The following is a 57671-nucleotide window of genomic DNA, read 5'->3' as shown; positions in this document are numbered from 1 at the left end:
CGATCAGACCGTGTCGGTGCATCTGTACACCAATGGCACAAAACCCTGGTGGCGCAAGCACCCGCCGTTAGAAAATTCTTACGCCGATCGGATGTGCAAAGAGGTCGGGATAGACCCCGCAGCCGCGTTGGGGAATTGAATGCGTAATGGCGGTCGGTGCCGTTGAACCGCGTAACAATCCTGCGCATTTTTATCGATATGACATTGCCCAACAGATTTCATTTCGATAAATAACGGCAACGCCCAAAACACGGGGCACATCGCCGCATTAGCTCAGCCGGTAGAGCAATCGCTTCGTAAGCGATGGGTCGGGGGTTCAAGTCCCTCATGCGGCACCAAAAAATATATTATAATATATAAAAAACAATAACTTATATAAGTTTTATACTTTATAGCCCTATCTGAAAACATTGATACTCGCTGATTCCAGCGGTCCTTCTCACTGATGTGGCCTTCTGCTGTGTGTAGGAAGACGGAGGATATATACGGCAAATAGCGACCGAAGCTGGGATGGATTGTCATTATGTTAGCTTAGGTTGATGTTTGATGCGTAAAGGATGCCACCTCTGGATATGATACATAAGATCGGCATAACTAGAAACTCTCTCACACAACTGAATTATTTTTGCTGAGAAATGGCCGAACCTCTAAACTCTGCAGCATACTGCTTTTGGTAGAGAATGATTCCTTTGTGCACGCCTAAATACGCAGCCATAACCCGATCCTTTAAGCTGCAAACCAGCACCACACGGACCAAAGTGCGACGCATAGGAATGGGCCAAACGCTAGAGGTTTGCGTAAATCAGCTCTGTTCATGCTGGTTTTCACAAGAGCTATGAGTAGTGCACTGCCCGCAGCTAATATGATCACCAAGCTGATTGCAGGCCCAACCCAGATGGCGGCCGCAGCGCCGAATTTCACGTCACCCAAGCCTAATGCCTCTGTATGGCTGATACGCCACCATACGGTGGACAACAGCCATAAGATGCCGCCTGTAACAATCCCGGAAACAAGATGCATAGTCAGCAAGGATGGCCAGAACTGCCAGGTTGTCAGAAGTCCAAGCAAAGCAAGGAGCAGCGTTGCATGATCAGGTAAACGCAAATGGCGCAGATCAAAAATCTGCAAGATAGATCAGCAATGCCAATAAAAACAGTGATAAAATCCGCGGATAAGGCCAGCCGAACACCCAGACAGGGATAACGTGCAAAGCACACGACTTGATCTGACATTTCTGCTCTTATGGAGCGCAAGAAGGAGTGTCGATCAATGACAAGCATTCAAGAGAAGATCATCAAGCCGAAGCTCGGGCTGCTGGAATTGGCCAAGCAGCTCGGGTCTGTTTCGCAGGCCTGCAATGTGATGGGGTATTCACGGGACAGCTTCTACCGGTTCAAGGAGCTTTACGATCAGGGCGGCGAAGAGGCGCTGATGGATCTCAGCCGCAAGAAACCCATCCTCAAGAACCGCGTGCCAGAGCATGTGGAACGCGCCGTGATTGAGCTGGCGATTGAGAACCCTGCCTTGGGCCAGAAACGCGCCAGTTGGGCGTTGCAGCAGAAGGGCATCATGGTGTCCTCGTCCGGCGTCAGGTCGATCTGGCTGCGCAACGATCTGGAGACCATGAAGAAGCGCCTCAAGGCTCTGGAAGCCCGCGCCGCCCAGGAAGGCAATGTCGTTGTCTCCTTTCTTTTTTCTTTGCGGCTTCTGAGCTGGCTTTGTAGCGGTAGCTGTCGTTGCCGGTTTCCAGAATGTGGCAGCGGTGTGTGAGCCGATCGAGGAGCGCGGTGGTCATCTTTGCATCGCCGAAGACCTGAGCCCATTCCGAGAAGCTGAGGTTGGTGGTGATGACGAGGCTGGTGCGCTCATAGAGTTTGCTCAGGAGATGGAAGAGCAGTGCGCCACCGGACGAACTGAACGGCAGATAGCCAAGCTCATCGAGAATGACCAAATCGATCTTGGTCAGCATCTCGGCCAATTTGCCGGCCTTTCCGATCGCCTTTTCCTGCTCCAGGGCATTAACGAGTTCCACCGTCGAGTAGGCCCGCACCTTGCATCTGTGATGCTCTATGGCCTGAACGCTGAGGGCTGTCGCAATGTGGCTTTTGCCCGTGCCTGGGCCGCCGATCAGCACGACGTTTTCGGCGCTTTCCATGAAGGCGCCACGATGCAGTTGCTTGACGGAGGCTTCGTTGATTTCACTGGATTTGAAGTCAAAGCCTGCCAGGTCTTTATAGGACGGGAAGCGCGCCACCTTGGTTTGGTAGGCGATTGACCGCACTTCCCGCTCGGTCATTTCTGCCTTGAGAAGTTGGGACAACATCGGCATTGCGGTCTCGAAGGCTGGTGCACCTTGGGCCACGAGATCATCAACGGCTTGCGCCATTCCATGCAGTTTCAGGCTGCGGAGCATAATCACGATCGAGGCGCCTGCTGGATCATGACGCATGGCGCTTCTCCCCGGTCTGTCTCAGATCATCATAGCGGTCGACATTGGCCTTTGGTGCCGTATCCAAAGCTAAGGCCTCTGGCGGATCGACCTCTGGATGTTCAGTTTGCTTTTTGTCGATCAACCTGTGCAGGAGGTTCAGGACATGTGTCTTGGTGGGCACGCCTGCGTCCAGCGCCAATTCCACGGCACATAGAACGGCGTCTTCATCGTGGTGCAGAACCAGAGACAGGATATCCACCATCTCGCGGTCCCCGCGTTCCTTGCGTAACACATGATCCTGCACGCGGCGGAAGGCGTCGGGCATCTCGGCAAATGGCGCACCATTACGCAGGGCACCGGGTTTGCGCTGGAGCGAGCCCTTGTCCGCCATCGGTCCGAGGAAAATGGCGAGCGCCAGATAGTGCCGCCAATCATAGATCACCCTGCCTGGCTTGTGGTGCGACCGCTCGATGATGCGGTCATGGGCGCAAATAGCTTGGCCTTCCGCCACGACGACCAGCCGTTCAGGGTAGACATGCAAACTGACACGGCGATTGGCAAAGCTGGCAGGCACGCTGTAGCGATTGCGCTCGAAGGTGATCAGGCATGTGGGCGACACCCTCTTGCTGTGTTCCGTCAAAGGCTGGGGGCAATGCCATGAGCATGGGCCTCTCGGCTTCCCACACATCAGCGATCGTGCCGGGCAGGTCCCGGTGTTTTGTCTCGGCCCACAAAGCGATACAGCGATCTTCCAGCCATTGGTTCAGCTCGGCCAGATCGGTGAAGACCGGCATGATCTGCCACAGGCGGTTGCGCGCATCCTGCACGTTCTTCTCGACCTGTCCCTTCTCCCAGCCTGCGGCCGGGTTGCAGAACTCTGGTTCAAAGACATAGTGGCTGGCCATGGATTTGAAGCGGGCATTGACGTCCCGCTGCTTGCCTTTGCCAACACGATCAACGGCGGTCTTCATATTGTCATAGATCCCGCGACCGGGTACGCCGCCGAAGACGCGGAACGCATGCCATTGAGCGTCGAACAGCATCTCGTGCGTTTGCAGCGGGTAGGCCCGCACCAGAAACGCCCGGCTGTGTGACAGCTTGATATGGGCGACCTGAAGTTTGACCCGCTCGCCACCGATACTGGCCCAGTCTTCGCTCCAATCGAACTGGAAACCCGAAGATGAGACCGACCTTCCATCGGCTTTGCGTACCCTTGAAGCATCGGAGTACCTTAAGGATGTCATCCTTGAACGGCAACTCCGACTTCAGCATAAACGGTGCGCTGGTCACACGGGTTTGATGTAGTTCCAAGGCAGCAGTTCTTTGATGTCCGTCTGCTTGTGGCCGTTGGCAATGGCGGTTAGGACACCTGATAGATAGCCCTGAGGCTCGATCGCGTTGAGCTTGCAGGTCTCGATCAGGGACGCGATGACGGCCCAGTTGTGAGCGCCTGTATCATGTCCAGCGAAGAGCGCGTTTTTGCGGTTCAGGGCAATGGGTCGTATGGTGCGTTCGACGGAGTTGTTGTCGAGTTCAATGCGACCGTCGTCGAGGAACAGGATGAGCCCGTCCCAGTATTTGGCGATGTATTTCAGGGCCTCCCCTGTCGGTGATTTGGCCGAGACGCGGGTGCGGCTTCGGGCGAGCCAAATCTCGAAGGCGTCGACGATGGGTTTTGAGCGGTCCTGTGGAGCAGCGTGCCGTTGATCGGCGGGCAGGCCGCGCAAATCTTTTTCGATGCGGTAAAGCGCCTGGATTTGGGCCAGACCCTCCTGCGCCATTGGAGCCGCGCTGGATTGGGTGACGTCATGCAGTTTACGCCGTGCGTGCGCTCAACAATAGGCCAGTGTCACATCCTGCATCGGGCGTTTGAGCAAGCGGGTATAGCCTGCACATCCGCGAAGGTTTCGCGCCGATTACCTTCGGCATCGATAAAGAGCGTACGGAACTGCTGAGCACCGCTCCGGTCAGCTCCAAAGTCATAGACCATCTACGTGCTTGTTCCATCCGGGATCGTGACCTGCACGGGTCGATCAAGGATATCGTAATCGGTCAGAGTGGGCGCGATGGTATCGTAAGTGGCATTAAAGAGTCCCTGACTGCCCAAAGCCTCTTCGACCGGGTAGTATTGCTCCGTCTGCCGCCCGAGGAAATCAAACGTGATCCGACCGGATGCAACCATTTTGTCAGTGACGGTCCCGGCATCATAGATGGCTGCATCTTTCTTGGTTTGCAGGACACGGCCTAAGCCATCAATGAACAGTGCCGTCTCAATCGGATCCGCGATATTGCGATAAACATCGATATGCTGCGTCAGCGCCCAACTGACACCCACATCCGGGTATTGATCATCGCCAGGAACGTCCAGCAAGGGATTATAGGCGAATGTGATCGTGTCGAAGCCGGTGCCAGCTTGATATGGACCTGTCACCGTCACGATCCGCCCCACATCATCCAGCGTATAGGTCATGGGCTGACCGTTCAGGTCCGTTGTGCTGAGAAGCTCCCCAAAGCGCACATCATAGGCGGCCGCGGACGTATAGCCGAAGCTGTCGGTGATACTGGTGACATATGTCGTCACTTCCGGATCGAAGACATAGTCCAATGCATAGCGCTGACCCGTGGCATTGGCAGGCCCGGTCACATTGATCAGGTTGCCAAAACTGTCATAGGACATATCGGTGACGGCGGCACTACCGTCGGCCAAAAGCGAGCTTAGCTGCAGCATATTACCAGTGCTGGTTTCGAAGGTGGCAACGCGATTGCGATAGGAGCCACCGGGGCCAGCACCCCCCTGCCCCGTCACAACAACACTGTTCGCTTTCCCAACGATGTAATTCGGCAGATCGCTATGATAGGCGCACTGGACGGGGAAACTCGCCGCGGCTCATCATCTTGTAAATTGTGGTGCGGCTCAGGCCTGTGATTTCCTCGACCTCAAGGCGCCGGTAGTGTTTCTCAACCATCCTGGTCTCCTTTTTCGTGTATCGACATGTCGGCAGCGAGAGGTTTCGGGCCAGAAATGGGACCCGTTACCGACTGCGCATATGCCCGCACGTCAGGGACAGCAGGAGAAAGATGTGAGAGCAAAGAGGGAACATAATACTGCAAGAACTGATAAAAGCCGGATTGGGTTTTATCTGGGGTTTATTCTGTCTTTTGGCTCATTTTGCCTGTTGGTGTGGAGAGTTTTCTTGGTCACCCGAAGACTTCATCGCCGACAACACGCGCTACGGGTACTACGGGCTTCAGATGACGACCTTAGCGGCGACGCCCAAAAGCTTTGCGTCTGGCTCAAACCGGACCTCTCACTTTCCTTACCCAAACCTTAACGCTGCAAACTTTGCAAACTTTTCGCTTCGATTTTTGTAAACTTGCGAAGTTTGGCACCGTACGGTGCGATTTATGATGCGTTAATGGCCTCGGAAAATGATTAATTCGGGCAGAGTGTTACCGAACTCTGACCCACCCACGCGCGTTGACATGAAAGTTATCCACAAGGCGTTTTCGTGAAAAATCCGTGGGAATCAGGAAGTCGCCGCAAATCCCGCGAAAAATGTGTAAATTGCACATCTGAATTACGCGGTTTTGCGGAAAATGTGCAAATTGCACATTCAAAAACATCACCGAAGGGCGGGTTAACTTTCATGACGTTGCGTTATGCCTTTGGGCCTTGGCACGATGTTACGACCCAAGTGCCCGTAATACTTGGGGCCAGTGCATTTTTCCTAAATTATAACAGTCGCTTACGCCCCCGGCAAATCATCAGCGTTCTGAATGACTGACCCCAGCAATCCGTAACGCAATGCCTCATCCGTATTCAGCCAGAAATCCCGGGCCGTGTCCTGTGCTATACGGTCGGGGGTCTGTCCTGTCGCCTCTGAAAACAGATGATTGAAACGGTCGCACATCTTGCGAATTTGCTCGGCCTGTATCTGAATGTCACTCACCTGACCGCCGACACCACCGCTGGGCTGGTGCAGCAGAAACCGGGTATTTGGCAGGCAAAACCGGTACTTACGCTCGGCTCCGATGAAGATCAGCGCACCGGCGCTGGCCACCCATCCGCTGCCGATCGTGCGCACCGTTGGGCGGATGAACTTGATGATGTCATGGACCATATCGCCCGACTCAACGTGACCGCCGGGCGAGCTGATGAACAGATTGATCGGCGCATCGCTGTCTTCGGCCAAGGCCAAAAGATGTGTCACCGCTTTTTGCGCAACCTGATCCGTAATCTCACCCGTGATGATGACATTTCGCGATCTGAAAAACAGTGTGTCGACCCGCCCGCCACCGTCGCGTTGTTCTTTATGATTTGTATCGTCAAGAAGTGTTGTACGCATGCCAGCCCCATCCATGATTTGTCACAAAGTCACAACCAAGGACATCACTTGCATCCAGACATGTCAACCAAGGCGCGCAATGGTCAGTATGGCCCGCAGCCCGGTTGATCCACGTGCAAAGGTCAGGGTGCCACCGTGCTGGCGGGCGATCGTCGACACAATTGTCAGCCCCAACCCCACACCTTGCAAATGGCCGGTATTCGGCCCGCGCTCAAACGGTGCGATCAGGCGCTGCATGTCATCATCGCCCAATCCTGTGCCCTCATCTTCGATCACGATCCGCGCAACATCCGAGGTTGCCTCGACCGTCACCAGCGCTTTTCGTCCGTATTTCAAGGCGTTATCGATCAGATTTGCTATCGCGCGCTGCAACCCGACGGGTCGTGCCGTAACAACGATGCGTTGCGCTTCATTCACGTTTGTACCCTTGGTCGGGCGGCTTTCAAACACTGTTGCATCCCGCACGACGGCAAGGCCTGTGGCGGGTATGAATGTCACCGGTTTGCCCACATCGCGATAGTCATCCACGATCGATTCAAGCAAAGACGTCAGCGACAGTCTGCGCGGGGCCTCAGCGCTGATTTCCGATTGGGTATAGGTCAGCACGCTTTCAATCATCTGCGTCATCTGATCGATATCCTCGTTCAGCTTGCCGCGCAGCGTGTCGTCTGTGATCAGCGCGGACCTTAGCTTTAGACGTGTTGCGGGCGTGCCCAGATCATGGCTGACACCGGACAGGATCATCGCGCGTTCTGCAAGAATATCGCGTTCGATCCCCAGATAGTGGTTCACGGCGTCAATGGTTTCACGCAGTTCCACGGGCCCCCTGGATTGGTATTCATCCGGGCCGCCCTGATGGCGCCGTTCCCGCAAAGCATGTGCGAAATCGCGAAAAAAGGACGAGGTTTCAAGAACTGTTGAAAGTATAAGAGCCATCACAATGAACAACCCGATGGCCGATGGCAGCCGCAGGTCTGCAGGCGCGGCAGAACATCCCCAGACCCCGTCGCCATCAATGCGGACCCATTGCGCCGTACCATACCGCGCGAACAGCACCGGGTCCGAACAATAACTGGCCAGCAGTCGTGTGACGCCCCCCAGGGTGGCCGCCGGACCCGGGCTGCCATCGGCGCTGATGTCGGCGACGGGGTACTGCAGATCGGGTGAAACAACGGCGATGGACAGGCGCGCACCGCTGAATTCATCCGGGAACTGACCGAGAACCGACACCTGTGTGACAAACGACGGTGGCGACATGGCGGCCAGCGCATTGAAACGACCCTGATCTGCAAGCGCCGATTGGTCGACGGATAGCTCGGTCAGTGTGACCCCGGGGGGGGTAGGCGCATTTTCGGCCAGTGTGTCATACAGCAACAGACCCGACAGAAAAGCCGCATCCAGATGGGTCGACCAGCGATATTGCGACAACGTCCACCCCCAGGTTGCCACGACGCCGGCGATCATCGCGCAGACAACCCAAATAACGCCCCGCGTCCTAAGGGTTCCCATCCTAGGTTCGACTTTCTGTCACATCGACAGCAAAGACATAGCCTACGCCGCGTTCGGTCTTCAGCATTTGTGGCGCTTTTGGGTTGGTTTCGATCTTGCTGCGCAGACGCCCCACAAGCATGTCAATCGCGCGCCCCGAGGCCTCGGGGCCTTGTTCACCATCCTGCGTGATATCCATCGCCGCTGCGATTTCGTCACGGGTCAGGGGGATGCGCGGGCTGGCCAGCAGGACCTTTAACAGCCGTGTCTCGCGCTGCGATAGGGCCACCTGAACCCCGTCAGGCGACAGAACCTCATCCTTGCGGCCATCATAGCTCCAGCCTGCGAAATCGTATCGGGATGTACTGCGCCGGTAATTGAGTGAGGGTGATCGACGCACGCGGCGCAAGACGGCCTGAATGCGGGCCAGCAGCAGGGCAGGGTTGAACGGTTTGGCGATGTAATCATCCGCGCCGACCTCATATCCCGCCATGCGCTGATGGTCGGCAGACAGAGCGGAAACCAGAATGATTGGCACATCCTGATCCTGGCGCAGGCCCTTGCAGATTTCAATACCGCTTTCCTGTCCCAGCATCACATCCAGCAAGATCAGATCAATACGCCCGGCGTGCAGGTGATCCAGGATCTCGGCCTCGGACGCGGCAGGCAGCACAATAAACCCGTTGTTTCGCAGGTATTGCGCCATCATGTCACGCATGTCTTCGTCGTCATCTACCACCAGCAGGCGCGGAATTGACATGGGCCAAAATGTCCTTTGTGCTTATGAAAGTTAACAACGTGTAACAAAGCACCGTAAAATCGTTATGCGCCCGGTGCAAATCCGTTTTTTCCCTGTTGCATAGCGGGGTCACGTTTCGGAATACTTGGTCCACAATTGCTGAGACAACCAGCAAGTATGGGAGGATACAGATGATCAAGAAATCCGTTCTGGCGGTTACGACCGCTTTGTCATTGACGGCGACCAATGCCGTTTTCGCCACCCCCGAGGTCGAGGTGCTGCACTGGTGGACATCCGGGGGCGAGGCGAAGTCCGTCGGCGTTCTGAAGGATGAATTTGCCAGCCGTGGCGGTGAATGGACCGATATGCCAGTTGCGGGTGGTGGTGGTGACGCGGCAATGACCGCGCTGCGCGCCCGCGTTCTTTCAGGCAACGCACCAACGGCTGTTCAGTTGAAAGGCCCCGCCATTCAGGAATGGTATGAAGAGGGCGTCTTGTCCGATATCTCGGCCGTGGCGGAAAAGGAAAACTGGGACGATCTGCTGCCCGAGTCCATCGCGTCACACATGAAGTGCGAAGGCACATGGTGTGCGGCCCCGGTAAATGTTCACCGTGTTGACTGGATCTGGGCCAATGCTGCTGTTCTGGCCGAACATGATATCGAAATGCCGACGACATGGGCCGAATTCAACCTCGCCGCTGAAAAGCTGCAAGCCGCCGGTGTGACGCCGCTGGCGCACGGCGGTCAGGCCTGGCAAGACGCGACGGTTTTTGAAACGGTCGTCCTGGGTCTTGGCGGTCCGGAATTCTTCCAGCAGGCGCTTGTCGATCTGGACGAAGCCGCACTGACGTCCGACACAATGGTGCAGGTCTTTGACCAGATGCGCATCATGCGCGGCTTTGTGGATGACAACTTCCCCGGTCGTGACTGGAACCTGGCAACGGCGATGGTCATCAACGGTGAAGCGGGCTTCCAGATCATGGGCGACTGGGCCAAGGGTGAATTCCTGGCTGCTGGCAAAACGCCCGGCACGGACTTTCTGTGCGCGTCGACGCCTGGTGACGGTTTCCTCTATAACGTCGACAGTTTTGCCATGTTTGACGTCCGCGGGTCCGACAAGGAAGAGGGTCAGATGTTGTTGGCCGAGCTGATCATGGGCCAGAACTTCCAAAAGGTCTTCAACCTGAACAAAGGCTCGATCCCTGCGCGGACCGATGTTGCCCTGGATGACTTCGACAGCTGTGCCTTGACGTCTTCGAACGAAATGGCGGCCAGCGCCGAGGGCGGATCGCTGTTGCCCAGCTATGCCCACGGCATGGCGCTGCGGGGTGCGCAATCGGGTGCGATCACAGATGTCGTCACCGCGCATTTCAATTCAGACATGTCGTCCCAGGACGCGGTCCAGATGCTGGCAACGGCTGTTAAAAACAGCATGTAAGCCAACCAAGGGCCTGCCCTCATTTCAGCGGGGCAGGCCATTCCCATTGCGGAGACGACCCATGACCGTTTGGTTAGAACGCCATTTGCCGAAAATGGTATTAGCCCCGTCCTTCATCGCGATCCTGATCTTTGTCTACGGCTTTATTGCCTGGACGGCCTGGGTTTCGCTGACACGTTCGCGCCTTTTGCCGCGCTACGATATCGAAGGCCTGATCCAGTACGAACGCCTCTTTGCTGCCCCGCGTTGGGACACGGCGATGAACAATCTTTTTATCTTTGGGACGTTGTTCATCCTGATTTCAATGGCCCTGGGGCTACTGCTGGCCATTCTGCTGGATCAGAAAATCAGAACCGAAGGCGCTATTCGCACGATCTATCTTTACCCGATGGCGCTGTCGATGATCGTCACGGGAACGGCGTGGAAGTGGATGCTGAACCCCGGTCTGGGGGTCGAGGCGATGGTGCGCCGGTGGGGTTTCGAAGACTTCACCTTTGACTGGTTGGTCAACCCCGATATGGCCATCTATACCGTCGTGATTGCCGGTGTCTGGCAGTCGTCGGGCTTTGTGATGGCGCTGTTTCTGGCCGGATTGCGGTCGGTCGACGAAGAAATCATCAAGGCCGCGCAAGTGGACGGTATCCCGACCTTCCGTATCTATACGGCGATCATCATTCCGTCTATGGCGCCGATCTTTCTGTCAGCGTTTATCGTTCTGTCGCATCTGGCGATCAAAAGTTTTGACCTTGTGATTGCGCTGACCGGGGGCGGGCCGGGCAATGCCACCGACCTGCCTGCGACGTATATGTACGCCATGGCCTTTTCGCGGGGTGACATCGGACAGGCCGCATCCTCGGCCATGGTCATGATGGCTGTCGTCTTTGCGATTGTGGTGCCTTATCTTTACTCAGAACTGCGGGCGAAAAATGACTGATATCCCGTTCCAACCCCGCCGAAGCAACACCAGCCGCCTTTTTCTGCGTGTGCTGCTATATGTGCTGATCGCCCTTTTTGCGCTGTACTATCTGATGCCGCTTTTCGTGATGCTGACCACATCGCTGAAAAGCCTTGAGGAAATCCGCACCGGATCGCTGATCGCACTGCCGCGCGACATCACGTTTGAACCCTGGCAAAAAGCATGGTCTGGCGCCTGCAGCGGTGTCACCTGCGAAGGTTTGCGTCCCTATTTCTGGAATTCGGTCCTTTTGGCGGTGCCTGCGGTACTGATTTCGACCCTTCTGGGGGCCATCAACGGCTATGTGATCGCGCAATGGCGGTTCAAGGGCGCAAACCTGATCTTTTCGGCGATGCTGTTTGGCTGCTTTATCCCGTTTCAGGTGGTTTTGCTGCCCATGGCGCGCGTTTTGGGTATCATGGATATTGCAGGTACGATCAGCGGTCTGATCTTTGTGCATGTGGTCTATGGCATTGGCTTCACAACGCTGTTCTTCCGCAATTACTATGTGACCATCCCGCAGGAACTGGTCAAAGCGGCCAAGGTTGACGGGGCCGGGTTCTTTCGCATTTTCTGGGCGATCTTCCTGCCACTATCGCTGCCCATCATCGTCGTCACAGTCATCTGGCAATTCACGCAAATCTGGAACGACTTCCTGTTCGGAGTGTCGTTCAGTCAGGCCGGTACACAGCCTATTACGGTCGCCCTGAACAATATCGTCAACTCAACCACTGGCGTCAAAGAATACAACGTCGACATGGCTGCGGCCATCATCGCGGCGCTGCCGACCTTGCTGGTCTATGTCGTCGCCGGAAAATACTTTATTCGCGGACTGACCGCGGGATCGGTGAAAGGGTAATCACATGGCCCCCATTCTGGAAATCAAAAACCTGTACAAAAGCTACGGATCGCTTGAGATTTTGAAGGATATCAATATCTCGATCGACAAAGGCGACTTTCTGGTCCTTGTTGGCCCGTCCGGTTGCGGAAAATCGACACTGCTGAACTGCATCGCTGGGCTTGAGGATATATCGGGCGGGTCGATCCTGATCGATGGGCATGACATGACACATGTGTCCCCCAAGGATCGCAATATCGCCATGGTGTTTCAGTCCTATGCGCTTTATCCGACCATGTCGGTTGCCAAAAATATCACCTTTGGCATGAAGGTCCGCGGCGTCGATCAGGCCACGCAAAAACGCAAGCTGGACGAAGTCGCCAAGCAGCTGCAGATCGAACAGCTTCTGAACCGTCGTCCGGGGCAATTGTCAGGCGGTCAGCGTCAACGCGTGGCGATGGGTCGTGCGCTGGTGCGCGACCCCAAGCTGTTCCTGTTTGATGAACCGCTGTCGAACCTTGATGCGAAGCTGCGCGTTGAAATGCGCAGTGAAATCAAGAAGCTGCATCATAACCTTGGCGCGTCGATGGTCTATGTCACCCATGACCAGATCGAGGCGATGACCCTGGCCACCAAGATCGTCGTGATGAAATCGGGCGTCCTGCAACAGGTCGGATCACCGGCTGAAATCTATAACCGCCCCGCCAATCTGTTTGTGGCCGATTTCATGGGATCGCCCGCGATGAACCTGATCCCCGCCAAGGTGACCTGTGATGCCTCATCCAGCCGGATCGAGATCGCGCGCCCCGATGCCGACCCGCTGGTTCTGGTCGATCAGTCGAATGGCGATTTGCCCGAGGACGTGATCATCGGACTGCGCCCCGAGGATATTGTCGAGGCAGGCTATCGGTCCGGTCAGAACGTTCAGACGGCCACCTGCCATGTCGATATGGTCGAACCCGCTGGCGCTGATACGTTCGTCGTGTCCCATCTGGGTGGAAAAGAGGTTACCGCCCGTCTGCATGCAGAAACACAGGCCACGCCGGGACAGGATTTGAATTTTGCATTCGACCTGGCCAAGGTGTCTTACTTTGAGCCTGATACAGGGCGTCGTTTGAACTAGCTTACGTCAGACCAAAATCGTTGGGTTTGTTGGCGCGACAACGACGTTCGTGCCCCAATCATCACAGCGGTTTGCCAGGTCGGCCGGCAGGGCCCGGTCAGTGAAAAACGTGTCAATCTCGGCCAATGACGCGATGCGGGCCGGGGCGCTGCGGGTGAATTTGGAATGATCTGCAACCAGAAACGTCTTTCGCGATTGCCGGATAATCGCCTGACTGACGCCGACCTCTTGTATATCAAAATCCAAAAGATCGCCTTCGCCGTCCAGGGCGGAACAGCCGATCACTGCGATATCAAATTTGAACTGACGGATTGTCTCAGATGCCAGGTTGCCGACCAGACCGTCATCACTGCGGCGCAAATGCCCGCCGGTGACGATGATTTCGCAGTGCGGGTTGGCAACAAGAATATTGGCCACTTTCATGTTGTTGGTCACGACCAGCAGATTACGGTGATGCAGTAGCTGACGTGCGACAGCCTCGGTGCTGGTTCCGATGTTCAGAAACAGCGATATGTCGTTCGGCAGATGGTCGGCACAGGCGGCGGCTATGGCGGCTTTTTCATCGACATTCAGGCCACGGCGTTCCTCATAACCGATATTCATTGTCCCCGACGGCAGCACCGCGCCGCCATGAACCCGTTCCAGCCTGCCGCTGTCGGATAATTCACCCAGATCGCGGCGGATGGTTTGCAACGTGACGCCAAAATGCTCGGCCAGGCCCTCAACCGTAACCTTACCTTCGCGGCGGGCTATTTCCAGAATCTCGGGGTGTCGGAAGGTTTGTGACATGGATTGCTCTGTGTTTTCGATTTTGTTCGTATTGTACGATCTAATGTCCTTTAGGCCGGATTTTCAATCAATCTTTAAAATACCGGTGTTCGCTATTTTCGAACTTGCGCGCTTTTCAAATCTGACCTAACGTAAGAACCTGTTTCAAGAGTGCCATTTTGAAAAACCGAACTGAAACGAAAGCTGATCTGTCGCTTGGGGGGATGTGTGGACCAACCGTCTGAAACAGACATTGTGGATCTTTTCATCATCGGCGGTGGCATCAATGGGTGCGGCATTGCCCGTGATGCCGCAGGGCGCGGATTGTCGGTCAGACTGGCCGAGATGAAGGATTTGGCCTGGGCCACGTCATCGTCGTCCACCAAGCTGTTTCATGGTGGTTTGCGGTATCTTGAGTACTTCGAATTTCGTCTGGTGCGCGAGGCCTTGATTGAACGTGAGGTTCTGTTGCGCGCCATGCCCCACATCAGTTGGCCGATGCGGTTTGTGTTGCCGTATCACAAGGATATGCGCTTTGAATCGGCCACGCCAACCTCAAAGCTGTTGACGATCTTCATGCCGTGGATGAAAGGGCGCCGCCCCGCTTGGCTGATCCGATTGGGTCTGTTTCTTTACGATAACCTTGGCGGGCGAAAGATATTGCCCGGTACAACGACCCTGTCTTTGAAAGGTCAGCCAGAGGGCGCACCGCTGCAGGATCGGTTTGAAAAGGCTTTCGAGTATTCGGATTGCTGGGTCGAGGATTCCCGTCTGGTCGTCCTGAACGCCCGCGATGCCGAGGCGCGCGGCGCCCAGATCATGACGCGCACCAGCGTTCTGTCGGCAGCCCGTGAGGGTGACCTTTGGACCATTACGACCCAGAACACAGAAACAGGCGAAACGGAAACGCACCGTGCCCGGATGATCGTGAATGCCGGTGGGCCTTGGGTGGGCGATATCATTCAGACGAAAATCCGCGTCAATTCAACCGAAGGCGTTCGTCTTGTCCGCGGATCGCACATCGTTACGCGTAAGTTGTTTGACCACGGAAAATGCTATTTCTTTCAGGGCACAGACGGACGCATCATCTTCGCCATTCCCTATGAAACGGATTTTACACTGATCGGCACGACGGATGCCGAACATGACGATCCATCCAGCCCCGCCGAATGCACGGATGAGGAACGCGATTATCTGCTGGACTTCGCCAATCAGTATTTCAAACAACAGCTTGGCGCGGATGATGTTGTCTGGACCTATTCGGGCGTCAGACCGCTGTATGACGACGGGGCCTCAAGCGCCACAGCCGCGACACGGGACTACACGCTGAAGGTCGACGACAGTGGAGGTGCGCCGATTTTGAACGTATTTGGCGGCAAGATCACCACCTATCGGCGTCTGGCCGAAAGTGCCTTGGAAAAGATATCAAAACATCTGCCACATGCGAAAGGCCCATGGACTGCGGGCGCCCCTTTGCCCGGCGGTGATTTCCCGGTGGATGGCTTTGATACCTTGGTGTCTGACTTGAAACGGACCCATCCGTTCTTGACCGATGTCTGGGCGCGCCGTTTGATCCGGGCCTACGGAACCGAGGCGCGCCATGTTCTGGGCGATGCGAAAGGGGCCAGTGATCTGGGTCAGGATTTCGGGGGCACCTTGACGGCGCGCGAGGTCAGGTGGCTGATAGACAAAGAATACGCCCGCACGGCCGAAGATGTGGTTTGGCGGCGCAATAAATTGGGCTTACGGCTAAGCGAGGAGGAGATCGCGACGCTGCAGGCCTGGATAAAAGACCGACGACAGCGGGGAACACAAACCGCCGCTGAATAGATCGGGGGAGGATTAGACGCATGACGCTTGAGCTTCGGGGCGTTACAAAGGTCGTGGAGGGGCAGACCCATATCCACACCACAGATCTGACGTTGGACGGCGGAACAATGAATGTTCTGTTGGGGCCAACATTGTCGGGCAAAACGTCTTTGATGCGCCTGATGGCGGGCCTGGATGCGCCGGTGACGGGGCGGATATTCTGGCAGGGCCGCGACGTGACCGGCATGCGCGTGCAGGACCGGAAGGTTGCAATGGTCTATCAGCAGTTCATAAATTACCCGACGATGTCTGTTTATGACAATGTCGCCTCGCCCCTGCGGCTGATGGGGAAGAGTCGGAAAGAGATCGACCAGCGCGTCCGCGAAACGGCCGACCTGATGCAACTGACACCGATGCTAAGCCGCAAACCGCTTGAGTTGTCAGGCGGTCAGCAACAACGCTGTGCCTTGGCCCGTGCTTTGGTCAAGGATGCCGGCCTTGTGCTACTGGACGAACCATTGGCGAACCTTGATTATAAACTGCGCGAGGAACTGCGCGTTGAAATCCCCAAGATATTCGAAGGCTCGGGTGCGATTTTCGTCTACGCCACGACCGAACCGGAAGAGGCGCTGCTGCTGGGCGGAAACACCGCCACATTGTGGGAAGGGCGGATAACTCAGTTCGGGGCTACCCCTCAGGTTTATCGTAAGCCCGTCGACGCCACAACGGCACGCGTGTTCTCGGACCCGCCTATGAATTTTCTTCAGGTATCGAAGACGGGGCATAAGCTGATGTTCGGCGATGGCCAGAATGCGCCCGCAAATGGCGCTTTGGCTGATCTGCCTGATGGTCGATATATGGCTGGTTTTCGACCAAATCATCTTGAAATCGGCCGCCATACAGGTGACGCGATGGAGTTCACCGCGACGCTGAACGTCACGGAACTGACCGGGTCAGAAACCTTTGTGCATCTGGATCATCACGGCGACCGTTGGGTGGGGCTGATCCACGGGGTGCACAATCTGGAACTGGGGAAGGGTCTGAAAGTCTATCTGGCCCCGTCCCATGTTTATATCTTCGGCGAAGATGGCCAATTGGTTGCCGCGGCGGCCTATGCCATGGCTGCGTAGGGGGCGGATGAATGGCAAAGATAACCCTTGATAATCTGGCACATTCTTATCTGCCGGATCCTAAGACGCCCGACGATTATGCGCTGAAAGAGTTGAACCACGACTGGGACGATGGGGCGGCTTATGCGCTGCTTGGCGCGTCGGGCTGTGGCAAATCCACACTGTTGAACATCATCTCGGGGCTTTTGCAGCCATCGCGCGGGCGTATCCTGTTCAATGATCAGGACGTCACCCATGCCCCGACCGCCGACCGCAACATTGCGCAGGTTTTTCAATTTCCCGTCGTTTACGACACGATGACCGTTTATGAAAATCTGGCCTTCCCCCTGCGCAACCGGGGGCGCCCAGAGCAGTACATAACGCAACGGGTTCAGGATATTGCCCAGATGATCGGGATGGAAGAGATGCTTTTTCGCAAGGCGCGCGGTCTGACGGCGGATGCCAAGCAGAAAATCAGTCTGGGGCGCGGGATGGTGCGTCAGGACGTCAACGCGCTGCTGTTTGATGAACCGCTGACAGTGATCGATCCGCATATGAAATGGGAACTGCGCACGCAGTTGAAAAAGCTGCACAACGAATTCGGCCACACCATGATCTACGTCACCCATGATCAGACCGAGGCTTTGACCTTCGCCGATAAGGTCGTCGTCATGCACGATGGGCGGGTGGTGCAGATCGGAACACCGGAAGAACTATTTGAGACGCCCGAGCATACTTTTGTGGGCTATTTCATCGGCTCACCCGGTATGAATGTGATCCCCGCAAAGATTGATGGGGCGCATGCCTATGTGAATGGAACCCAGGTGGCCCTGTCCGGGCATTACAGCACGCTGGACGGAAAAGTCGAAATCGGCGTCCGACCGGAATATGCCCGGTTGACGGATGAAGGGGGCCTGCCGGTGAACATCCGCCGGATCGAGGATGTGGGGCGTCACAAGATCATCCGTGCCGATTGCTTTGGCCATGCGATCAACATCATCGCGAATGAGGGCGAAGAGATTGGCACCGATATGACCCGCGTTGCCTTCGATGCCCCGCATGTGAACGTCTATGTCGACGACTGGCGCATCCCCCCGCAAGACCCGCTTGGAAAGGCCGCGTGATGCAAGAAAAGACCGTCAACCACAAAGCCTGGTTTCTGGTTCTGCCAGTTCTCGTGCTGGTGGCTTTTTCAGCCGTTATCCCACTAATGACCGTGGTGAATTACTCGATCCAGGATACCTTCGGGAACAATCAATTTTTCTGGGTGGGTCTGGAATGGTTTGAGGAAATGCTGGCGTCGGATCGAATGTGGAATGCATTGGGTCGGCAGTTGCTGTTTTCCGGTATCATTCTGGCCATTGAAATTCCGCTTGGCATCTTTATCGCCTTGAACATGCCCAAACGCGGGTTCTGGGCATCGTTCTGCCTTGTGCTGATGTCGTTGCCGTTGCTCATCCCGTGGAATGTCGTGGGCACGATCTGGCAGATTTTTGGGCGCGTCGACATCGGTCTATTAGGTTATACGCTTAAGGCGATCGGTGTCGATTATAACTACACAAATGACGCGCTGGACGCCTGGATCACCGTGATTGTGATGGATGTCTGGCACTGGACGTCGCTTGTGGCGCTGCTGGCCTATGCTGGTCTGCAATCCATCCCCGACGCCTATTATCAAGCCGCGAAAATCGATCAGGCCAGCCGTTGGAGCGTCTTTCGCTATATCGAACTGCCCAAGATGGCGGGTGTTTTGATGATCGCGATCCTTTTGCGGTTCATGGACAGTTTCATGATCTATACCGAACCGTTCGTTGTCACAGGCGGGGGCCCTGGCAACGCCACGACCTTCCTGTCAATCGATCTGGTCAAAATGGCAACCGGGCAGTTTGATCTGGGACCGGCGGCGGCGTTTTCGCTGATGTATTTCCTGGTGATCCTGTTGATTTCATGGGTGTTCTATACCGTCATGACCAATCTTGACCGGCGGGAGGGATAAGAGATGACAGACGCAACCACCACGCTTGCCCCCGCCGCAGATCGCGCGCGGCCCCGCATTCGGGTCAAGGGTTCGGCCATTGTCATGACGCTTTATCTGATCTTCATGCTACTGCCGATCTATTGGCTGATCAACATGAGCCTGAAGACCAATGCCGAAATCCTGGGCGCCTTTTCCCTTTGGCCACGCAATCTGACGTTTCAGAACTATGTCACCATCCTGACCGATCCAAGCTGGTACATGGGGTATGTCAATTCGCTGATCTATGTGGTGATGAATACGGTCATCTCGGTCACGGTGGCGCTGCCAGCGGCCTATGCCTTTAGCCGGTATCGGTTTATGGGCGACAAGCATCTGTTCTTCTGGCTGCTGACCAACCGGATGGCGCCACCCGCTGTGTTTGCGCTGCCGTTCTTTCAGCTTTATTCCTCGGTCGGTCTGTTCGACACCCACATCGCCGTCGCGCTGGCGCATTGTCTGTTCAACGTGCCGCTGGCCGTGTGGATACTGGAAGGTTTCATGCGCGGCGTCCCGAAAGAGATTGACGAAACCGCCTATATCGACGGCTATTCCTTCCCGCATTTCTTTGTGAAGATCTTCATGCCCCTGATCGCCAGCGGCATCGGGGTCGCGGCGTTTTTCTGTTTCATGTTTTCGTGGGTGGAGCTGCTGTTGTCACGAACGCTGACCAGTGTGGATGCCAAACCCATCGCATCAACCATGACCCGCACGGTGTCGGCCAGCGGCCTGGACTGGGGCGTTCTGGCCGCCGCAGGCGTGCTGACCATCGTGCCGGGGGCCTTGGTGATCTATTTCGTCCGCAACTACATTGCTAAAGGCTTTGCCTTGGGGAGGGTGTGATGGGAGATGCTTTCAATCTTGCGTGGATAATCCCGCTCGTTTCTTCTGTTATTGGAGGAAGTATCGCCATTGGGGGTCAATTTGCAGTCATCCATTTTAAAGACGCTCCAAAGCGAAAGCTTGATAATAAACGGAAAGAGATACTTCGATTCATGCTCAACCCCGAGCATATGCCAAAAGGTACGGACTGGAGGGATATAAATACTCTACAGAGAATTGTCGGAGCGTCTGAAGAAGAAACAAAGCGCCTTCTAATTGAGATTGGCGCAAGAGGAAGCACGCTAAAGAGCGACGTTTGGGCTTTGATTGAACACAAACCGTTCCCAAAAACCGCAGGAGGAGACTAATGGACTGGATGGCATGGACCTGGCCTACAGCAGTGTTCTTTGTGATCATCGCCTCGCTTCTGATCACCTTCACGATCCTGGCGATCAAGTTTCCCGAAACGCCTCGGGTCGGGGTTCTGGGGATCGAGACGACGCGCGGCGATCGGCTGTTTATCACTCTGCTTGGCTCGGCCTTTATCAACCTGGCCTGGCTGGGGCTGACCGACATAACCCAATGGGCAGCACTTGGCATTTGCCTGGCCTATGCGGCTGCCGTTTTCCGTTGGGTCTGACGCATGAATAAGATGGTTCAATAAAATGGGAGGAAACTATGAACCGATACCTTAAAACAACAACGGCGGCACTGCTGATATGTGCAGGGCCAGCCTTTGCCGACATGGACGCGGCACGCGCGTTTCTGGATGAACAGATCGGTGATCTGTCCGTTCTGTCCCGCGCGGATCAAGAGGCCGAGATGCAGTGGTTCATCAATGCCGCGCAACCGTTTCAGGGCATGGAAATCAACGTGGTGTCTGAAACCATCACGACCCACGAATTCGAATCCAAAGTGTTGGCGCCCGCGTTTACCGCGATCACCGGCATTCAGGTCACACACGATCTGATCGGCGAAGGGGACGTGGTCGAAAAACTGCAAACCCAGATGCAGTCGGGCGAAAACATCTATGACGCCTATATCAACGACAGTGACCTGATCGGCACCCACTGGCGCTATCAGCAGGTGCGCAACCTGACCGACTGGATGGCGGGTGAGGGCGCAGATGTCACGCTGCCGACACTGGATATCGACGACTTTATTGGTACCCAGTTCACAACCGGCCCCGATGGCAAGCTATATCAGCTGCCGACTCAGCAATTCGCGAACCTTTACTGGTTCCGCTATGACTGGTTCACCGATGAAAAGAACATGGCCGATTTCCAGGCAGCTTATGGCTATGAACTGGGTGTGCCTGATAACTGGTCCGCTTATGAGGATATCGCCGAATTCTTCACCGGTCGTGACCTAAGCCACATGGGCGTCAGCGGCCCGGTCTATGGCCACATGGACTATGGCAAGAAAGACCCAAGTCTGGGCTGGCGCTTTACCGATGCCTGGATGTCGATGGCTGGTATGGGCGACAAAGGCGAACCCAACGGTCTGCCGGTCGATGAATGGGGCATCCGCGTGAATGAAAACTCACAGCCTGTCGGATCATGTGTCGCGCGGGGCGGGGCCACCAATTCACCCGCGGCGGTCTATGCGATCGAGAAATATGTCGATTGGCTGACACAATACGCCCCCCCCACGGCACAGGGCATGACGTTTTCCGAGGCTGGCCCGATCCCCGCACAAGGTAACGTGGCACAGCAGATGTTCTGGTACACCGCCTTTACCGCCGATATGGTGGGCGAAGGGGCTGCGGCCGTGCTGAACGATGATGGTACGCCACGTTGGCGTATGGCCCCCAGCCCCCATGGTGCCTATTGGGAAGAGGGCATGAAGGTCGGTTATCAGGACGCCGGGTCCTGGACACTGATGCAGTCAACGCCCGTCGACCGCGCTAAAGCTGCCTGGCTTTATGCACAATTCGTCAGCTCGAAGACGGTGGATCTGAAGAAATCCCACACCGGTCTGACCTTTGTGCGTGAATCGACGATCCAGCACGACAGCTTCACCGAACGTGCACCGAAACTGGGTGGGCTGGTCGAATTCTACCGCTCACCCGCGCGCGTGCGATGGTCCCCCACCGGGACAAACGTGCCTGACTATCCGAAGCTGGCGCAGCTTTGGTGGCAGAACATCGGTGATGCGTCTTCGGGTGCCAAGTCTGCTCAAGAGGCCTTGGATAGCCTTTGCGCACAGCAGGAACGTGTTCTGCAACGTCTTGAACGCGCCGGTGTCCAGGGCGACCTCGGCCCACGGTTGAACGAAGAGCGGGATGCCGAATACTGGCTTAGTCAGCCCGGCGCGCCAAAAGCGCAGCTTGAGAACGAAGATCCTCAGCCAGTCACCGTCAACTATGACGAACTGATCGAATCCTGGAATAACTAATCAAGAAACGGCGGGGCTGTATCGGCCCCGTCACACCCGCCGCCAACCCTTCCGCAGCCCAGGGCGCGGCCAGATAGACCGTGGGTTGCAAAATCACATAAGGCAGGCCGCTTTGAGAAACACGGTCCTGCATCGCATGCAGTTCGGCAAAAAACGGATGTGCCGTCGCCGGGCCAGGGGTGCCACCGATGTTCAGCACAATGCGGCCAATTCCGCCGTCTGTGGCGATCGACACCCATTCGTCAACAAATGCCGTCATCATTCGTCAACAAATGCCGTCATCGCGCCCGCCCGATGATCCTGCGGGACCGTCAGATCGACGACTTCGTCAGATACTACAGCAACCACAAATACCACGAGAGCTTGGGCAACCTGACGCCCGCTGACCTCTACTTTGGGCGCGCAGAGCAAATCCGGAAAAAGAGAGAGGAGATCAAACGAAAAACCATGAATAAACGGCGCTTGCGCCACAAAACTGAAAACGCATAAACTCAATTAAGGACGAGCAAGAGCCTCCAATCAAAAAACGCTCAGCTGTCCTAAATTATCTGACGAAGGACACAAATAACATCCCTTGATCACGCGTCCAAAGCTGCCGTTCAAATTGCGGTCACGGACGCTCGTTTTGTCCCACGGACTGTGACTTCGGACTGGGGCAGATATGCTGGAAGTCTGGACATGGCGCTCGATTGTTGGCTGGTGCATATAGCGGCAATAATCAAAGATCTGAGACCCCTAGCGTATGGGCTGGTCGATGTGTTTTTTAGATTTAGTGCCGCTGAATACGCGTCGGCTGTTCGTATTGGCGACTATATATTCTTGGTCATGAACAGGCTGGCGGGGTGTTCTTTGTATTCGCCGAAGGGGCCGCAGTGGTGATAGCCAAGATCACTGTACAACTTTACGGCAGCAGAGAGTTTGTCGCCGGTTTCCAGTTTGACCGCAGACAGGCCCGATTGTCTGGCGACCTGTTCCAGATGGGCTATCAGGGCCCGTGCGACGCCCTGGCCGCGCCCCTTTGGGTCGACGTAAAGGCGCTTGATTTCGGCGTAGTCGTCATATGCGCAAAGGGCGACGCAGCCTAACGGAACGCCGTCTGTCCGGGCCACGAAAAACGAAATCCCGGGTCGTGCCAGTTCGTCAGCGGTGAAGGTAAAGCACTCATCTTCGGTATAGACCGCGCGCAGGGCGGCTTCGCTGCCTACGATCAGGTCTGCGGCATCGTCTGTCAGGGGCGATTCGATAGCAATGGTCACGGTCATACCCCCGGATAAACCCAATCATTTTGTCCTTCAAGCGCGGCAAAACGCAATATCTTGTGGATAACTCGGGCAAACAGGCCACATGCTGCGCAGGCCCGTTGACAGTGACGCCCGCCATAAGGTCCACTTTGTTCAAAGGCAGAATCAGAGCAGGACACATCATTGCGGTTTTCGCGGCTACGCTTGAATGGCTTTAAAAGCTTTGTTGACCCGACCGATCTGGTGATCGCGGACGGGCTGACGGGTGTTGTGGGCCCCAATGGCTGCGGCAAGTCAAACCTGCTGGAAGCGCTGCGGTGGGTCATGGGTGAAAACCGACCCACAGCGATGCGCGGCGGCGGGATGGAGGATGTGATCTTTGCCGGTGCGGCCACGCGACCTGCCCGCAACTTTGCCGAGGTCAGTCTGATCATCGACAATGGCGAACGTCTGGCGCCGCCGGGGTTCAACGACAACGACACGCTGGAAATCGTTCGCCGCATCACCCGCGACGTGGGCAGCGCCTATAAGGCCAATACCAAGGACGTACGCGCACGCGATGTGCAGATGCTGTTTGCCGATGCCTCGACCGGGGCGCATTCGCCGGCGCTTGTGCGCCAGGGTCAGATCAGTGAGCTGATCAACTCGAAACCGAAAGCGCGCCGCAGGATTCTGGAAGAGGCGGCCGGGATTTCGGGTCTGTATCAGCGGCGGCACGAGGCCGAGCTGAAGCTGAAGGGCGCCGAGACCAACCTGGCCCGCGTGGATGATGTGATCGAACAGCTTGCCAATCAGCTGGCGCAACTGGCCAGGCAGGCGCGGCAGGCGGCGCGGTATCGTGACATCGGGGGGCAATTGCGTCGGGCCGAAGGGCTGCTGTTGTATCGCCGCTGGAAAGAGGCGGATGAAGCCTGTGCGATGGCCATGGCGGAACTGACGGATCGCACAAAGGCCGCCGCACAAGCCGAAGGGGCCGCTCGTCAGGCGGCCAAGCTGCGCGCGGAACGGGACACGGGCTTGCCCCCGCTACGCGAGGAAGAAGCGATTGCAGCTGCCGTGCTGCAGCGGCTTCAGGTGCAGCGGGATACATTGAACGATCAGGAAGCGCGCGCCCTTCAGACGATCGAGACACTGCAGTCACGGATCGACCAGTTGGCCCACGATATGGAGCGGGAAGCGGGTCTGAACCACGATGCGGGCGAAACCATTTCGCGGCTGGAATGGGAGGCGCAAGAAATCGAAAAGGCCTCGACCGGCCATGACGAAAAACTGGAGGCCGCCGCACAAGAGGCCCGTGATGGTGCGGCGATCTTGCAAGAGCGTGAGGCGGCGCTGACCCAGATGACCGAGGATGTCGCACGGCTGGCGGCCCGGCATCAATCGGCGCACCGGCTGCTGGACGACAGCCGCAAGACGCTTGAGAAAAATGAGGCCGAGGCCACCAAGGCCTGTGATGCCGTAACGGCCGCTGAAGAAGCGCTTGCGAAGGCGTCGACGGATTATGACGCGGCAGCCGGGGCCGAGGGGGCTGCGCAGCAGGCCGTTGCCGACGCCGATGAAGCGCTGGTCAAGGCCGAAGCCGAGCGCGCCGAGGTTCAGACACAAGAGACCGCTGCACGGGCCACCAAGTCTGAAGCAGATGGTGAAGTGAATGCCCTGCGCGCTGAAGTGTCGGCACTGTCGAAACTGGTGGCGCGCGAAGCTTCGGATGCAGGGCAACTGCTGGATGCACTTTCGGTCACACCGGGCTATGAAAAGGCGCTTGGTGCGGCGTTGGCCGATGACCTGAAGGCCCCCGCCGTCGGGGCAGATGCGCCGTCGGGCTGGGCGCAATTACCCGCCTATCCGGCCCCCCAGTCCTTGCCAAATGGGGCCGCTGCCCTGTCGGATCATGTAACCGCACCGGATGTGTTGTCGCGTCGGTTGGGCCAGATCGGTCTGGTCGATGCGGCGGATGGTTCGCGCCTGCAGGCGGACCTGCAACCGGGCCAGCGTCTGGTCAGTATGGATGGCGATCTTTGGCGGTGGGACGGATTTCGCGCCGCGGCCGAAGACGCGCCTTCGGCCGCGGCGCTGCGGTTGCAGCAGTTGAACCGCCTGGACGAGTTGAAACAGCAAATGGCTGAGGCCGAAGCAAAGGCTGACGAGGCGCGGCAGGCGCACGAGGCGTTAACGCAGAAACTGAAGGCCCTGACTGACGCCGATCAGGCCGCCCGTCAGGCCCGCCGCGATGCCGACCGGCAACTGGCCGATGCCAACCGCGCCCTGTCCCGCGCCGAGGCGGATAAAAGCATCGCGTCCGGCAAACTGGAAAGCCTTGGGCTGGCTGTCAAGCGTTACGAGGACGAGGCGACAGCGGCGCGTCAGCGGCTGGTTGAGGCCGAACGCGGTGTGGCTGATCTGGAGGATCTGGACGCCGCCCGCCATGCGGTGGAAGACATCAAGATGACGGTTGAGGCCGCGCGGATGACGATGATGGCCAAACGATCCGCCCATGATGAGCTGCGCCGCGAGGGCGATGCGCGGCTGAAACGGCGGCAGGAGATCATCAAGGAAATCAGCGGCTGGAAGCACCGGCTTGAGACGGCTGAAAAGCGGTCGAAAGAACTGTCAGAGCGCAAGGCTCAGTCCGAGCAAGAGCTGAAAGAGGCCACCGCCGCCCCCGATGAGATCGCCGCCAAACGCGCTGAACTGGCCGATGCGATTGATCAGGCCGAAACGCGCCGTCGGGCGGCCGCCGATAAACTGGCCGAGGCCGAGACAGCCCTGCGCGAGGCCGAGCAGGGCGAACGGGACGCCGAACGCGCAGCGTCCGAAGCCCGCGAGGCCCGTGCGCGTGCCGAAGCGCGTGCAGATGCCGCCAAGGAAACCGTGACCTATGCGGCCGAACGCATTGCCGAGGAACAAGAAACGACGCCGGATCAACTGCTTGAAACGCTTGATGCCGATCCTGACAAGATGCCCGCAGCCGAGACGATTGAGGCCGACGTCAACCGCCTGAAACGTCAGCGCGATGCCCTGGGTGCCGTAAACCTGCGGGCCGAGGAAGACGCGAAAGAGGTGCAGGAAGAACACGACATGCTGGTCGGGGAAAAGGCTGATCTGGAAGAGGCGATCAAAACCCTGCGCGCCGGCATTGCCAGCCTGAACCGCGAGGGACGCGAACGGCTGCTGACCGCGTTTGAGCAGGTGAACACGAATTTCGGACTGCTATTCACGCATCTTTTTGGCGGTGGCGAGGCAAAGCTGGTCCTGGTCGAAAGCGACGATCCGCTGGAGGCCGGGCTTGAAATCATGTGTCAACCGCCGGGCAAGAAGCTGTCGACGCTTAGCCTGCTGTCGGGCGGTGAACAGACGCTAACGGCTCTGGCGCTGATCTTTGCGGTGTTCCTGGCCAACCCGGCCCCGATCTGTGTGCTGGACGAGGTCGACGCGCCCCTGGATGACGCCAATGTCACCCGCTTCTGCGACCTGCTGGATGAAATGACCCGCCGGACCAACACCCGTTTTCTGATCATCACACACCACGCGGTGACAATGTCCCGCATGGATCGCCTGTTCGGCGTGACCATGGGCGAACAGGGTGTCAGTCAGCTGGTCAGCGTCGATCTGAAAAAAGCTGAAACGCTGGTGGCTTAAAGCATCCGCCAAACGGACGCTTACAAAAGATCATCTTCGGCATCGGTGGCCGAGATGCCCAGAGCCTCAAGACCGCTTTCCAGATTGTCCGCCAGATGGGGCACGCCGATCAGATAGTCGGCGGTGGGTGTTGTTGCCTCTTCCAGTGCGACGCGTTTGGCGTCCTCCAGATCTTCGGGGGCAAAGGCTTCGCGCCCGATCCACATGACGGCCACCAGACTGGCGGCTTCGTCTTCGTTCAGACCTTCGATAAAACCACGAAATTCCGGTTCGGCCCTGTCCAGTTCGCGGGCGTACAGAATGACCTGAGCGATTTTATCCGTGCTGATTTCCAACATGCGCTTTCTCCCTTTGCGAAAGACAGTTTGCACACGGATGGAAACCCAGACTTTGATTTAAAGCAAGTGGGTCCGCTATTTGAACAGACGAAAATATATCCAGTCGGGCAAAAACTGGCTAAGGCGGAAGAACCAGGAAAAGACCGTCGGGAAGTTTCTTTTGAACCTGTCCGAGTTCATGTGTTCGAAAAACAGCTTGGCGGCTTCGTCCGGTTCCATGATGAAGGGCATCTTGAAGTCGTTTTTGTCGGTCAGGCGGGTTTTGATAAAGCCTGGATTGACAAGCTGGACCTCGATATCGGTTTTCTTCAGGTCGATCTTCATCGACTCGGCCAGATACATGATCCCGGCTTTCGATGCACCATACCCGATGGCGCCGGGCAATCCGCGAAAGCCCGACAAACTGCCGGTCAGAACGATGTGACCGTGGTTGTGTTCAATCATCTTTGGCAGAACTGCACCCACCGCGCGGACGGTGCCGGTGAAATTCACATCAACCATCGATTCGATTTTTTCCGCGTCCCATTCGGTGGCTTTCATGGGCCAGTAGACCCCTGCCAGGAACACCATGCCATCGATCTGGCCGACCTCATCTGCAGCTTTCTGAACGGCCTCCAGGTCTGAAACATCAAGGGGCACATAGGACGCTTTTCCGGGAAGTTCGGCCACCAGGTCCTGCAACCGTTCCTCATCCCGCGCTGATACGATCACTTCGGTGCCAACGCGACTAAGGGCATGCGCCAATGCTCTGCCCAACCCTTCGCTTGCGCCGATCAACCAATAGCGCTTACCTTGCCATTCCCTCACATCGTCCCCCTTGCCACCGTTCAGGCGGCGTCTTTTGGCCTCATGGTTGCGACCAGTTCGGCCACTTTAATCCCGTATTTGCGAAACTGGCTGCGGTTGATGATTGAGCCATTTTCAACCACATACATCCAGTCCACCGTATCCAGTACATGCCCGCCGCTGTCTTCGGGCAATCTAATCTTATAGTTCAGCTTTAACGCCGGACCCATCTGCACGCCGGTGCCAACGCCGACCAGGTCATCGGCTTCGGCTTTGACGGACCCGTCGTTGCCAAGCTGAAGGCGCCATTCGCGATTTTGCGTGTTGCCTGTGTCATAACGAAAATGTTCGGTCATGGTTCCGACGTTTCCGTTCCAGCTGGCCTCAAAGTCCGCAACGAAACGTGACGAAACACGGCCCGTTGGGCCATAGATGACGCCTTCGCATATGATGGGACCGTTCAGGTGCTTGCGGATGTCAAGCTGGGGGCCTTTGTCTTTGTAGTCTTCTGGTTTTTGGGCGCGGAAGGTCATAAATCTGGTGAACAGAAAAACCCCAATCAGTGCAATAGCAGCGCCAAGCAGTTTATAGAGAAGCACGTCCATGCGTCAGTCCTCCTTCAGGTTGGTCGCCGACAGAAGTCCAAGGGCGACTAATTTCAATACGCACGGAACAAGCGCGTAAAGCAGCGTCAGTGTCCAAAGTGCTGTTTCGGCATTGTCTGTTCCGGCTTGAAAACCATTCAGTTCAAGCACAGGCAGTAAAGTGACCGCGGCAAAGGCCAGCGTGAATTTTGTGACCAGCGACCAAAGGCCAAAGCCCTGACCGCCGTTTGGCGAAATCTGTGCCATGCGTTTGGAAAATAGTGCGGGCAGCAGCGTCAGGTCGGCACCAATTGTCGCACCTGACACGATGCAGATGGCGGCAAAGGCCCATTGATCGCCCGTGCCCAGCATTAGGACGAAAGCGAAGGAAATGATCGCCATGACCATTGCGCCCATCAGGACGCGTTTTGCGTCATAGCGATTGGCCAGCGCCCCCCAGACCGGGGCCGAGGCAGCGGCGGCCAGGAAAAACAGGACCAGCAGCGGGCCTTCCCATCCCGGCGCCATAAGCCGGCTTTCGACGAAGAACAGGAATAGCGTTGATGACACCGCCAGGGGGGCTGCATTGACCAGCGCCAGGATCAGCAGTCGTCTGGCCAGTCTGTCTTTGAGGATGTGGGAAATCGGTGTGGGTGACTGTGCGCCGTCGGATCGCCATTCCGGGATCATCGCCAGGGCTGCGGCAATGGCTGCACCGGCAAAGCCCCAGGCAAACAGGGCGAAGGGCTGTGCGAATGCTTCGCCCAACAGCGTTGGTGACACCGCCGCGATGCAAACCCCCAACAGCGCACCAGTTTCGCGCCAGGCAGCCAGTCTGACATGCCCCCCGCGCAGATCGCTGGCTTTGGCGACACCCTGGGCATAGAAGTTGATCGTCAGAAAGCTGAACGCCGTGAACAGACCGGTGATTGTCAGGCCAAACCACCAGATCGGTGAAATGGGTGGTGCTATGGCGAACAGTCCGATCATGGACAGGGCCAAAAGCACGGCGCCGGCTGTCACGGCCGCTGATCTTGCGCCGCGCAGACGCTCGGACACCCAGCCCAGGACGGGGTCTTGCACCACATCAAATAAACGCAGCCCAAACAGAACAGCACCCAATGCCGTCAGGCTGACGCCATAGGTATCGGCATAGAATTTTGGCGCATAGATATAGATCGGCAGCCCTGCCCCCGACAGCACGGCTGCAAACCCCGAATAGGCGGGCAGACGTTCTGAAAGCCGTCGTTTCAGGGCCACGGACGTCATCGCGAGATTTCCTCTTGCGGCGGCTGCGGTCTGGGGCGGAACTGCGCACCCTTCCACCAAAGCTTCAGCGCCTGCCAGTGGATCAGCCCAAGAACCCGGCGCGATCCGAAGGGTCGGCGCAGGCATGCGCGCAGGATAGAGGCGTTGGTCAAGTTTTTCCGTGGCCCCGTCAAAGTTGCGATCAGACCGCCGTTGCCTTGGCGGTAGTCGATCCAGATGCCGATCCAATCATCGCGAATGTCGAAGCGGAACGTGTAGTTGCCCGCAACCGGCTGGAACGGCGACACATGGAAGATCTTTTGCGCATGCAGCGTCTGCTGCTTATCAATCGGTGCCAGATCTTCGTGGTGGCACAGATAGGAATGGCGGTCGCCGAAGGTATTGGTGACCTCGGCAATCACCACGCGCAGAACGCCGGTTTCGTCGTGGCACAGCCAGAAACTGACCGGGTTGAAGACATGCCCCAGCACACGGGGTTGCGCCAGCAGCAGGATTTGCCCGTTCAGGTCGATGTTATGCGCCGCCAGAACGTCGCGCACCCATTGCGCGCCGCTGCCCGTTTTAGGAACACCACCATGGTCGCTGTCACGCAGTGACGTCAGATTTGCACGGTTGCGGCTGAAAAGCGTGGGCGTCTTCGGTTCGGCCTCGGGCTCCAGAAGGATATAGTCGACCGAATAGCGGAACGCGTTTTCCACCGCGCCGCGTCGCCCGTGATAGGTGTGGGCCGGGATATGTTGAACTGTCTTCACTCGGCGGCCATCGCAACTGGGGTGGCATTCAGCGCCTCGACCACGTCGACGGCACTGGCCAGACCGTCTTCATGGAAGCCGTTTTTCATCCAGGCCCCGCAGAACCATGTGCGGTTCGTGCCGTTGATCGCGCGCACAACGTCTTGTGCGGCCAGGGCAGCGCGGTCGTAGAACGGGTGATCAAGCGTGACGGTATCCCAGATCAGGTCTTCGCGGATCGGACGGGTTGTGTTCAAAGTGACGAAAAAATTCTGGTCCTTTGGCAAGGGCTGCAGCGAATTCATCCAATAGGTCAGATCAATGCGATATGTCTGCTTATCGGCGGCCTCGGTATAGTTCCACGACGACCATGCCTTGCGACGTTTGGGCATCATGGTTTCGTCAGAATGCAGCACCACTTCGTTGGGTTGATATTTGACGGCGCCCAAAGCCTCTTGTTCGACGGTGCTGGCATCGCTGAGCAATTTCAACGTGATGTCGGAATGCGTGGCAAAGACAACTTCGTCGAACAGTTCCCATTCGCCACCGGCGGCTTTGACCTGAGCCCCGATGTCTGACCGGCGCACACCGTCGATGGGGGCGCTCAGGCGAATGTCGACGCCACGGCTGGTCATGGCATTTTGCAGACGTTGCACATATTGAATTGAACCACCGGTAACGGTGTACCACTGATGCTGATTTTTGTGATGCAGCAGCGAATGATTTTCGAAAAATTCGATCATTGCATGGGCGGGGAAATCCATGATCTTTTCTTTCGGCGTCGACCAGATCGCCCCGGAAATCGGCAACAGATAATAGCTGCGGAACCAATCCCCCATATTCAGTGTGTCCAGCAACTGACCGATTGTCATATCGCTGCCTTTGGCCGTTTCGACCGCCTTGGCGTTGAACCGAAAGATATCGCGGATCATTCCAAGATATTTCGGGTTCACCAAATTCAGACGCTGCGCAAAGACGCCATCGACCGTTTGCAGGCCATATTCCAGACGCCCGCCACCGATGGATGCCCCAAAGCTCATGTTGCTTTTGGTGACAGGCACGTCGAGGTCGGCAAAAAGTTTCGACAGATGGGGATAGTTCACATAGTTGAAAACGATAAAGCCCGTGTCGACGGCCACATCCTTGTTCGGACCCGCCATTTTTGTGCGGGCATGGCCGCCCAGACGGTCTTCGGCCTCAAACAGCGTGACCCGATGATCGTTGGCCAACATATAGGCCGCACCCATACCTGATATACCTGCACCGATCACCGCAATACGCTTGGGCTTGGTCACAACTGTTTCAAATGGCATTCGTTTTTTCTCCGATGAACTCATCTGTGTTTTACTGTCTTACGTCAGAGGGTTGGAACCGGATTAGAACGAAAAAAGTTATTCTTTCTGTGATCCAAAATATTTGACGCGCCGTATAGGCAATATGTTGAACAGCAACGTGTCTATTGAAGAAACGGGTGCATCTGCTGAAGCAGTGGCTTACACTGGGGATGCAGGCGATATTGCCAGCGTGAACGGAACTGGCCCTGTGACTGTAATAGAGACAACACGACATCAATGGGTTGCGGAAATCACACGTATTCGCGACCACCAGGATCAGTCGGCTTTTGCTGCGCTGTTCCGGCACTTTGCGCCCCGCGTGAAGGCCTTTTTAATGAAATCAGGGGCATCCGAGTCCCTGGCTGAAGAAGTGACGCAGGAAGTGATGGCTACGCTTTGGCATAAGGCACATATGTTTGATCCCGCACGCGCATCTGTTGCGACGTGGATCTTTACGATTGCCCGAAACCGCAAGATTGATGCCTTGCGTAAACAGCGTCGCCCCGAACCCGAAGATCTGCCCTGGGGCCCAGAGGCCGAACCAGATCAGGAAGACATTCTTGCGTTGCAACAGGACACGGAACAGTTGGCCCGCGCCCTGCAAGAGTTACCCGAGAAACAGAGGGATTTGGTTGAACGGGCTTATTTTGGTGACTTATCGCACAGCGAAATTGCGGCTGCGACAGGATTACCACTGGGCACAATCAAATCCCGCATTAGGTTGGCGCTTGAAAGAATGCGTCACACGATGAAATAGAGGCGCGTGAGCGAAGATGACACAGATAAAACATCACCTTAATGATCAGCTTTTGATGGCTTATTCGGCAGGCACACTGCCAGAGGCTTTTAACCTGATCATCGCGGCCCACATTTCGATGTGTGATGAATGTCGCGCCCGCATGCATAGCTTTGATGCCGTTGGGGGGGCCGTGTTGGAAGAAACGTCAGAAGTTCAAATGTCTGACGGCAGTCTTGAGGCAACACTGGCCCTGATCGGAAAAGGTCCAAAAGACCCAATCAAGGTGCTTGAAAAGACGTCATCGTCTTTGCCGCAACCCTTGTGGGATTATGCCGGACGGGATCTGGCAGATGTGCGGTGGCGATCCGTTGGCATGGGTGTGAAACAGTCGATCCTTAAGACATCCAAGGATGCAACGGCGCGGTTGCTGTATATTCCCGCTGGCAGTGCGATGCCCGATCACGGTCATAATGGTCTGGAACTGACGCTGGTGCTTCAGGGCGCTTTCGAGGACGAAGATGATTATTTCGGTGCGGGCGATCTGGAAATCGCTGACCAGCATGTTCATCATACGCCCGTGGCCACGATTGATCAGGATTGCATCTGTCTTGCCGTGACCGACGCCAAACTGAAATTCAGCAGCCTGGTGCCGCGAATTGCACAACCCTTCCTGCGGATTTGATTTTTCTATCACAACCGGGCTTTACCTGCACTGATACCTCTTGAACATTTGTGCCCCAGACCTGACATCTCTGGGTCAGAACAGGAGGTCAGATGCCGGAACAAAATCAAGCAGCTATGGCGTTTTTACTCGAGCGTCGGTCACGGCCGGCAAAGACACTTGGCCTGCCCGTGCCGGATGATCGGACTTTGGGGCCGATCCTGACCGCTGCGGCGCGCACGCCGGATCATGGAAAACTAGAACCTTGGCGCTTTATTGTTCTTCGTGATCAGGCCTTGCAAAGACTGGCAGACGCTATTGTTGATCGCGGACAGACACTTGGATTTAATGATGAAAAGATCGAAAAAATGCGATTGCAGTTCGCGCAAGCGCATCTTGTTGCCTGCGTTGTCGAAAGCCCGAAGCCATCTGAAAAAATCCCTGAAATTGAACAGACCTATTCAGCCGGTGCGGTCTGTCTTGCCTTGCTGAATGCGGCCCTTGCCTCAGGTTGGGGGGCCAACTGGCTAAGCGGTTGGGCTTCCCATGACCCTGAATTCGTTCAAACCGAACTGGGCCTGAAACCGCATGAGCGTGTCGCAGGCCTGATCCATATCGGAACCGAGAAAAATACCCCACCAGAGCGGCCACGGCCCGATCTGGACCAAATTACAACCTGGATGACGGAATGATTTTTACATCTTTTTTCAAAGCGATCAGTCAGATCGGCGATCCTAAATTTTTACGCGTGCTGTTAATGGGTTTTGGATTAACTATCGCCCTTCTGTTCGGATTCTACCTGGTCTTTCTTGGCATATTTCAGTGGATATTCCCTGACAGCCTGACCCTACCGTGGATCGGGGAAATAAACTGGATTGACGATGCAATTTCCTGGGCATCGATCCCCCTGATGCTGATCCTTTCGGTCTTTCTGATGGTGCCGGTGGCATCCGCGATCACCGGGCTTTTTCTGGACCAGATCGCCCAAGCGGTTGAGGATCGCCACTACACCGGGCTGCCGAAAGCGAATGAACAGTCCTTTGTCGACGGCGTGAAAGACAGCATCGGGTTTCTGGGGGTCATCATCGGCGCAAATATTCTTGCGTTGATCCTTTACATCTTTCTGGCGCCCCTGGCGCTTTTCATTTTCTGGGGGATGAATGGGTATCTGTTGGGGCGTGAATATTTTCAGATGGTAGCCATTCGCCGAATGAGCGCTGCGGAAGCCAAGGCACTAAGGAAACGCCACGCCCTGACAGTCTGGGCCGCAGGTGCGCTGATGACAGTGCCGCTGACGATCCCGTTCATTAATCTGATTATTCCGATTCTAGGTGTGGCGACCTTTACCCACCTGTTCCACCGAGTTCGGGCGTTGCCATCCGGTTGAACCAGTCGATATCGCGGACGCTGACGACACCGGAAATAATGGTGCCCGCGATGATGACCCAAAGGATGACACTGACAGTTGTCACGATCTTGGCTTTGCGCCCTAGCTGAGGGTCCGCGGGCGCCGACGCGTGGGTGCCGGGCACAATTTCACCCACATCCCCTTGGGTTTTCATGCGCAAGGGCAGAACGATGAACAGCACCATGAACCAGATCACGGCAAACAGAACGATGGCGGATGTAATGGACATTTTGCTTAGATAGTCCTTCTCTAGACTTCTTCCAGTTCGACCAGGCAGCCGTTGAAGTCTTTGGGATGCAAAAACAAAACCGGCTTTCCGTGGGCGCCGATCTTGGGCTCTCCATCCCCCAGAACCCGCGCGCCGGTGGCCTTCAGCTGGTCGCGGGCGGCCAGAATATCTTCGACCTCATAACAGACGTGATGAATACCACCCGATGGGTTCTTTTCCAGAAATCCGGTAATCGGGCTGTTGTCGCCAAGGGGGTACAAAAGTTCGATCTTGGTGTTGGGCAATTCGATGAAAACCACCGTGACGCCGTGATCAGGTTCATCCTGCGGCGCACCCACATTTGCCCCTAGCGCGGATCGATACTGTTCTGACGCAGCCTCCAGATCCGGGACGGCAATTGCGACGTGATTCAGACGACCGATCATGGCGAACTCCTGCAAAGATAGCGTTAGCAGGTTATCGCAGCCTGCCCGTCCCGTGACAAGCAGGGACGGTGCGTTAACCAACCATTAGCCTCAGTAAGTTTTAGTGCGAGTCGTACCAGTTAGCGGAGCTTTGTAATGGACAGCTTTGAAAAGTTTGCATTTGCACCAACCCCGACCGCCAATCGCCCCTTGCTGGGTCTGACAGTGCTTGTGGTGGAAGACAGCCGATTTGCATGTGAGGCTATTCGACTGCTTTGCCTGCGATCAGGGGCGCGTATCCGCCGCGCAGACAGCCTGAAATCAGCGCGTCGGCATCTGCAGGCTTACAGGCCATCGGTTCTGATCATCGATCTTGGGCTGCCGGATGGCTCTGGCGTTGAACTGATCCGGGATCTATCGCAGGTCAAACCGCGTGTGGATGTCATACTGGCAATCAGCGGTATCGCCGATATGGAACAGGCCGCGCTGCAGGCCGGGGCCGACGCATTTGTCGAAAAGCCGATGCAAAGTCTGGCGGCATTTCAGGAAGTTGTTCTGCAAAATCTGCCCGAAAATCAGCGCCCCGTTGGCCCCCGTGTCCTGCCCGATGATCTGGTCGAACCGGATATGATGGCCTTTCAGGATGATTTGGCCCATGTCGATGACGTTATATCGACCCAACCGGACGACGCCACACTGGCCTATCTGACCCAGTTTTTGTCTGGCGTGGCGCAGATTGCGCAGGATACAGAATTAGCGACTGCGACCAAGGCACTGGCTGATGTGCACCAGTTGGGTCACCCGACGGGTTCGGCACTTGGCGCCGTGCAGTCAATCGTCAAAAACCGCCTTTCTGACAAGATCGCCGTCTGATCAGGCGCTGTCAGCTTTCACCAGAATCGGGGCGGTCAGTCGTGTCAGTGACATAATCTGCTGGCCGTTCGCGTCGAAATTCGCGGCATCCAGCCAAGTGTCAAAGGCGTTTTGCAGATCGGGCCATTCCTTATCAATCGCGGCGAACCAGGCGGTGTCGCGGTTCTGTCCCTTGGTCACACTGGCTTGTCGAAAGATACCTTCGTAACTTAAGCCCAGTCGTTGCGCGGCACGCCGTGATGGCACATTGAGCGCATTGCATTTCCATTCAAACCGCCGATAGCCTGCCTCAAACGCCCATTTCATCATCAGATAAAATGCCTCGGTCGCGGCGCGTGTCCGCTGTAATGATGGGGATAGACCGATGCAGCCCAGCTCAATTGCGCCTGCGTCGGGCTGAATGGTCCAATAGGATGCAAATCCGCCCCACTTCCCACTGTCTTTGTCGAAAATGGCGTAGAAGAAATGGTTATCCGGGTCAGACGTGAAGTCGTGCAGGATATCGGTGAAGCCTTGAATGTCTTTGGGCGGGCGGTCCGGCAGATAGCGCCAAACATCATCATGGCCCTGAAACTGCAGGTAAAGATCAGTCGAATGTCCGATGGACAACTGTTCCAGTAGAACAAACTGCCCCTCTATGCGTGCGGGCCCCGGCGGTGGCGGCGGCGCCCAGTTTTCGAGATTTTCCAAAGCCCAATGCCCCAAATCTTAACAGTTCGATAGTTTATCACGGATCAGTTGAAATGAATTGACCGGATAGTTCAAGAAATTGTCTTTGGTGTTTCTTATTCCTGCCTCATTTTTTACGCCTAATATAACGGTAATTTAACGTACGAGTGCCGCAATGTTCAGACTTTTGTCAGCGATAGATAGCAAACCGGTCAAAGAAGGAACTGTTGATTGGATTGTTCTGACCGCAGGTCTGGTGTTTTTGTCCATTGCTCTGACGGCCGCTTTCACAAGCAGAGCGCCGAATGTGTTTGATGGTGGTACTGCAATCTCGGTCAGTGTCACACGTTAGGCATAAAAATGCAGCGTGACTTATAAGCTGCAATATTTCAGACTTGCCCCGGATTTCGATCCGGGGCGTTTGTTTTTAGAGCATCAAACTAAAAATCTGAAACACAATGCTGTAGCTCATAGGGCAGCGACCGTCCGCGGGTGGGCGAGAAGCGCCCGCCGTCGTTCTGGAAGCACGCTTTTGGCGTGACGGGGGCGGTCGGGCGCTGCCCGGTGGTACCCACCGGGCGGGATGGTTATGAGGTGTATTGCAGATTTTCTGAGCAATGCCCTAAAGAATAAGGCGCGGATTGTCGCCCATGCTCAGCCCCGGAAAGACGCTGGTTTCAAGGTTCGCCACATCCGCCCCGAACAGCTCACGCAGTGTCCAGGCCGCATAGCTGCGCACATCGGCTGTCGGCAACAGATCGCGTCTTTCGTACAGATCGCCTTCGGACAGTCCGGGCCAGCGCCCGAACACCTGACCGCCGCGAATAGCGCCGCCCGCCAGAATCATCGCACCGCCCGTGCCGTGATCTGTGCCCTGCGTTCCGTTTTCGCGCACCGTGCGACCAAATTCCGTCATCGCCATGACAGTGGTGTTCTGCCAGATCGGCCCAAGTTCGTCCCTCAACGTCAGGATCACATCGCTGATCCGTTCAAGCGCGCGCGATATACCTTGCGCCTGTTTTGCGTGCGTATCCCAACCATTGACCGAAAAAGCCGCGATCCGCGTCGCGCCCCGCAACTGTTCCGCGGCAAAGGATGCGACGCTGGCCTCTTGGCCGTTTTGCCGCATATCACGTTGAGTGGCCTGCATCTGTTGCATCATGTTTTCGGGCTCAAAAGAGGCCGCCTGCGATCTCAGAGCCCCCGAAAGATCCATCGCTTCGGCGATTGTATCGCGAAAAACCGGATCATCGTGATACATCAGTTCAAGAAGTCTGGCAGTTTGCGGGCCAAGTGTCAGGCTTGCATCGGGTGACCAGTTGGCCACCGGGGCCGATCCGGACAGAACACGCATTGTGTCGCGCCCGATGGCGAAGGCTGTCTTTGCCTCGGTATCGGGCATGGATTGAAGCAAGCGGTTCAACCACCCATCCTGCCGGGTGCCGGGCAATCCGGGCGTTCCGGCCTCAAGAATATCCTGACCATCGAAATGGCTGCGCTTATCGCGATAGGGCGTCGAAACGGCCTGCACAAAGGCCAACTGGCCCTGGGACCACAGCGGCATCAGACGATCAAGCGCGGGGTGGGCTGCAAAGAAACCGTCCAGGTCGTGGGATTTGGCACGATCTGCCGCCAGCTTTGGCCGAAGTGCCGCAAAATCGGGATCACCATAGGGTCGCACGACATCCAACCCGTCCATCCCGCCGCGCAGGACAATAACCACCAGGCGGGCCTCGCCCGGGGCCGCGGCCAGGGCAATCGGTGTCAGCAGCGGACTGGCGGCGGCCGAACATCCAAGTGCCGCGCTTTGTGTCAGGAATCTGCGTCTGTTGATGGGTGGCATCATCGCCTCCTTATCGTCGCTGAAACGCGGGCGATGCCAGCACAAGGCCGATACCTTCCCAGCGTGTTTCTGCATTGGTCGCGGCAAATCGGACCGCCCCCGACGCATCAGGCCCCAAGGCGTCTGTCAGAAAATCGCGCGGATCGGGAAGATCGCCCCGCAGTTGATACGACACCATCATCGCCCATTCGATCCGCGCGGCCAGACCTTGGGGCGTGATCCAGTGATCATCCTCTTCCGGCCAACCATCCGGACCAAGCGGCTGTTCCCATCTTTGCCCCATAACCGTCAGCGGAACCGACAGATACTGCCTGATCTGCCTTTCGGTCAGCTCAGCCACATGCCCCGGCGTCGCACCAAGGGCACGCATCGAAGACATCACAAACTCGATGGGCGTCTTGATATTGCCCGGCTGCAGACCCGACGCCCCTGGATGATCAAGCAACGCAGCATAGACGGTTGGCAGATGGCCACCGCTTTTGCGAAATGCCTGGCTGATGTGACCCACCAAATCATCATCCGGCGTATCCGAAACGAAATGCACCGCCAGTTTTCGGGCGATATGGTGCGCCGTGTCGGGGTGACGGGCCAGATCCTCCAGCGCGGCGTGCACATCCTGCAGCGATGGCGTTTCATACCGCTGGCCCAGAACAGTTTTTGCGCCCGGCTCCCTCAGATAGCGGCGGAATTTCATGCCGTCTTCGTGTTTATAGCGCAGGCCCGCCAGCACACGCGCAAATTCGCGCACGTCTTTCTGACGATACGCGCCACCCACCCCAAGGGTGTGCAGTTCAATCACCTCACGCGCAAGGTTTTCGTTCAGCCCGCGACCATGCTTGACCGCCGCGTCAGAGTTCGGCCCGGCCGAAAAGTTCTGATCCAGGTAGTCCAGCATCACCGGATGGGTCACCGCCGCTTTCAGCATGTCGGCGAAATGACCGTTGATGTGCGGGCGAATGGCCTCTTCGACATAGCCTGCCGTCAGACTGCGGGACACGCCGTTTTTGGCGTGCGCCGTGAAGTGATCGGACCAAAACAGCATCAGCCGTTCGCGAAAGCCAAAGCGGGACGCAACCGCGCGTGACAGTGTAGCCCGAAACGCCGCAATCTGCTGCGCCTCAAGCTGCTTGCGTCGATCCCGGATCGTTTCGCGTAACTTTTCCTGCTCTTGCGGATCGTCGGATTGGCGCTGCTGTTTGTGCAAATCGCTCAGAACCAGCAAATCCTGACGAAAGGACGAAAACGTCCGGATCGGAAAGGCCTTTGCCTGATGATCGGGCGCGGTGATTTCGGTCAGCAGGTCACCGGCCCCCAAGGGCAAGTCGTGCCGAGGTGACGGGCCCAGGCCGAACCGCGCATTTGCCAGAATGGGATCGAACTGCATCAGCTACACCTTCGATGATCGCATCAAAACGATGCCACGGTTTGCCAGTGGTGTCATCCGGGCTCGGCAGGGTTATGCCATCGGTGTATGTGTGTGAATGTCGACTGTGACAGGCCGGTGATCGCTGGTGTGATCCTCTTTCCGATCAAATACCGCATTGATCGCATTATGAATTTCATGTTCCACGCGCCCGGCTTTTGGGGGCACACAAAACCCGGATTGCTGCATCGCATCCGCGCCGCAGACGCTTTGGGTAAACAGGATGTGATCCAGCAGGATCTCGGGCGCGCGGTAAGGGTCCCAGACATCGGCAAAGACAGCCGTCCAGCGGTGATTCTCGCCCCGTTCATTGGAATAGTCGAAAAGAGCATGGTTCAAGAAGCGATTGGCAAAAAAGACATCCCCCTGAAGGTTTGAGATCAGGTCATGAAACAGATATTTGCGTTCAAAGACCTCTTTTCCGACACCGTCGTTCAGATCACCCAATAGGAAAACCGCCGGATTGGGTTCGTTGCGAAAACGGTTGTCGACATAATATCGGACATTGGCTGCCTCGGTCGACAGTTTGATGCGCGCCTCAACAGCAGTTTGTTCCGCCCGAAGGATCAGCGCGATATCTTCCGCCGTCTTTTCCGGTTTTCGCCGCGCAAGCCCCGCCTTGGCGTAATCATCGCCGCTAAACTTGGATTTCAGGTGAAGCCCAACGAAATCAACCCGGCGCCCACCCACCATGCAGACAAGAACCTGAGGATGCCGCCAGTGCGAATGTTCGCGGTCATTCAACTGTGGCGCATCTTCGCCCGCATCGTCGTCGTCCTCCGGCTCAGCCAGAGTTTGGACATCACCCGGTTTGAACTGCGGATGAATGATCGGCCATTTCCGCTTGTGTTCGCCGCTGTCGTCGATCGTGAAATCGACCCGGCTTTCGTATTCGGTCGCCTCAATCCACGCCGACTGCGGCAAAAGCGTCGGGCGCAGCACATCCAGCTTTTCAGTTTTCACAAGGAAAAAGATGCCCTGCGACCCGGATATCAGATATTTATCATTCTCAGGCCGAGTGATCACCGTCCAGTCTTCATCCAGATCATCGGTACAAAATGCCTCAAGCCGGTCAACATTTCCGGTCGAGGGCCCTTCCTGAATGCAAAGAATATCTGGATCAATCTGCCGGATTTCTTCAGCAATCTGACTGCGCTGCAGCTTCTGCAATGCCTTGCCCTTGGTTGACGTCACACGCTTGCTTCTCTGCGGAATGGTCCGCGTGTACCCTTTCAGCAGTTGCCCGAACCACTCAACATTCCAAGTCGTCAACCGAATAGCCATAACGCATCCATTTTTGGCGAAACCACTCAAGGTCTTGTATCCCAGGATTGTAACACCAAAACCGCTAAAGTTAATCAGCCTTTGTCAATGTGCGCAGATCAGGCGGGGGCTGGTCGTATTGTCTTTTGTTCCAAAGGCGCAGGCCGGTGGTTTGACGTGCCATTACAATGCGGGGCGCTTGCGGGTTGTATATCGCGATGGCTCCGCTTTGTTTCAGGCTGTCGGGTCCGATAATGGTACAGTCGACGGGCTGTTCCACCTTTGCATTCACGATCACCCAATCGGCACCGTCGCAGTCGGCGGGTAAGGTACGTGCGGCCTTGCCCGTTCTGTGAAGCACGACCTGTTGCGCCAGATTGATCTGTTCGATCTGACCACGGGCCGCGGCGTCTTCTTGCGTGACAAGATCACCATCGTTTTCCAGCCAGTTGCTGGCGACAAAGCCCTCGCCCCGCGCTTTGCTTAGAACACGGCCCTGATCGGTCATCACACCAATCAAACCGCCGCTTTCCGAAATCAGCAGCGCGGGGCGTTCGACATTCCCCCATAAAGCAAACGCCGCGATAACCGGCAAAACCCCGATCCAACGCGGCAAGCCTCTGAATAAAATCACGAAAATCGCACCGAACGTCAGCAGCGGCAGCACCGCATCCGGCGGCGACGGCACACGGCTGAGCGCCCCGTCCAATGATGCCACCCAACCCGCCACAAACAAAATCCAGTCGATCCCGACCCCCATGACCCAAAGCGGTATCCATTCAAGCCCGAAGGGCGACAAAATCGCAGCCAGCACCGCACTGGGGATCACGACACTGCCCATCAGCGGCACCGACAGCAGATTGGCCAACAGTCCGAAATGCGCCACCTGATTGAAATGGGCCGCCGCAAAAGGTGCCGTCGCCGCCCCCGCCACTGCCGAGGACGCAAGGACGGAAAAAACAGGGCGAATGACGCGCGGCAACCGATAATCCCACCCCCGCAAGGCGGAAAAGACGGCGACCAACGCGGTTGTGGCGGCAAATGACATCTGAAAACCGGGGCCCATCAGCGCCTCGGGCCGCAGAACCAGCACGATGATGGCCGCCAGGGCCACCCCCCGCAAGGTCAGCGCGCGGCGGTTGAACAGGATCGCCACCAGCATCACCGCGACCATGATATAGGCCCGCTGCGTGGCCACGGCCCCGCCTGACAGACCCAGATACAGCGTGGCGGCGATCAGGGCGACGACGGCTGCGATCTTTTTCCCGGACACACGCATGGCCAGCGGCGGGATCAGCGCGATGCCCATTCGGACCGCGGCAAAGACAAAACCGGTCAGCAGCCCCATATGCAGCCCCGATATCGCCAGCAGATGCGCCAGGTTCGAGGCCCGCAAATCCTCTAGCGCCTCTTGCCCGATACCGGATCGGTCGCCCGTCAGAATGGCCGAGGCAAAAGCGCCGGTTTCCCCCGGAATGCGGGCCTGAATCCCCTGTGATATCTGCATCCGCAGCCGATAAATCACCAGATCCCAGGCATTTGGATCGGCCGGATAAAGCACCAGCGCGGGCGTGCGGGTATAGCCCACGGCCCCCAGCCCCTGAAACCACGCCATGCGCTGAAAGTCGAAACCACCCGGCTCAACCGGCCCGCCGGGGGGCGACAGATGGGCCGTCATCATGACGGTCAGGCCCGGTTCGGGCGTCAGGTACTGCTGATCACCGTGCAGCGATACCCGCACGCGCGTCGGTGTTTTATGGGGGGCCACATCGTTCAGCACCACGTTGTCCAGGGTCAGGCGCGGCACGTCCGATTGTGACCGGTCGATCATCACGACCCGCCCCTGCACCGCGCCGTAATAGCGCCAGTCCAACACGGGTGCTGCCACATCATTGGCCCGCCACGTGGCCAGCAAAAGCCCCGCTGCGATCAGACTAAGCGGCAACAGCAGATACGCCAGCCCATAGCGTCGCAACACCGCCAACAGCAGGTTGATCGCCATCAAAGCCGCACACCCCGCCAAGACAACTGCCGAAGGTTCCGTTTTCAGTGAAAAATAAACCCCGATGCCCGTTCCCAGAAACACCGGCATCCACAACAGCACCTGCCCGCGTTGTGCGTCCAGCATTTCCCTGACAGGGACCAATGGCACTTGTCCTTACCCCGCAGGCTGACTAGAGACAGGGCGCATGCTAGGCAATCAGAGTTACTCAAAGGTTAAATCCATGACCGTCGTCACACGTTTCGCGCCCTCGCCCACCGGTTTTCTGCATATTGGCGGGGCACGGACGGCGCTGTTTAACTGGCTTTATGCGCGCGGTCGGGGCGGTCAGTTCCTGCTACGGATCGAGGATACAGACCGCGAACGGTCCACACCTGAAGCAACCGATGCCATCCTGCGCGGCATGGACTGGCTGGGGCTGGACTATGACGGCGACCCGATCAGCCAGTTCGCCCGCGCTGACCGTCATGCCGAGGTCGCGCGTCAGTTGCTGGCCGATGGCCATGCCTATAAGTGCTTTTCTACACAAGATGAAATCACCGCGTTCCGCGAACAGGCGCGTGCGACCGGTAAATCTACCCTGTTCCGCAGCCCTTGGCGCGACGTGCCCGAGGCGGACCATCCCGATGCCCCATACGTGGTACGGATCAAGGCGCCGCGGGACGGCGAAACGGTGATCAAGGACGAAGTCCAGGGCACCGTCAAATGGAAGAATGACCAGCTGGACGACATGGTGCTGCTGCGATCCGACGGCACGCCGGTCTATATGCTGGCCGTGGTGGTCGATGACTATGACATGGGCGTGACCCATGTGATCCGTGGCGATGACCATCTGGCAAATGCCGCCCGGCAATCGCTGATCTACAGGGCGATGGGGTGGGACCTGCCCGTTTATGCCCACATTCCGCTGATCCATGGGCCGGATGGCAAAAAGCTGTCGAAACGTCACGGCGCCCTGGGGGTCGAGGAATATCAGGCGATGGGCTACCCCGCCGCCGGAATGCGCAATTACCTGGCCCGCTTGGGCTGGAGCCATGGGGACGACGAATTTTTCACCGATGCCCAGGCGAAAGAGTGGTTCGGGACCGATGGCATTGGCAAATCGCCCGCCCGGTTCGATTTCAAAAAGCTGGAAAATCTGTCCGGTCAGCATATCGCGGTTGCCGAGGATGCTGCACTGCTGCATGAAATCGAAGGATTTCTGACCGTGACCGCGCAACCGGCCCTGACGGACACACAAAAAGATGGGCTATGCCGTGCGATGTACTGTCTGAAAGAGCGCGCCAAAACATACCCGGAACTTGTTGAAAAGGCTCATTTTGTTCTGGGACAACGGCCTTTTGACCCCGACGAGAAGGCCGCCAAGCAGCTGACCGCCGAGGCCCGCGCATTGCTCAAAGAATTGACGCCGCAGTTGCAAAATGCTAGCTGGACCCGCGATATGCTAGAAGCGACTGTTTCCAACGTGGCTGAAGCACACGGTGCAAAAATGGGTAAGCTTGCCGGACCACTCCGCGCTGCCCTTGCCGGACGTGCAGTCACGCCCAGCATTTTCGACATGATGCTTGTCATCGGGCGGGATGAAACACTCGCCCGCTTGGCCGACGCAACCGCCTGAAACAAAACCGTTGCGCAACCGCGCTAAGCTTTTGTTCAGCCTGCTGAAAAAGTTGGGCCGATAAAGCCCACGACGACGGAAGAGAGGGGATGACGATGTCTGACACCAATAAAACGGCAACACTGACATTCGATGGAAAATCGTTTGAGCTGCCCATGCATTCGCCCACGGCGGGCCCGGACGTCATCGACATCCGCAAACTCTATGGCGAAGCAGGCGTGTTCACCTATGATCCCGGCTTTACGTCAACCGCGGCCTGCGACAGCACGATCACCTATATCGACGGCGGCAAGGGCGAATTGCTGCACCGGGGCTATCCCATCGACCAACTGGCCGAAAAATCGCATTATCTTGAGGTCTGCTATCTGCTGCTTTACGGCGAACTGCCCTCGGCCGAGCAGCTGGAAGACTTTGAAACCCGTGTGACCCGCCACACGATGATCCATGAACAGATGATCAACTTTTTCCGTGGCTTCCGCCGCGACGCGCACCCCATGGCCGTTATGGTGGGTGTGGTCGGCGCGATGTCGGCGTTCTATCACGACAGTACCGATGTGAACGACCCCTGGCAGCGCGAGGTCGCCTCGATCCGGCTGATCGCCAAGATGCCGACGATTGCGGCGATGGCCTATAAATACACCATCGGGCAGCCCTTCGTGTATCCGCGCAATGACTGCGATTATGCGTCGAATTTCCTGCGGATGTGCTTTGCCGTCCCGGCCGAGGATTATGAGGTCAACCCGATCTTGGCCCGCGCGATGGACCGTATCTTTACCCTGCACGCGGATCACGAACAGAACGCCTCGACCTCGACCGTGCGTCTGGCATCGTCTTCGGGGGCGAACCCCTTTGCTTGTATCGCCGCCGGTATCGCCTGCCTTTGGGGTCCCGCCCACGGCGGTGCAAACCAGGCCTGTCTGGAAATGCTGCGCGAAATCGGATCGCCCAACCGCATCCCTGAATACATCGAACGCGCCAAGGACAAAAACGACCCCTTCCGCCTGATGGGCTTTGGTCACCGTGTGTATAAAAACTTCGATCCGCGCGCCAAGGTGATGAAGCAATCCGCCGACGAAGTGCTTGATTTGCTGGGCATCGAAAACAACCCCACGCTTCAGGTCGCCAAAGAACTTGAGGCCGCCGCCCTAGCCGATCCCTATTTCACCGAAAAGAAACTGTTCCCGAACGTCGATTTCTATTCGGGCATCATTCTTGAGGCGATGGGCTTCCCCACGTCGATGTTCACGCCGATCTTCGCGCTCAGCCGGACTGTTGGCTGGGTGTCGCAGTGGAAAGAAATGATCGCCGATCCAGCGATGAAAATCGGCCGCCCGCGTCAGCTCTATCAGGGCGAAACGATGCGCGATTACGTCGATATCGAAAACCGCTAAACGGGCACTTTACACTCGCCTGAAATCGTTAGACGTTACTCTGGCCCGCATCACCTGCGGGCCTTTCATTTATGTGAAGGAGGCCCATTCGTGCTTGACCCCGTTCTGGTGAAGATCGACGATGATCTGCCCAATGCCCTTGACCGTCTGCAAACCCTGTTGCGCATCCCGTCGATTTCGACCGATCCGGCGTATAAACAGCATTGCACCGAGGCCGCGGATTGGCTGGCGGACGATCTGAACAGCATTGGTGTTGCCGCCAGCACGCGCGCCACGCCGGGTCATCCGATGGTCGTCGGTCATGCGGATGGCCCCGGACTGCATCTGATGTTCTACGGCCATTACGACGTGCAGCCCGCCGACCCGCTTGATCTGTGGGACACCCCGCCGTTTGACCCACAACTGCAGGACACCCCCAAGGGCCGTGTGATCCGCGCGCGCGGGGCGTCAGACGACAAGGGCCAGCTGATGACCTTTGTCGAAGCCTGCCGCGCATGGAAGGCCGTTCATGGCACCCTGCCCTGCCGCATCAGCTTTTTCTTTGAGGGCGAAGAGGAATCCGGGTCGCCATCGCTGGTCCCGTTCATGCAGGACAACGCGGATGAGCTGCGCGCCGACATCGCGCTGATCTGCGACACGGGGCTGTTCGATAACAAAACCCCTGCGATCATCACCCAATTGCGCGGCCTGATGGGCGAAGAAATCACGATCACAGGCCCCAATATCGACCTGCATTCCGGCATGTATGGCGGTGCTGCGATGAACCCCATCCGCGTGCTGACGCGCATTCTGGCGTCCTTGCACGACGATCAGGGCCGCGTGACTGTACCGGGCTTCTACGACGGCGTGCCGGACCTTGACCCCGATCTGGCGGCCAGTTGGAGCGCGCTGAATTTCGACCATGGCGATTTTCTGGGTCAGGTCGGCCTGTCGCAGCTTGCCGGTGAACAGGGCCACACCGCGCTGGAAATGCTGTGGTCGCGGCCCACCTGCGAATTCAACGGCATCATCGGCGGCTATACAGGCGACGGGTTCAAGACCGTTCTGCCCTCAAAAGCCAGTGCCAAGGTCAGCTTCCGTCTGGTCGGCACGCAAGACCCCCACAAAATCCGCGACGATTTTCGCGCCATGGTCCGCGCCATGCTGCCGCCCGATTGCACGGTTGAATTCCAGGCGCACGGCGCGTCGCCCGCATCGCAGATGTCCACCGACCACCCCGCGTTTGAGGCCGCGCGCCAGGCCCTGTCCGACGAATGGCCCAATGCGGCCGCCTTTGTGGGCGCTGGCGGTTCGATCCCCATCGCGGGATATTTCAAAAAGTTTCTGGATATGGACGCCATGCTGATCGGCTTTGCCAAAGAAGACGACGCCATCCATTCGCCCAACGAAAAATATGACGTCGAAAGTTTCCACAAAGGCATCCGAAGCTGGGCACGCATTCTGGCCGCGCTGCAAAACGCACTGTGACCCCTTGGCATCCCCCGGGCGCGCGCTTATACGCGCAACCTGTCACAGCAGGAGTTTACCATGGTCGGCAGCGCCAATCTGAATGTCATGATCAAAACCGCCCGCATGGCCGGGCGGGCGCTGGCCAAGGATTTTCGTGAGGTCGAGAACCTTCAGGTCTCGATGAAGGGTCCGGGCGATTTTGTCAGCCGCGCCGATACGAATGCCGAAAAGATCATTCGCGAAGAACTGATGACCGCACGCCCCACCTATGGCTGGTTGGGCGAGGAAAGCGATGCGGTCGAGGGCGAGGATCCCACCCGCCGCTGGATCGTCGACCCCCTGGACGGCACGACGAATTTTCTGCACGGCATGCCGCATTTCGCGGTGTCGATCGCGCTGGAACATAAGGGGCAGATCGTGGCGGGTGTGGTCTATGACCCGTCAAAGGACGAATTGTTCTTTGCCGAAAAAGGTACCGGCGCCTGGCTGAACGAAAGCCGCCTGCGCGTGTCGGGGCGCAATCGTCTGATCGAAAGCGTCTTTGCCACCGGCCTGCCCTTCGGCGGCAGCCCCAATTTGCCCGATCTGTTGCAGGATCTGGCCCGCCTTTTGCCCGCCACTGCTGGTGTGCGTCGATGGGGGGCCGCGGCGCTGGATCTGGCCTATGTCGCAGCCGGACGCTACGAGGGCTTCTGGGAACGGGGTCTGAATCCCTGGGACATCGCCGCCGGTCTGATCATCGTGCGCGAAGCGGGCGGGTTGGTCGAACCCATTGATCCCAAAGGCGATATTATGGACGACGGCAACATCCTCTGCGCCAATGAGGCGATCTTTGACCAGTTCGCAAAGATCATCCGCAATACTTAGCGCATAGCCTTAAAAGTACTTTGCCCAACAAATGTCGCCCGGTGGGCACCACCGGGCAGCGCCCGACCGCCCCCCATGGGCGGGCGCTTCACGCCCACCCGCGGACGGTCGCTGCCCTCTGGGTTAAAGCACTGCATTGCAAATCTTCGGGACGATGCTCTGTTCTGAGGCATAAGCGCAACAGTTTGCCCTAACGTCAACTTTCCGGTTGAACGACTCACCCCATCGCCCTTATTCGGCCGCTCCGGCATTTGCGCGGAATGAACCTTAGCGGCAGCAGCTTTCGGTCTGCTCTGGTGCGGGCGGCCCTGCCAGCCCCGTATGCCAAGGTCAAATCGCAAGGCTGCTGGACCATAAACGTAGCTCATTCTGGTAGAGCAGTAGACTTGGATCTATTGGTAGTTGGTTCGAATCCAACCGTTTTCCTCCGCCCGCAAGGGCAGCCGTATTACAAACGGTTATTGATTTGGGTGTCCGGTGTCTGCCTGCAGGGGCGGTTCGAACCGGGGGCGAACGCCCCACGTGACGCATCGCCGCTGCCCGGTTGTTCAGCCGGCCTGCGGGTGACGGGACCGGGCGCATATCGCCGGGCCGAAGGGGTTTCGACCGCTTCCATGCCCCGCGATTTGCGCGCCGCCCCCTCTCACCGCCAGGTCCGCAGGATGATCGGTTCGGCGGGCATCGGCGCCCTTTTACCGCCCCAACCGGGGCCCAAACCCGCGACGTGCGGATCACGTCATATGACAAGGAGACATCGTTTTGCGACGACACTGAAAAAGGAATGATATGATGCAACTTTTTGATTTTCTAGCCGGGTTCACCCGCGTGATCATCGGCCCCAACGAACGGGCGCTGTTGATTGAAAAAGGCCAAATTCGCAAAATCCTGACGCCCGGACGCCACCGCGTGCGGCGCAAGGATACTGAGGTCGAAATTCACGACCTGCAGTTTCCGGTGCTGAATTCAGGCTATGCCGAGGCTTTGCTGCGCGATCATGTTGAACTGGCCGGTCGTCATGTCACCGTTGTCGCAACCAAAGCGTCCGAGGTGGCCATCGCCACGCGTGAAGGGCGCATTGCACGGGTGATGACACCCGACAGCAAAGAGCTGCTTTGGTCAGATGCCGGTCCCTGGCAGATCGAGCGTGTCATGATCGACACCGATCCCCAGGTGCCCGCCGCCCTGGCCAAGCGCCTGATTGCAGCCGGTTTTGCGGGGCATCTGAAAACCGTGGCGGTCGCGGACGGCTTTGTCGGGATGCTTAGCTTTGATGGTGTCTTCCAGCGCCAGTTGGCGCCCGGGCACTACAGCTTCTGGTCCCATGGCCGGTCGATCACAGCGCGGCAGGTCGACATGCGTTGGCGCAGCCACGAGGCGACAGGTCAGGAAATTCTGACCAAAGATCGCGTCACGCTTCGGGTCAACCTTGTGGCGCAATACCGCGTCACCGATCCCGAGCGGGCCGTGGCGGCGGTATCGAACTTTGTCGAAACGCTGCACCTTGCACTGCAGATGGCCTTCCGCAAAACGCTTGGCGCAATGACGCTAGATGCTCTTTTGCAGAACAAGGTCTCGGTCGATGCTGAGGCGGCCGAAAAAGTGCGGCGCGAGATGGAAGGGATCGGCGTTGAGGTGGGCGAGATTTCGTTGAAAGACGTCATCCTGCCCGGCGAGATGCGCGATATCCTGAACCAGGTCGTCGCGGCCGAAAAAGCGGCTGAGGCCAACGTCATTCGTCGGCGCGAGGAAACGAACGCAACGCGGTCGCTTCTGAACACGGCAAAGGTGATGGCCGAAAACCCTGTGATGCTGCGCCTGAAAGAACTTGAGGCGCTGGAAAGCATCGCGGGCAAGGTCGAACGTCTGACGGTCCACAACGGGACCGAAGGTCTGATGAGCGATCTTGTGAAGCTGCGCGATTAAGATGAACTGACCCGGGGCAACCCGGGTCCGTTTTTTGTGTTGCGGGGGGGCGCTGCCCCCAAGCGCCGATGGCGCGGGCTTCGCCCGTTCGAGCCTGAAACGCTCCACTGGAGCGTTTCCTAGACGGCTCTCATCCCCGGAGTATTTTCAGAACAATGATTGGCCCGGTTGTTTAGCGGCCCAGTGACCACCAGCCTTTTTTCTTTGGCTTATTCGCATCTTCGGCTTTCAGCTTAGGTTTCGCCGCCTCAGGCTCTTTTGCTTTTGCAACCACATCAGCAACGACGGCCTCGACGTTTTCGGGCACGGGGGCCGGTTGCGGCTCGGGTTGTGTTTCGATCGGTGTATCCAGAACCATCGGCGCGGTTTCGGCTGTCTCGGCCGTTTTTTTCGCTGCGACCGGCTTTTTACGGGCCGTGCGACGGGGCTTTTTTGCGGGCGCTTCGGTCTCAACCTCCGCCGTGTCGGGGGTTTCGGGTTCAGGGTCCGCAGCTTGGTCTTTTGCCTTGGCGACGACTGTATCGTCCTCAGCCTCGGTTGTTTTCTTTTTCGGGCTGGCGCGGCGCCGGGTACGTTTGGGTTTTTCCGCAGGTGCGTCGGGTTTTACCTCTGCACTTTCTGTGTCGGCCTCGGCATCAGGTTCAGGCTCTTTTGCGGGCACGGGATCGGCCTCATCGGCTTGGGCTGCGGCATCCTCCGTGTCTGAATCCGCGTCTGACTTGCCCTCGTCATTTGCATTCAGCTGCGCATCACCGTTTCCACCGCGACGACGGCGGCGACGGCGGCGGCGTTTTTTCGGCTGCGGGGCTTCTTCGGTGATCTCTTCGGGTGTTTCGTCGACCGGATCGTGCTCTGTGGCCTCATCAATATCGGCCATCAGCGACGCATCGACGGACACCACAGCCGCAGTCGACGTCGGAATACTGCGGATCGCAGTCTTGAATTTCTCGATTTCGAAATCGGGGCTGATCAGATGCGGATGCCCTTCGACACGCACTGACAGGCCATAGCGCGCTTCGATCTGGGCCACGTGTTCGCGTTTCTGGTTCATCAGGAAATTCGCAATGGCCACAGGGCATTTGACCAGAACTTCCTTGGACCGGCCGCGCACGCCCTCTTCCTCAAGCTGGCGCAGGATCGACAGGCCCAGACTGTCCTCGGACCGGATCAGGCCGGTGCCATGACAGGCCGGGCATGGCTGTGTCGTGGCCTCGATCATACCGGGGCGCAGGCGCTGGCGGCTCATCTCCATCAGGCCGAAACCCGAAATGCGGCCCACCTGAATGCGCGCACGGTCGGTCTTCAGCTTGTCTTTCATGCGCTTTTCGACGGCCGCGTTGTTCTTGCGTTCATCCATATCGATGAAGTCGATAACGATCAGACCGGCCAGATCGCGCAAACGCAGCTGACGGGCCACTTCGTCGGCGGCTTCAAGGTTGGTCTTCAACGCGGTTTCCTCGATCGAGCCCTCCTTGGTGGCCCGGCCCGAGTTCACGTCGATCGCCACAAGCGCCTCGGTCACGCCGATCACGATGTAGCCACCGGATTTCAGCTGAACCGTCGGGTTGAACATCGCGGCCAGATAGCTTTCGACCTGATAGCGGGCGAACAAAGGCAGCGCGTCCTGGTACTGCTTCACGTTCTTGGCGTGGGACGGCATGATCATCTTCATGAAGTCCTTGGCCGTGCGATAACCCAGATCGCCTTCGACCAGCACCTCGTCAATCTCGCGGTTATATAGATCGCGGATTGAGCGTTTGATCAGGTTGCCTTCTTCATAAATCTTCGCGGGCGCGATGGATTTCAGGGTCAGTTCGCGGATCTGTTCCCAAAGCCGTTGCAGATATTCGTAATCACGCTTGATCTCGGACTTGGTGCGCTTGGCGCCTGCGGTCCGCACGATCAGCCCCGCGCCATCGGGCACGTCGATTTCGTTCGCGATTTCCTTCAGCTTCTTGCGGTCGACGGCATTGGTGATCTTGCGCGAAATGCCACCACCACGCGCGGTGTTCGGCATCAGAACGCAATAACGCCCCGCCAGGCTGAGATATGTTGTCAGGGCCGCGCCCTTGTTGCCGCGTTCTTCCTTGACGACCTGCACCAGAAGGATCTGGCGCACCTTGATGACTTCCTGGATCTTATAGCGACGGGGGCGCGTCTTGCGCGCAGGGCGGATATCTTCGACGTCATCATCATCTGCGACAGCCTCGATATCGTCATCCTTGTCAGAGGCTGTTGCGGGCTTGCCTTCGTCGTCATCGTCGGATTTTTCTTCGCGCGCAGGCTCTTCAAGCACAACAGGCGCGTCATCCGCAGCGGCCCCGGTCGTTTCTGTATCAGACTTTTCGGCCTGATCGGCTGGCTGAGAATCGGGGGGCTCATTTGACAGCGGTGTATCGACCGGCGTGTCAGCCACCAGTTCCATGGGCGAGCTGCCTTCGATGGCGTCTTCGCCCAGATCGATGGTTTCCATGCCGGAGATACCATCTTTGGCGTCCGACAGGTCGACTTCTTTCGTCTCGACCGCGTCGTCGGATTTGACCTCGGCCGCCTTGGCCTTGGGCCGCCCGCGCCGCCGCTTCTTGGGTTCGGGTTTTTCGTCCTCTTCGTCCTGCGCCTTCAGGCTTTCGACATAGGCGCGTTCTTCGGCCAACAGGGCTTCGCGATCCGCGACAGGGATCTGATAGTAGTCAGGATGAATTTCCGAGAACGCCAGAAAGCCATGGCGGTTGCCGCCATAGTCAACAAAGGCGGCCTGCAGCGAAGGTTCGACGCGCGTAACCTTGGCTAGATAGATATTTCCTGCAAGTTGGCGTTTGTTTTCAGACTCAAAGTCAAATTCCTCAACCTTGTTTCCGTCAACCACCACGACGCGGGTCTCTTCCGTGTGGGTGGCATCGATAAGCATTTTCTTAGCCATAGTGTCCATGTGCATCGCACACCGGATCGATCCCCGGGCGGGGCCAACAGATGCGGATGTCTGATTGTGGCGAATAGCGCGCGGGACAGGGGGGCGGCATGGGCCCCTGCTCTATCCTCTGATCTGGTCGCGCTTTGCATCGCGTTTCTTCTCCGACGCACCCCGTCATGGATGCGCCCGTTTAATGCCCCGGCGACAGATGCGCCTGTCGGGCTGTTCTTTGGGCCAGCGGCCCCTCTATCGGTCTGTTCAGCGATCGCCGGGAGTGTACCGGCACCTGTCTGCAACAGCGAAACTATCATGGCGATGCACCTCAATAGATCAGTGCATGCCGTAAGCCCTTACATAAGACGGGATGCGGGATGATTACAATGGGTAATCGCGTCAAAAGCGAACTTCCCGCACGTATCCGCCCGTAAATCAGGCTTTCGTCAACAGCATATCCCGCGCCACATCACAGATTATCTTCATTGTTTCGCAAATGCTCTCGCCAAAAGCCAAGCCTTAAAAAGGCGTTCCCTAGAAGATGTACCGACATGGATCGCCGTGATCATCCGTTTCATACCCGCAAAACCAGCGTTGCATGGCGCGGTTATAGTCATTGGTCCGCGGGGCAGTGCGCTGATTTTTTGAAAACCAAAAGAAGCGTTCCCGTGTCACAGCGCGCGTCACAAGCATACGCGCAAGGGGCTTGTTCTCGGCCAAAACTGGGGTCTGATCCTGCGCGACATCATAGATATAAAACGCCTCGTCCACAATCTCGGCCGCATCGGGCGACAACCTCAGGGCAGATGCGGCCCGTTTTGAAAAGAAACCACCGCCATCTATCATAAACAGATAATCGAAGGCCGCAGGCGGCGGGGCTTTTTCCATTTGGTAATAAACCTCATCCTGATAAGCGGGGTCGTTCGACTTGAACGGCACCATTTTCCAGACGGTGTTGCCTTCCAGATCCACAGGGCCTGTCCCGCCTTCATCCTGCAGATGATACGAGGTCAAAACATAGACCGCCCCTACATCGGAATGCGCAAGCATGACATCGCAAATGCGGCCACAGGGGCCGCCGTAGCCGAAATACAAAAACGCGATGGTCTTACCCTGAAGGTCCAGGTCTTGCGGCCAATAAGATAGCTCGGCCAGCATCTGGCCCTTTGTCTGTGCCTGCCGCTCGGCAAAGAACGGCGGACCAAAGGCCAAGCCCAGAAACAATACCAAGGGCAGCGGCGCAAGCGACCACCGTTTCCGGATCAGGAAAAAGACAGTGGCCGCGATCAGAAAAAGATAAAACAGCGCTACGGCCGCTAACGCCAGAAAAGCTAATATAAGCTCCGTTTCATCTAACTGAATATAACCCAACATAATGATGTTATGTTGCACGTTATTCTAGGCTTGTCACCGCCTAGCTTGGAAAATTAATGCCATGTCGAACTACACATCGTCCTGCTAAGTCCCGGACTTGATCCGGGACCTCATCAAACCACGTGTAGCAAGAACAACGTTAGCCCAGATAATCCGCCCGCTGCAGCCCGTATTTGGCCATCTTTTCGTTCAATGTCCGGCGGGGCAGGCAGAGTTCTTCCATGACACTGACGATGCTGCCCTTGTGGCGGCGCATGGTGTTGTCGATCAGCATGCGTTCGAACGCCTCGACGTATTCCTTCAGCGGCTTGCCTTCGGTCGTCATGACGGGCTGGGCTTCTTCGTTATCGGCCATCAGCAGCGAAGTGATCGACCCCGACCCGCGCCGGTTCTGCAGCACCGCGCGTTCGGCGATATTGATCAGCTGACGCACGTTGCCGGGCCAGGGGGCCTGAAGCAGTTGCGCGGCTTCCTGTGCGCTGACCTGTGGGGAATCGCAGCCGTATTCATCGGCAAACTGATCGCTCAGGCGTGTGAACAGCGTCAGAATATCTTCGCCCCGCTGGCGCAGGGGCGGCACGGTGATGCGCAGGGCGGCCAGACGATAGAACAGATCGGGGCGCAGCGCGTCTTCACAGGTGCGGCCCTGTTCCTGAAGGTTGCAGATCGCGATGATCCGGGTTTCTGCGGGCGTGCCCTGTTCATTGATCGTGGTCAGCAGGCGCGCCTGCAACGGCTCGCTCAACGCCTCGATATCTTCCAGCACCAGGGTTCCGCCGCGGGCCTCTTCCACCGCGGGCAGGCTGTCGCCGTCTTCCATCGGGCCGAACAGCTTTTTCGCCAGTTCATCCTGCGAATAAGCCGCGCAGCTGACCAGAACGAATTTCTTCGTGGCCCGCGCCCCGACGGCATGCAGGGCGTGCGCCACTAAGGTCTTGCCGGTACCCGTTTCACCCTCGATCAACACATGACCGTCGGCCTGACCCAGATCCAGAATATCCTCGCGCAGACGCTCCATCACGGGCGAGGCGCCGATCAGCTTTTTCATCAGCGCCGTGCCGTCCGACAGTTCCTTGCGCAGCGCGCGGTTGTCCAGCGTCAAACGGCGGGATTGCGTGGCCTTCTTGGCCAGTTCAGACATGCGGTCGGGGTTGAACGGCTTTTCCAGAAAATCAAAGGCCCCCACGCGCATCGCCTCAACCGCCATGGGCACGTCACCGTGCCCCGTGATCATGATGACCGGCAGCGCGCTGTCCACGCTCATCAGGCGTTTCAGGAATTGCATGCCGTCCATGCCGGGCATCCGGATGTCGCTGACGACAATGCCGGGATAGTCGGCCTCAAGCCCTTTCAGTGCGTCTTCGGCGCTTTTGAAGGTTTCGGTTTCGTAACCCGACAGTGCCAGCCACTGGCTGATGGACTGGCGCATGTCCTGTTCGTCATCGACGATTGCTATCTTCATGGGTCGGACCATTTTTGGGGCCTCATTCCGCTGCGATTTCTTCTTTCAGTTTGGGAAGCTGGATTTCAAATACAGCCCCCTGCGTCGCGGCATTCCGTGCAGTCAGCCGCCCGCCTAGGTCGTTTATGATGCCAGAGGAAATGGCAAGACCCAAGCCCACACCGTCGCCCGGCAGCTTGGTTGTGTAAAACGGCTCGAAAAGCGAGTCCAGATCGTCGATGCCCGTGCCGTTGTCACGCACACTCAGGACCACCTGATCACCGACCGTCAACAGAATGTCGATCAGCGGATCGGCTTCGGTTTTTGTCGCATCCAGCGCGTTGCGCAGCAGGTTGATGATGACCTGTTCCAGGCGCAACCGATCGGCCATGATCATCGCCGGATCACGGGGGAAGGTCTTGGTGATGGTGACACTGCGCGTCTTCAGTTGCGGCTCCATCATGGCCAGGGCGGATGACACGGCATCCCTTGTGTCCACAGGCTCAAACGCGTCGCCGCCCTTGTGCGCATAGCTTTTCAGTTGTCGCGTGATCGCCCCCATCCGGTCGATCAGGTCGTCGATCCGCTGGAAGGACGAAAGTGCTTCGTCCGGGCGTTTGCGGTTCAGCAAAAGACGGGCGCCCGCCAAATAGGTTTTCATCGCCGCCAGAGGCTGGTTCAGTTCATGACTGACCGCTGTCGACATTTCGCCCAAGGCCGCCAGTTTAGAGCTTTGCGCGATGGTCTGTTCAGCCGTTTCGAGGTTCTTTTCCACCCGCTGACGCTCGGCGATTTCCCGCTGTAGGCGATCGTTCAACCGGCGAAGCGCTGCCGTTTCACGTTGAAACACACGCGCCAAAGTCGCCGACTTGCGACTGACGGAATAGAAAATCATCGCCAACAGAATCGCAAAGAACATGATCTGCATCGCAATTGTGCTGTTCACCCGTTCGCGCACTTCGTCGTAGCTGGTGAAGCTGATGATCTGC

General features: G+C 57.3%; 53 protein-coding genes, 2 tRNA genes and 3 pseudogenes (2 of these 58 cut by a window edge). 28 read left to right on the top strand and 30 right to left on the bottom strand.

The features are described 5' to 3' along the window. Positions 1–139: the 3' portion of a glycosyltransferase family 32 protein gene (locus H7848_RS02700; protein WP_208347727.1), read on the top strand. It extends 674 nt beyond the left edge of the window; the window shows 139 of its 813 coding nt (coding positions 675–813); its start codon lies off the left edge, out of view; its stop codon occupies positions 137–139. Between the two features lie 123 nt (positions 140–262). After that, positions 263–338, top strand: a tRNA-Thr gene (locus H7848_RS02695). Between the two features lie 388 nt (positions 339–726). Here H7848_RS02695 and H7848_RS02690 read toward each other — a convergent pair. Continuing rightward, a complete protein-coding gene (locus H7848_RS02690; RefSeq protein WP_208347726.1) occupies positions 727–1128 on the bottom strand; it encodes a prepilin peptidase in 402 nt (133 codons plus the stop codon). A 141-nt stretch (positions 1129–1269) separates the two neighbouring features. Between H7848_RS02690 and H7848_RS19700 the strand changes: the two are divergent. Beyond that, positions 1270–1680 (top strand): annotated as a pseudogene (locus tag H7848_RS19700) (helix-turn-helix domain-containing protein); the annotation flags it as partial. Here the strand turns inward: H7848_RS19700 and istB are convergent. The 8 genes and pseudogenes from istB to H7848_RS02650 all read right to left on the bottom strand — a co-directional run bounded on the left by istB (position 1637) and on the right by H7848_RS02650 (position 9025). Next, positions 1637–2449, bottom strand: a complete 813-nt coding sequence (gene istB, locus H7848_RS02685; RefSeq protein ID WP_208347725.1) for an IS21-like element helper ATPase IstB — start codon at positions 2447–2449, stop codon at positions 1637–1639. The pseudogene H7848_RS19700 and the gene istB sit on opposite strands and share 44 nt — an antisense overlap. Continuing rightward, positions 2439–3603: pseudogene (gene istA / locus H7848_RS02680) on the bottom strand (IS21 family transposase); the annotation flags it as partial. The gene istB and the pseudogene istA, both read right to left, overlap by 11 nt. Positions 3604–3717: 114 nt before the next feature. Then, positions 3718–4329 (bottom strand): annotated as a pseudogene (tnpC, locus tag H7848_RS02675) (IS66 family transposase); the annotation flags it as partial. A 92-nt stretch (positions 4330–4421) separates the two neighbouring features. Then, positions 4422–5237: a hypothetical protein gene (locus tag H7848_RS02670; protein ID WP_208347724.1), complete on the bottom strand. Its 816-nt coding sequence runs from the start codon at positions 5235–5237 to the stop codon at positions 4422–4424. Positions 5238–5280: 43 nt separating this feature from the next. Next, positions 5281–5397, bottom strand: a complete 117-nt coding sequence (locus H7848_RS02665; RefSeq protein WP_208347723.1) for a helix-turn-helix transcriptional regulator — start codon at positions 5395–5397, stop codon at positions 5281–5283. A 780-nt stretch (positions 5398–6177) separates the two neighbouring features. After that, positions 6178–6777: an ATP-dependent Clp protease proteolytic subunit gene (locus tag H7848_RS02660; RefSeq protein WP_208347722.1), complete on the bottom strand. Its 600-nt coding sequence runs from the start codon at positions 6775–6777 to the stop codon at positions 6178–6180. A gap of 63 nt (positions 6778–6840) precedes the next feature. Next, positions 6841–8241 carry a sensor histidine kinase gene (locus H7848_RS02655; RefSeq protein WP_237072538.1) on the bottom strand — a complete coding sequence of 467 codons (1401 nt, stop codon included), beginning with the start codon at positions 8239–8241 and terminating at the stop codon, positions 6841–6843. Positions 8242–8287: 46 nt separating this feature from the next. After that, a complete protein-coding gene (locus H7848_RS02650) occupies positions 8288–9025 on the bottom strand; it encodes a response regulator transcription factor (protein WP_208347720.1) in 738 nt (245 codons plus the stop codon). A gap of 170 nt (positions 9026–9195) precedes the next feature. Here H7848_RS02650 and H7848_RS02645 point away from each other — a divergent pair, with 170 nt between their 5' ends. From H7848_RS02645 to H7848_RS02630, 4 genes are all read left to right on the top strand, one after another. Then, positions 9196–10443, top strand: a complete 1248-nt coding sequence (locus tag H7848_RS02645; protein ID WP_208347719.1) for an ABC transporter substrate-binding protein — start codon at positions 9196–9198, stop codon at positions 10441–10443. A 61-nt stretch (positions 10444–10504) separates the two neighbouring features. Beyond that, positions 10505–11377, top strand: a complete 873-nt coding sequence (locus H7848_RS02640) for a carbohydrate ABC transporter permease (protein ID WP_208347717.1) — start codon at positions 10505–10507, stop codon at positions 11375–11377. Continuing rightward, positions 11370–12257, top strand: a complete 888-nt coding sequence (locus tag H7848_RS02635; RefSeq protein WP_208347715.1) for a carbohydrate ABC transporter permease — start codon at positions 11370–11372, stop codon at positions 12255–12257. The genes H7848_RS02640 and H7848_RS02635 overlap by 8 nt, the downstream gene beginning before the upstream one ends. 4 nt (positions 12258–12261) lie before the next feature. After that, complete coding sequence (locus H7848_RS02630; RefSeq protein WP_208347713.1) at positions 12262–13359, top strand: ABC transporter ATP-binding protein; 1098 nt, start codon at positions 12262–12264, stop codon at positions 13357–13359. A gap of 6 nt (positions 13360–13365) precedes the next feature. On the opposite strand, the gene H7848_RS02625 is transcribed toward H7848_RS02630, so the two are convergent. Then, a complete protein-coding gene (locus H7848_RS02625; RefSeq protein WP_208347711.1) occupies positions 13366–14148 on the bottom strand; it encodes a DeoR/GlpR family DNA-binding transcription regulator in 783 nt (260 codons plus the stop codon). 207 nt (positions 14149–14355) lie between these two features. Between H7848_RS02625 and glpD the strand changes: the two genes are divergently transcribed. Genes glpD through H7848_RS02585 form a run of 8 tightly spaced genes read left to right on the top strand, consistent with a single transcriptional unit; the run spans position 14356 to position 22278 of the window. Beyond that, positions 14356–15957 carry a glycerol-3-phosphate dehydrogenase gene (glpD, locus tag H7848_RS02620; RefSeq protein WP_208347709.1) on the top strand — a complete coding sequence of 534 codons (1602 nt, stop codon included), beginning with the start codon at positions 14356–14358 and terminating at the stop codon, positions 15955–15957. 20 nt (positions 15958–15977) lie between these two features. After that, the gene (locus tag H7848_RS02615; protein WP_208347708.1) at positions 15978–17066 is read left to right on the top strand and encodes an ABC transporter ATP-binding protein; all 1089 of its coding nucleotides are present in this window, start codon (positions 15978–15980) and stop codon (positions 17064–17066) included. A gap of 11 nt (positions 17067–17077) precedes the next feature. Continuing rightward, positions 17078–18169 carry an ABC transporter ATP-binding protein gene (locus H7848_RS02610; RefSeq protein ID WP_208347707.1) on the top strand — a complete coding sequence of 364 codons (1092 nt, stop codon included), beginning with the start codon at positions 17078–17080 and terminating at the stop codon, positions 18167–18169. Then, positions 18169–19041 (top strand): carbohydrate ABC transporter permease, encoded by an 873-nt coding sequence (locus H7848_RS02605; RefSeq protein ID WP_208347706.1) that lies wholly within the window; start codon positions 18169–18171, stop codon positions 19039–19041. The genes H7848_RS02610 and H7848_RS02605 overlap by 1 nt, the downstream gene beginning before the upstream one ends. A 3-nt stretch (positions 19042–19044) precedes the next feature. Beyond that, on the top strand, positions 19045–19902 hold the full coding sequence (locus H7848_RS02600; protein ID WP_208347705.1) for a carbohydrate ABC transporter permease: 858 nt from the start codon (positions 19045–19047) through the stop codon (positions 19900–19902). Then, positions 19902–20249 carry a hypothetical protein gene (locus H7848_RS02595; protein WP_208347704.1) on the top strand — a complete coding sequence of 116 codons (348 nt, stop codon included), beginning with the start codon at positions 19902–19904 and terminating at the stop codon, positions 20247–20249. The genes H7848_RS02600 and H7848_RS02595 overlap by 1 nt, the downstream gene beginning before the upstream one ends. After that, positions 20249–20521 (top strand): DUF2160 domain-containing protein, encoded by a 273-nt coding sequence (locus H7848_RS02590; RefSeq protein WP_208347702.1) that lies wholly within the window; start codon positions 20249–20251, stop codon positions 20519–20521. The genes H7848_RS02595 and H7848_RS02590 overlap by 1 nt, the downstream gene beginning before the upstream one ends. A gap of 38 nt (positions 20522–20559) precedes the next feature. Then, positions 20560–22278 carry an ABC transporter substrate-binding protein gene (locus H7848_RS02585; protein WP_208347700.1) on the top strand — a complete coding sequence of 573 codons (1719 nt, stop codon included), beginning with the start codon at positions 20560–20562 and terminating at the stop codon, positions 22276–22278. Here the strand turns inward: H7848_RS02585 and H7848_RS02580 are convergent. The 3 genes from H7848_RS02580 to H7848_RS02570 all read right to left on the bottom strand — a co-directional run bounded on the left by H7848_RS02580 (position 22241) and on the right by H7848_RS02570 (position 23558). After that, on the bottom strand, positions 22241–22537 hold the full coding sequence (locus H7848_RS02580) for an SDR family oxidoreductase (RefSeq protein ID WP_208347699.1): 297 nt from the start codon (positions 22535–22537) through the stop codon (positions 22241–22243). The genes H7848_RS02585 and H7848_RS02580 overlap by 38 nt on opposite strands. After that, positions 22537–22773, bottom strand: a complete 237-nt coding sequence (locus H7848_RS02575) for a hypothetical protein (RefSeq protein ID WP_208347698.1) — start codon at positions 22771–22773, stop codon at positions 22537–22539. The genes H7848_RS02580 and H7848_RS02575 overlap by 1 nt, the downstream gene beginning before the upstream one ends. 314 nt (positions 22774–23087) lie before the next feature. Continuing rightward, positions 23088–23558, bottom strand: a complete 471-nt coding sequence (locus H7848_RS02570) for a GNAT family N-acetyltransferase (protein ID WP_208347697.1) — start codon at positions 23556–23558, stop codon at positions 23088–23090. 144 nt (positions 23559–23702) lie between these two features. On the opposite strand from H7848_RS02570, the gene smc reads away from it, so the two are divergent. Beyond that, on the top strand, positions 23703–27158 hold the full coding sequence (smc, locus tag H7848_RS02565; protein WP_208347696.1) for a chromosome segregation protein SMC: 3456 nt from the start codon (positions 23703–23705) through the stop codon (positions 27156–27158). Positions 27159–27178: 20 nt separating this feature from the next. On the opposite strand, the gene H7848_RS02560 is transcribed toward smc, so the two are convergent. The 6 genes from H7848_RS02560 to H7848_RS02535 form a co-directional block, all read right to left on the bottom strand. After that, entirely contained in the window at positions 27179–27496 is a 318-nt protein-coding gene (locus H7848_RS02560) for a DUF3775 domain-containing protein (protein WP_208347695.1), read from the bottom strand. Positions 27497–27571: 75 nt separating this feature from the next. Further along, positions 27572–28303 (bottom strand): SDR family NAD(P)-dependent oxidoreductase, encoded by a 732-nt coding sequence (locus tag H7848_RS02555; RefSeq protein ID WP_208347694.1) that lies wholly within the window; start codon positions 28301–28303, stop codon positions 27572–27574. A gap of 20 nt (positions 28304–28323) precedes the next feature. Then, positions 28324–28887, bottom strand: a complete 564-nt coding sequence (locus H7848_RS02550; protein WP_208347693.1) for a DUF3833 domain-containing protein — start codon at positions 28885–28887, stop codon at positions 28324–28326. A 3-nt stretch (positions 28888–28890) separates the two neighbouring features. Then, positions 28891–30135, bottom strand: coding sequence for an MFS transporter (locus H7848_RS02545; RefSeq protein WP_208347691.1), 1245 nt, complete (start codon positions 30133–30135; stop codon positions 28891–28893). Continuing rightward, on the bottom strand, positions 30132–30887 hold the full coding sequence (locus tag H7848_RS02540) for a DUF1365 domain-containing protein (protein ID WP_208347689.1): 756 nt from the start codon (positions 30885–30887) through the stop codon (positions 30132–30134). The genes H7848_RS02545 and H7848_RS02540 overlap by 4 nt, the downstream gene beginning before the upstream one ends. Next, complete coding sequence (locus H7848_RS02535) at positions 30884–32179, bottom strand: NAD(P)/FAD-dependent oxidoreductase (protein ID WP_208347688.1); 1296 nt, start codon at positions 32177–32179, stop codon at positions 30884–30886. The genes H7848_RS02540 and H7848_RS02535 overlap by 4 nt, the downstream gene beginning before the upstream one ends. Before the next feature lie 229 nt (positions 32180–32408). Between H7848_RS02535 and H7848_RS02530 the strand changes: the two genes are divergently transcribed. From H7848_RS02530 to H7848_RS02515, 4 genes are all read left to right on the top strand, one after another. After that, on the top strand, positions 32409–32957 hold the full coding sequence (locus H7848_RS02530; protein ID WP_336512055.1) for a sigma-70 family RNA polymerase sigma factor: 549 nt from the start codon (positions 32409–32411) through the stop codon (positions 32955–32957). A gap of 16 nt (positions 32958–32973) precedes the next feature. Continuing rightward, complete coding sequence (locus H7848_RS02525; protein ID WP_208347686.1) at positions 32974–33621, top strand: ChrR family anti-sigma-E factor; 648 nt, start codon at positions 32974–32976, stop codon at positions 33619–33621. 92 nt (positions 33622–33713) lie between these two features. Continuing rightward, positions 33714–34292, top strand: a complete 579-nt coding sequence (locus H7848_RS02520; RefSeq protein ID WP_208347685.1) for a nitroreductase family protein — start codon at positions 33714–33716, stop codon at positions 34290–34292. After that, complete coding sequence (locus tag H7848_RS02515; RefSeq protein WP_208347684.1) at positions 34289–34987, top strand: EI24 domain-containing protein; 699 nt, start codon at positions 34289–34291, stop codon at positions 34985–34987. The genes H7848_RS02520 and H7848_RS02515 overlap by 4 nt, the downstream gene beginning before the upstream one ends. Here the strand turns inward: H7848_RS02515 and H7848_RS02510 are convergent. Both H7848_RS02510 and mce read right to left on the bottom strand, forming a co-directional pair. After that, positions 34944–35237 (bottom strand): DUF1467 family protein, encoded by a 294-nt coding sequence (locus tag H7848_RS02510; protein ID WP_208347682.1) that lies wholly within the window; start codon positions 35235–35237, stop codon positions 34944–34946. The two genes, H7848_RS02515 and H7848_RS02510, sit on opposite strands and share 44 nt — an antisense overlap. A 20-nt stretch (positions 35238–35257) precedes the next feature. Beyond that, positions 35258–35662 (bottom strand): methylmalonyl-CoA epimerase, encoded by a 405-nt coding sequence (mce, locus tag H7848_RS02505; protein WP_208347680.1) that lies wholly within the window; start codon positions 35660–35662, stop codon positions 35258–35260. A gap of 135 nt (positions 35663–35797) precedes the next feature. Here mce and H7848_RS02500 point away from each other — a divergent pair, with 135 nt between their 5' ends. Continuing rightward, positions 35798–36514: a response regulator gene (locus tag H7848_RS02500; protein ID WP_208347678.1), complete on the top strand. Its 717-nt coding sequence runs from the start codon at positions 35798–35800 to the stop codon at positions 36512–36514. Here H7848_RS02500 and H7848_RS02495 read toward each other — a convergent pair whose 3' ends face one another. Continuing rightward, positions 36515–37204 (bottom strand): GNAT family N-acetyltransferase, encoded by a 690-nt coding sequence (locus H7848_RS02495; RefSeq protein ID WP_237072537.1) that lies wholly within the window; start codon positions 37202–37204, stop codon positions 36515–36517. Between the two features lie 154 nt (positions 37205–37358). Between H7848_RS02495 and H7848_RS02490 the strand changes: the two genes are divergently transcribed. Continuing rightward, the gene (locus tag H7848_RS02490) at positions 37359–37535 is read left to right on the top strand and encodes a hypothetical protein (RefSeq protein WP_208347677.1); all 177 of its coding nucleotides are present in this window, start codon (positions 37359–37361) and stop codon (positions 37533–37535) included. Between the two features lie 270 nt (positions 37536–37805). On the opposite strand, the gene H7848_RS02485 is transcribed toward H7848_RS02490, so the two are convergent. The 4 genes from H7848_RS02485 to H7848_RS02470 all read right to left on the bottom strand — a co-directional run bounded on the left by H7848_RS02485 (position 37806) and on the right by H7848_RS02470 (position 43864). After that, positions 37806–39026, bottom strand: coding sequence for a DUF1501 domain-containing protein (locus tag H7848_RS02485; RefSeq protein ID WP_208347676.1), 1221 nt, complete (start codon positions 39024–39026; stop codon positions 37806–37808). A 10-nt stretch (positions 39027–39036) separates the two neighbouring features. Continuing rightward, positions 39037–40410 carry a DUF1800 domain-containing protein gene (locus tag H7848_RS02480; protein ID WP_208347675.1) on the bottom strand — a complete coding sequence of 458 codons (1374 nt, stop codon included), beginning with the start codon at positions 40408–40410 and terminating at the stop codon, positions 39037–39039. A gap of 72 nt (positions 40411–40482) precedes the next feature. Beyond that, complete coding sequence (locus tag H7848_RS02475) at positions 40483–41733, bottom strand: endonuclease/exonuclease/phosphatase family protein (RefSeq protein WP_208347674.1); 1251 nt, start codon at positions 41731–41733, stop codon at positions 40483–40485. A 70-nt stretch (positions 41734–41803) separates the two neighbouring features. After that, positions 41804–43864 carry a ComEC/Rec2 family competence protein gene (locus H7848_RS02470; protein WP_419555487.1) on the bottom strand — a complete coding sequence of 687 codons (2061 nt, stop codon included), beginning with the start codon at positions 43862–43864 and terminating at the stop codon, positions 41804–41806. A 73-nt stretch (positions 43865–43937) separates the two neighbouring features. Between H7848_RS02470 and gltX the strand changes: the two genes are divergently transcribed. The 6 genes from gltX (at position 43938) to H7848_RS02440 (ending at position 50962) form a co-directional block, all read left to right on the top strand. Further along, positions 43938–45332, top strand: a complete 1395-nt coding sequence (gene gltX / locus H7848_RS02465; protein ID WP_208347672.1) for a glutamate--tRNA ligase — start codon at positions 43938–43940, stop codon at positions 45330–45332. 95 nt (positions 45333–45427) lie between these two features. Continuing rightward, entirely contained in the window at positions 45428–46723 is a 1296-nt protein-coding gene (gene gltA, locus H7848_RS02460; RefSeq protein WP_208347671.1) for a citrate synthase, read from the top strand. A 90-nt stretch (positions 46724–46813) separates the two neighbouring features. Then, complete coding sequence (locus tag H7848_RS02455; RefSeq protein ID WP_208347670.1) at positions 46814–48190, top strand: M20/M25/M40 family metallo-hydrolase; 1377 nt, start codon at positions 46814–46816, stop codon at positions 48188–48190. Between the two features lie 60 nt (positions 48191–48250). Beyond that, positions 48251–49039 (top strand): inositol monophosphatase family protein, encoded by a 789-nt coding sequence (locus H7848_RS02450; RefSeq protein ID WP_208347669.1) that lies wholly within the window; start codon positions 48251–48253, stop codon positions 49037–49039. Between the two features lie 353 nt (positions 49040–49392). Then, a tRNA-OTHER gene (locus tag H7848_RS02445) sits at positions 49393–49462 on the top strand. 366 nt (positions 49463–49828) lie between these two features. Beyond that, the gene (locus H7848_RS02440) at positions 49829–50962 is read left to right on the top strand and encodes a slipin family protein (RefSeq protein ID WP_237072535.1); all 1134 of its coding nucleotides are present in this window, start codon (positions 49829–49831) and stop codon (positions 50960–50962) included. Between the two features lie 172 nt (positions 50963–51134). Here the strand turns inward: H7848_RS02440 and H7848_RS02435 are convergent, their stop codons facing one another. The 4 genes from H7848_RS02435 to H7848_RS02420 form a co-directional block, all read right to left on the bottom strand. Continuing rightward, positions 51135–53882 (bottom strand): ribonuclease E/G, encoded by a 2748-nt coding sequence (locus H7848_RS02435; RefSeq protein ID WP_208347667.1) that lies wholly within the window; start codon positions 53880–53882, stop codon positions 51135–51137. 519 nt (positions 53883–54401) lie between these two features. Continuing rightward, positions 54402–55241 carry a hypothetical protein gene (locus H7848_RS02430; RefSeq protein ID WP_208347666.1) on the bottom strand — a complete coding sequence of 280 codons (840 nt, stop codon included), beginning with the start codon at positions 55239–55241 and terminating at the stop codon, positions 54402–54404. Between the two features lie 139 nt (positions 55242–55380). Continuing rightward, on the bottom strand, positions 55381–56715 hold the full coding sequence (locus H7848_RS02425) for a sigma-54-dependent transcriptional regulator (protein ID WP_208347665.1): 1335 nt from the start codon (positions 56713–56715) through the stop codon (positions 55381–55383). A gap of 10 nt (positions 56716–56725) precedes the next feature. Continuing rightward, positions 56726–57671, bottom strand: partial view of a sensor histidine kinase gene (locus tag H7848_RS02420; RefSeq protein ID WP_208347663.1) — the 3' portion only. The gene runs 812 nt beyond the window's last position; only the last 946 of its 1758 coding nucleotides appear in the window; its start codon lies off the right edge, out of view; it ends in the stop codon at positions 56726–56728.

The organism is Pseudaestuariivita rosea (assembly GCF_017592335.1).
Classification (GTDB): Bacteria; Pseudomonadota; Alphaproteobacteria; order Rhodobacterales; family Rhodobacteraceae; genus Parasulfitobacter; species Parasulfitobacter rosea.
Note: the sequence above shows the minus strand (reverse complement) of the source record. Positions and strands in the feature narration are given on the sequence as shown.

Excerpts from the sequence above, each read along its gene's own strand:
- H7848_RS02480 (WP_208347675.1), bottom strand. The coding sequence starts at position 40,410 with ATGCAGTTCGATCCCATTCTGGCAAATGCGCGGTTCGGCCTGGGCCCG.
- H7848_RS02650 (WP_208347720.1), bottom strand. The coding sequence starts at position 9,025 with ATGTCAATTCCGCGCCTGCTGGTGGTAGATGACGACGAAGACATGCGT.
- H7848_RS02610 (WP_208347707.1), top strand. The coding sequence starts at position 17,078 with ATGGCAAAGATAACCCTTGATAATCTGGCACATTCTTATCTGCCGGAT.
- H7848_RS02440 (WP_237072535.1), top strand. The coding sequence starts at position 49,829 with ATGCAACTTTTTGATTTTCTAGCCGGGTTCACCCGCGTGATCATCGGC.
- H7848_RS02485 (WP_208347676.1), bottom strand. The coding sequence starts at position 39,026 with ATGCCACCCATCAACAGACGCAGATTCCTGACACAAAGCGCGGCACTT.
- H7848_RS02475 (WP_208347674.1), bottom strand. The coding sequence starts at position 41,733 with ATGGCTATTCGGTTGACGACTTGGAATGTTGAGTGGTTCGGGCAACTG.
- H7848_RS02625 (WP_208347711.1), bottom strand. The coding sequence starts at position 14,148 with ATGTCACAAACCTTCCGACACCCCGAGATTCTGGAAATAGCCCGCCGC.
- H7848_RS02605 (WP_208347706.1), top strand. The coding sequence starts at position 18,169 with ATGCAAGAAAAGACCGTCAACCACAAAGCCTGGTTTCTGGTTCTGCCA.
- H7848_RS02645 (WP_208347719.1), top strand. The coding sequence starts at position 9,196 with ATGATCAAGAAATCCGTTCTGGCGGTTACGACCGCTTTGTCATTGACG.
- H7848_RS02615 (WP_208347708.1), top strand. The coding sequence starts at position 15,978 with ATGACGCTTGAGCTTCGGGGCGTTACAAAGGTCGTGGAGGGGCAGACC.
- H7848_RS02520 (WP_208347685.1), top strand. The coding sequence starts at position 33,714 with ATGCCGGAACAAAATCAAGCAGCTATGGCGTTTTTACTCGAGCGTCGG.
- H7848_RS02640 (WP_208347717.1), top strand. The coding sequence starts at position 10,505 with ATGACCGTTTGGTTAGAACGCCATTTGCCGAAAATGGTATTAGCCCCG.
- H7848_RS02500 (WP_208347678.1), top strand. The coding sequence starts at position 35,798 with ATGGACAGCTTTGAAAAGTTTGCATTTGCACCAACCCCGACCGCCAAT.
- H7848_RS02435 (WP_208347667.1), bottom strand. The coding sequence starts at position 53,882 with ATGGCTAAGAAAATGCTTATCGATGCCACCCACACGGAAGAGACCCGC.
- gltA (WP_208347671.1), top strand. The coding sequence starts at position 45,428 with ATGTCTGACACCAATAAAACGGCAACACTGACATTCGATGGAAAATCG.
- H7848_RS02425 (WP_208347665.1), bottom strand. The coding sequence starts at position 56,715 with ATGGTCCGACCCATGAAGATAGCAATCGTCGATGACGAACAGGACATG.
- H7848_RS02595 (WP_208347704.1), top strand. The coding sequence starts at position 19,902 with ATGGGAGATGCTTTCAATCTTGCGTGGATAATCCCGCTCGTTTCTTCT.
- H7848_RS02600 (WP_208347705.1), top strand. The coding sequence starts at position 19,045 with ATGACAGACGCAACCACCACGCTTGCCCCCGCCGCAGATCGCGCGCGG.
- istB (WP_208347725.1), bottom strand. The coding sequence starts at position 2,449 with ATGCGTCATGATCCAGCAGGCGCCTCGATCGTGATTATGCTCCGCAGC.
- H7848_RS02635 (WP_208347715.1), top strand. The coding sequence starts at position 11,370 with ATGACTGATATCCCGTTCCAACCCCGCCGAAGCAACACCAGCCGCCTT.
- H7848_RS02545 (WP_208347691.1), bottom strand. The coding sequence starts at position 30,135 with ATGACGTCCGTGGCCCTGAAACGACGGCTTTCAGAACGTCTGCCCGCC.
- H7848_RS02490 (WP_208347677.1), top strand. The coding sequence starts at position 37,359 with ATGTTCAGACTTTTGTCAGCGATAGATAGCAAACCGGTCAAAGAAGGA.
- H7848_RS02525 (WP_208347686.1), top strand. The coding sequence starts at position 32,974 with ATGACACAGATAAAACATCACCTTAATGATCAGCTTTTGATGGCTTAT.
- H7848_RS02560 (WP_208347695.1), bottom strand. The coding sequence starts at position 27,496 with ATGTTGGAAATCAGCACGGATAAAATCGCTCAGGTCATTCTGTACGCC.
- H7848_RS02430 (WP_208347666.1), bottom strand. The coding sequence starts at position 55,241 with ATGTTGGGTTATATTCAGTTAGATGAAACGGAGCTTATATTAGCTTTT.
- H7848_RS02550 (WP_208347693.1), bottom strand. The coding sequence starts at position 28,887 with ATGGACGTGCTTCTCTATAAACTGCTTGGCGCTGCTATTGCACTGATT.
- H7848_RS02515 (WP_208347684.1), top strand. The coding sequence starts at position 34,289 with ATGATTTTTACATCTTTTTTCAAAGCGATCAGTCAGATCGGCGATCCT.
- mce (WP_208347680.1), bottom strand. The coding sequence starts at position 35,662 with ATGATCGGTCGTCTGAATCACGTCGCAATTGCCGTCCCGGATCTGGAG.
- H7848_RS02535 (WP_208347688.1), bottom strand. The coding sequence starts at position 32,179 with ATGCCATTTGAAACAGTTGTGACCAAGCCCAAGCGTATTGCGGTGATC.
- H7848_RS02665 (WP_208347723.1), bottom strand. The coding sequence starts at position 5,397 with ATGGTTGAGAAACACTACCGGCGCCTTGAGGTCGAGGAAATCACAGGC.
- H7848_RS02510 (WP_208347682.1), bottom strand. The coding sequence starts at position 35,237 with ATGTCCATTACATCCGCCATCGTTCTGTTTGCCGTGATCTGGTTCATG.
- H7848_RS02590 (WP_208347702.1), top strand. The coding sequence starts at position 20,249 with ATGGACTGGATGGCATGGACCTGGCCTACAGCAGTGTTCTTTGTGATC.
- H7848_RS02580 (WP_208347699.1), bottom strand. The coding sequence starts at position 22,537 with ATGACGGCATTTGTTGACGAATGGGTGTCGATCGCCACAGACGGCGGA.
- H7848_RS02660 (WP_208347722.1), bottom strand. The coding sequence starts at position 6,777 with ATGCGTACAACACTTCTTGACGATACAAATCATAAAGAACAACGCGAC.
- H7848_RS02655 (WP_237072538.1), bottom strand. The coding sequence starts at position 8,241 with ATGATCGCCGGCGTCGTGGCAACCTGGGGGTGGACGTTGTCGCAATAT.
- gltX (WP_208347672.1), top strand. The coding sequence starts at position 43,938 with ATGACCGTCGTCACACGTTTCGCGCCCTCGCCCACCGGTTTTCTGCAT.
- H7848_RS02450 (WP_208347669.1), top strand. The coding sequence starts at position 48,251 with ATGGTCGGCAGCGCCAATCTGAATGTCATGATCAAAACCGCCCGCATG.
- H7848_RS02585 (WP_208347700.1), top strand. The coding sequence starts at position 20,560 with ATGAACCGATACCTTAAAACAACAACGGCGGCACTGCTGATATGTGCA.
- H7848_RS02630 (WP_208347713.1), top strand. The coding sequence starts at position 12,262 with ATGGCCCCCATTCTGGAAATCAAAAACCTGTACAAAAGCTACGGATCG.